58 protein-coding genes and 1 tRNA gene (1 of these 59 only partly in view) are annotated in these 57,671 nt (G+C 64.4%); 36 read left to right on the top strand and 23 right to left on the bottom strand.

The window, feature by feature from the left end; genetic code table 11:
* A protein-coding gene (locus BH95_RS22645) for a polysaccharide biosynthesis tyrosine autokinase (RefSeq protein ID WP_037184216.1) crosses the window boundary here: on the bottom strand, positions 1-71 show its beginning. 1,324 nt of this gene lie to the left of the window's left edge; 71 of the gene's 1,395 nt are visible here — the first part of the coding sequence; it begins with the start codon at positions 69-71; the stop codon falls past the left edge of the window.
* A 110-nt stretch (positions 72-181) separates the two neighbouring features.
* On the opposite strand from BH95_RS22645, the gene BH95_RS22640 reads away from it, so the two are divergent.
* From BH95_RS22640 to BH95_RS22595, 10 genes are all read left to right on the top strand, one after another.
* Complete coding sequence (locus BH95_RS22640) at positions 182-1,585, top strand: O-antigen ligase family protein (protein ID WP_037184213.1); 1,404 nt, start codon at positions 182-184, stop codon at positions 1,583-1,585.
* A gap of 127 nt (positions 1,586-1,712) precedes the next feature.
* A complete protein-coding gene (locus BH95_RS22635; RefSeq protein WP_037184211.1) occupies positions 1,713-3,230 on the top strand; it encodes a cellulase family glycosylhydrolase in 1,518 nt (505 codons plus the stop codon).
* A gap of 582 nt (positions 3,231-3,812) precedes the next feature.
* Positions 3,813-4,955: a glycosyltransferase gene (locus BH95_RS22630; RefSeq protein WP_037111915.1), complete on the top strand. Its 1,143-nt coding sequence runs from the start codon at positions 3,813-3,815 to the stop codon at positions 4,953-4,955.
* Positions 4,952-5,947: a GDP-mannose 4,6-dehydratase gene (locus BH95_RS22625; protein WP_019665629.1), complete on the top strand. Its 996-nt coding sequence runs from the start codon at positions 4,952-4,954 to the stop codon at positions 5,945-5,947. The genes BH95_RS22630 and BH95_RS22625 overlap by 4 nt, the downstream gene beginning before the upstream one ends.
* Positions 5,944-6,945, top strand: a complete 1,002-nt coding sequence (locus tag BH95_RS22620) for a GDP-mannose 4,6-dehydratase (protein WP_037184208.1) — start codon at positions 5,944-5,946, stop codon at positions 6,943-6,945. The genes BH95_RS22625 and BH95_RS22620 overlap by 4 nt, the downstream gene beginning before the upstream one ends.
* Positions 6,942-7,565, top strand: a complete 624-nt coding sequence (locus tag BH95_RS22615; RefSeq protein ID WP_020110524.1) for an acyltransferase — start codon at positions 6,942-6,944, stop codon at positions 7,563-7,565. Before BH95_RS22620 ends, BH95_RS22615 begins: the two co-directional genes overlap by 4 nt.
* A 77-nt stretch (positions 7,566-7,642) precedes the next feature.
* A complete protein-coding gene (locus BH95_RS22610) occupies positions 7,643-8,740 on the top strand; it encodes a glycosyltransferase (protein WP_037184206.1) in 1,098 nt (365 codons plus the stop codon).
* Positions 8,737-9,882, top strand: a complete 1,146-nt coding sequence (locus BH95_RS22605) for a hypothetical protein (RefSeq protein ID WP_037185426.1) — start codon at positions 8,737-8,739, stop codon at positions 9,880-9,882. The genes BH95_RS22610 and BH95_RS22605 overlap by 4 nt, the downstream gene beginning before the upstream one ends.
* Positions 9,879-11,009 (top strand): glycosyltransferase, encoded by a 1,131-nt coding sequence (locus BH95_RS22600; RefSeq protein WP_020110521.1) that lies wholly within the window; start codon positions 9,879-9,881, stop codon positions 11,007-11,009. The genes BH95_RS22605 and BH95_RS22600 overlap by 4 nt, the downstream gene beginning before the upstream one ends.
* Complete coding sequence (locus BH95_RS22595) at positions 11,006-12,034, top strand: beta-galactosidase (RefSeq protein WP_033188899.1); 1,029 nt, start codon at positions 11,006-11,008, stop codon at positions 12,032-12,034. Before BH95_RS22600 ends, BH95_RS22595 begins: the two co-directional genes overlap by 4 nt.
* Here BH95_RS22595 and BH95_RS22590 read toward each other — a convergent pair.
* From BH95_RS22590 to dcd, 10 genes are all read right to left on the bottom strand, one after another.
* The gene (locus BH95_RS22590) at positions 11,994-12,746 is read right to left on the bottom strand and encodes a tryptophan-rich sensory protein (protein ID WP_037184203.1); all 753 of its coding nucleotides are present in this window, start codon (positions 12,744-12,746) and stop codon (positions 11,994-11,996) included. The genes BH95_RS22595 and BH95_RS22590 overlap by 41 nt on opposite strands.
* Before the next feature lie 73 nt (positions 12,747-12,819).
* Positions 12,820-14,025, bottom strand: a complete 1,206-nt coding sequence (locus tag BH95_RS22585; protein ID WP_037185423.1) for an MFS transporter — start codon at positions 14,023-14,025, stop codon at positions 12,820-12,822.
* Between the two features lie 105 nt (positions 14,026-14,130).
* Complete coding sequence (locus tag BH95_RS22580; protein WP_230594008.1) at positions 14,131-14,733, bottom strand: TetR/AcrR family transcriptional regulator; 603 nt, start codon at positions 14,731-14,733, stop codon at positions 14,131-14,133.
* A 113-nt stretch (positions 14,734-14,846) separates the two neighbouring features.
* Positions 14,847-15,923 carry a fused (3R)-hydroxyacyl-ACP dehydratase subunits HadA/HadB gene (locus BH95_RS22575; protein WP_020110516.1) on the bottom strand — a complete coding sequence of 359 codons (1,077 nt, stop codon included), beginning with the start codon at positions 15,921-15,923 and terminating at the stop codon, positions 14,847-14,849.
* A 105-nt stretch (positions 15,924-16,028) separates the two neighbouring features.
* Positions 16,029-17,057, bottom strand: a complete 1,029-nt coding sequence (locus tag BH95_RS22570; RefSeq protein ID WP_037184200.1) for an Hsp70 family protein — start codon at positions 17,055-17,057, stop codon at positions 16,029-16,031.
* A gap of 147 nt (positions 17,058-17,204) precedes the next feature.
* Positions 17,205-17,447 carry an ANTAR domain-containing protein gene (locus BH95_RS22565; protein ID WP_020110514.1) on the bottom strand — a complete coding sequence of 81 codons (243 nt, stop codon included), beginning with the start codon at positions 17,445-17,447 and terminating at the stop codon, positions 17,205-17,207.
* A 307-nt stretch (positions 17,448-17,754) separates the two neighbouring features.
* Complete coding sequence (locus BH95_RS22560) at positions 17,755-18,705, bottom strand: hypothetical protein (RefSeq protein ID WP_020110513.1); 951 nt, start codon at positions 18,703-18,705, stop codon at positions 17,755-17,757.
* Between the two features lie 111 nt (positions 18,706-18,816).
* Entirely contained in the window at positions 18,817-20,265 is a 1,449-nt protein-coding gene (locus BH95_RS22555) for a CYTH and CHAD domain-containing protein (RefSeq protein WP_020110512.1), read from the bottom strand.
* 73 nt (positions 20,266-20,338) lie between these two features.
* The gene (locus BH95_RS22550) at positions 20,339-21,778 is read right to left on the bottom strand and encodes an Hsp70 family protein (RefSeq protein WP_037184197.1); all 1,440 of its coding nucleotides are present in this window, start codon (positions 21,776-21,778) and stop codon (positions 20,339-20,341) included.
* 104 nt (positions 21,779-21,882) lie between these two features.
* On the bottom strand, positions 21,883-22,461 hold the full coding sequence (gene dcd / locus BH95_RS22545; RefSeq protein ID WP_019665613.1) for a dCTP deaminase: 579 nt from the start codon (positions 22,459-22,461) through the stop codon (positions 21,883-21,885).
* 102 nt (positions 22,462-22,563) lie between these two features.
* Here dcd and BH95_RS22540 point away from each other — a divergent pair.
* The 3 genes from BH95_RS22540 (at position 22,564) to BH95_RS22530 (ending at position 24,835) form a co-directional block, all read left to right on the top strand.
* Positions 22,564-22,634, top strand: a tRNA-Gly gene (locus BH95_RS22540).
* A gap of 390 nt (positions 22,635-23,024) precedes the next feature.
* The gene (locus tag BH95_RS22535) at positions 23,025-23,759 is read left to right on the top strand and encodes a glycoside hydrolase family 16 protein (protein WP_020110510.1); all 735 of its coding nucleotides are present in this window, start codon (positions 23,025-23,027) and stop codon (positions 23,757-23,759) included.
* A gap of 98 nt (positions 23,760-23,857) precedes the next feature.
* Entirely contained in the window at positions 23,858-24,835 is a 978-nt protein-coding gene (locus BH95_RS22530; protein WP_037184194.1) for an esterase/lipase family protein, read from the top strand.
* A gap of 24 nt (positions 24,836-24,859) precedes the next feature.
* On the opposite strand, the gene aac(3) is transcribed toward BH95_RS22530, so the two are convergent.
* A complete protein-coding gene (gene aac(3), locus BH95_RS22525) occupies positions 24,860-25,657 on the bottom strand; it encodes an aminoglycoside 3-N-acetyltransferase (RefSeq protein ID WP_037184191.1) in 798 nt (265 codons plus the stop codon).
* Positions 25,658-25,668: 11 nt separating this feature from the next.
* Complete coding sequence (locus BH95_RS22520; RefSeq protein ID WP_037184188.1) at positions 25,669-25,881, bottom strand: DUF2945 domain-containing protein; 213 nt, start codon at positions 25,879-25,881, stop codon at positions 25,669-25,671.
* A 132-nt stretch (positions 25,882-26,013) separates the two neighbouring features.
* Here BH95_RS22520 and BH95_RS22515 point away from each other — a divergent pair, with 132 nt between their 5' ends.
* The 5 genes from BH95_RS22515 (at position 26,014) to BH95_RS22495 (ending at position 31,064) form a co-directional block, all read left to right on the top strand.
* A complete protein-coding gene (locus BH95_RS22515) occupies positions 26,014-27,579 on the top strand; it encodes a GMC family oxidoreductase (protein ID WP_037184185.1) in 1,566 nt (521 codons plus the stop codon).
* Positions 27,580-27,935: 356 nt separating this feature from the next.
* Positions 27,936-28,622, top strand: a complete 687-nt coding sequence (locus tag BH95_RS22510; protein ID WP_020110506.1) for a hypothetical protein — start codon at positions 27,936-27,938, stop codon at positions 28,620-28,622.
* Positions 28,622-29,917, top strand: a complete 1,296-nt coding sequence (locus tag BH95_RS22505) for a molybdopterin-dependent oxidoreductase (RefSeq protein ID WP_099052212.1) — start codon at positions 28,622-28,624, stop codon at positions 29,915-29,917. Before BH95_RS22510 ends, BH95_RS22505 begins: the two co-directional genes overlap by 1 nt.
* A complete protein-coding gene (locus BH95_RS22500; protein WP_037184183.1) occupies positions 29,914-30,393 on the top strand; it encodes a hypothetical protein in 480 nt (159 codons plus the stop codon). The genes BH95_RS22505 and BH95_RS22500 overlap by 4 nt, the downstream gene beginning before the upstream one ends.
* Complete coding sequence (locus BH95_RS22495) at positions 30,390-31,064, top strand: methyltransferase domain-containing protein (RefSeq protein WP_019665604.1); 675 nt, start codon at positions 30,390-30,392, stop codon at positions 31,062-31,064. The genes BH95_RS22500 and BH95_RS22495 overlap by 4 nt, the downstream gene beginning before the upstream one ends.
* On the opposite strand, the gene BH95_RS22490 is transcribed toward BH95_RS22495, so the two are convergent.
* Positions 31,040-32,410 carry a hypothetical protein gene (locus BH95_RS22490; RefSeq protein ID WP_037184180.1) on the bottom strand — a complete coding sequence of 457 codons (1,371 nt, stop codon included), beginning with the start codon at positions 32,408-32,410 and terminating at the stop codon, positions 31,040-31,042. The two genes, BH95_RS22495 and BH95_RS22490, sit on opposite strands and share 25 nt — an antisense overlap.
* A 16-nt stretch (positions 32,411-32,426) precedes the next feature.
* Here BH95_RS22490 and BH95_RS22485 point away from each other — a divergent pair, with 16 nt between their 5' ends.
* The 8 genes from BH95_RS22485 to BH95_RS29130 are packed head-to-tail and all read left to right on the top strand — an operon-like array spanning position 32,427 to position 37,050.
* Positions 32,427-33,218 carry an S-methyl-5'-thioadenosine phosphorylase gene (locus tag BH95_RS22485; RefSeq protein ID WP_020110502.1) on the top strand — a complete coding sequence of 264 codons (792 nt, stop codon included), beginning with the start codon at positions 32,427-32,429 and terminating at the stop codon, positions 33,216-33,218.
* Complete coding sequence (locus tag BH95_RS22480) at positions 33,215-34,282, top strand: NAD-dependent epimerase/dehydratase family protein (protein ID WP_037184176.1); 1,068 nt, start codon at positions 33,215-33,217, stop codon at positions 34,280-34,282. The genes BH95_RS22485 and BH95_RS22480 overlap by 4 nt, the downstream gene beginning before the upstream one ends.
* Positions 34,266-34,913 (top strand): glycosyltransferase family 2 protein, encoded by a 648-nt coding sequence (locus BH95_RS22475; RefSeq protein ID WP_019665600.1) that lies wholly within the window; start codon positions 34,266-34,268, stop codon positions 34,911-34,913. Before BH95_RS22480 ends, BH95_RS22475 begins: the two co-directional genes overlap by 17 nt.
* Positions 34,910-35,572 carry a TIGR04282 family arsenosugar biosynthesis glycosyltransferase gene (locus BH95_RS22470; protein WP_037184173.1) on the top strand — a complete coding sequence of 221 codons (663 nt, stop codon included), beginning with the start codon at positions 34,910-34,912 and terminating at the stop codon, positions 35,570-35,572. Before BH95_RS22475 ends, BH95_RS22470 begins: the two co-directional genes overlap by 4 nt.
* Positions 35,573-35,598: 26 nt before the next feature.
* On the top strand, positions 35,599-36,054 hold the full coding sequence (locus BH95_RS22465; RefSeq protein ID WP_019665598.1) for a hypothetical protein: 456 nt from the start codon (positions 35,599-35,601) through the stop codon (positions 36,052-36,054).
* Positions 36,055-36,088: 34 nt separating this feature from the next.
* Positions 36,089-36,505 (top strand): helix-turn-helix domain-containing protein, encoded by a 417-nt coding sequence (locus BH95_RS22460; protein WP_019665597.1) that lies wholly within the window; start codon positions 36,089-36,091, stop codon positions 36,503-36,505.
* Positions 36,502-36,843 carry a DUF4180 domain-containing protein gene (locus BH95_RS22455; RefSeq protein WP_020110498.1) on the top strand — a complete coding sequence of 114 codons (342 nt, stop codon included), beginning with the start codon at positions 36,502-36,504 and terminating at the stop codon, positions 36,841-36,843. Before BH95_RS22460 ends, BH95_RS22455 begins: the two co-directional genes overlap by 4 nt.
* 45 nt (positions 36,844-36,888) lie before the next feature.
* A complete protein-coding gene (locus BH95_RS29130; RefSeq protein ID WP_019665594.1) occupies positions 36,889-37,050 on the top strand; it encodes a hypothetical protein in 162 nt (53 codons plus the stop codon).
* A 17-nt stretch (positions 37,051-37,067) separates the two neighbouring features.
* Here the strand turns inward: BH95_RS29130 and BH95_RS22450 are convergent, their stop codons facing one another.
* Positions 37,068-37,502, bottom strand: coding sequence for a MarR family transcriptional regulator (locus tag BH95_RS22450; protein ID WP_019665593.1), 435 nt, complete (start codon positions 37,500-37,502; stop codon positions 37,068-37,070).
* An 81-nt stretch (positions 37,503-37,583) separates the two neighbouring features.
* Here BH95_RS22450 and BH95_RS22445 point away from each other — a divergent pair, with 81 nt between their 5' ends.
* Positions 37,584-38,207: a class I SAM-dependent methyltransferase gene (locus BH95_RS22445; RefSeq protein ID WP_037184170.1), complete on the top strand. Its 624-nt coding sequence runs from the start codon at positions 37,584-37,586 to the stop codon at positions 38,205-38,207.
* Positions 38,208-38,300: 93 nt separating this feature from the next.
* Positions 38,301-40,136: an acyl-CoA dehydrogenase gene (locus tag BH95_RS22440; protein WP_020110495.1), complete on the top strand. Its 1,836-nt coding sequence runs from the start codon at positions 38,301-38,303 to the stop codon at positions 40,134-40,136.
* A gap of 132 nt (positions 40,137-40,268) precedes the next feature.
* On the opposite strand, the gene BH95_RS22435 is transcribed toward BH95_RS22440, so the two are convergent.
* The 5 genes from BH95_RS22435 to BH95_RS22415 all read right to left on the bottom strand — a co-directional run bounded on the left by BH95_RS22435 (position 40,269) and on the right by BH95_RS22415 (position 43,684).
* Positions 40,269-41,486 (bottom strand): bifunctional 3,4-dihydroxy-2-butanone-4-phosphate synthase/GTP cyclohydrolase II, encoded by a 1,218-nt coding sequence (locus tag BH95_RS22435; protein WP_033188883.1) that lies wholly within the window; start codon positions 41,484-41,486, stop codon positions 40,269-40,271.
* Positions 41,486-41,986: a flavin reductase family protein gene (locus tag BH95_RS22430; protein WP_020110493.1), complete on the bottom strand. Its 501-nt coding sequence runs from the start codon at positions 41,984-41,986 to the stop codon at positions 41,486-41,488. The genes BH95_RS22435 and BH95_RS22430 overlap by 1 nt, the downstream gene beginning before the upstream one ends.
* Positions 41,983-42,492 (bottom strand): NADPH-dependent FMN reductase, encoded by a 510-nt coding sequence (locus tag BH95_RS22425; RefSeq protein ID WP_019665586.1) that lies wholly within the window; start codon positions 42,490-42,492, stop codon positions 41,983-41,985. The genes BH95_RS22430 and BH95_RS22425 overlap by 4 nt, the downstream gene beginning before the upstream one ends.
* A 191-nt stretch (positions 42,493-42,683) precedes the next feature.
* Positions 42,684-43,175 carry a flavin reductase family protein gene (locus BH95_RS22420; protein WP_019665585.1) on the bottom strand — a complete coding sequence of 164 codons (492 nt, stop codon included), beginning with the start codon at positions 43,173-43,175 and terminating at the stop codon, positions 42,684-42,686.
* Positions 43,172-43,684: an NADPH-dependent FMN reductase gene (locus tag BH95_RS22415; RefSeq protein WP_019665584.1), complete on the bottom strand. Its 513-nt coding sequence runs from the start codon at positions 43,682-43,684 to the stop codon at positions 43,172-43,174. Before BH95_RS22415 ends, BH95_RS22420 begins: the two co-directional genes overlap by 4 nt.
* Positions 43,685-43,845: 161 nt before the next feature.
* Here BH95_RS22415 and BH95_RS22410 point away from each other — a divergent pair, with 161 nt between their 5' ends.
* Positions 43,846-44,613, top strand: a complete 768-nt coding sequence (locus tag BH95_RS22410; RefSeq protein ID WP_020110491.1) for an SGNH/GDSL hydrolase family protein — start codon at positions 43,846-43,848, stop codon at positions 44,611-44,613.
* Here BH95_RS22410 and BH95_RS22405 read toward each other — a convergent pair whose 3' ends face one another.
* On the bottom strand, positions 44,614-47,328 hold the full coding sequence (locus BH95_RS22405) for a VanW family protein (RefSeq protein WP_037184167.1): 2,715 nt from the start codon (positions 47,326-47,328) through the stop codon (positions 44,614-44,616).
* Between the two features lie 195 nt (positions 47,329-47,523).
* Positions 47,524-48,822, bottom strand: a complete 1,299-nt coding sequence (locus BH95_RS22400) for a PucR family transcriptional regulator (RefSeq protein WP_269210580.1) — start codon at positions 48,820-48,822, stop codon at positions 47,524-47,526.
* Between the two features lie 148 nt (positions 48,823-48,970).
* Between BH95_RS22400 and BH95_RS22395 the strand changes: the two genes are divergently transcribed.
* From BH95_RS22395 to BH95_RS22375, 5 genes are read left to right on the top strand one after another with little or no spacing between them, the layout of a single operon-like run.
* Positions 48,971-49,906, top strand: coding sequence for an ABC transporter ATP-binding protein (locus BH95_RS22395; RefSeq protein WP_037185416.1), 936 nt, complete (start codon positions 48,971-48,973; stop codon positions 49,904-49,906).
* Positions 49,899-50,618 (top strand): ABC transporter ATP-binding protein, encoded by a 720-nt coding sequence (locus BH95_RS22390; protein WP_019665579.1) that lies wholly within the window; start codon positions 49,899-49,901, stop codon positions 50,616-50,618. The genes BH95_RS22395 and BH95_RS22390 overlap by 8 nt, the downstream gene beginning before the upstream one ends.
* A 26-nt stretch (positions 50,619-50,644) precedes the next feature.
* Positions 50,645-51,523, top strand: a complete 879-nt coding sequence (locus tag BH95_RS22385; RefSeq protein ID WP_019665578.1) for a branched-chain amino acid ABC transporter permease — start codon at positions 50,645-50,647, stop codon at positions 51,521-51,523.
* A 22-nt stretch (positions 51,524-51,545) separates the two neighbouring features.
* A complete protein-coding gene (locus tag BH95_RS22380) occupies positions 51,546-52,580 on the top strand; it encodes a branched-chain amino acid ABC transporter permease (protein WP_244165089.1) in 1,035 nt (344 codons plus the stop codon).
* On the top strand, positions 52,577-53,896 hold the full coding sequence (locus tag BH95_RS22375) for an ABC transporter substrate-binding protein (protein ID WP_037184163.1): 1,320 nt from the start codon (positions 52,577-52,579) through the stop codon (positions 53,894-53,896). The genes BH95_RS22380 and BH95_RS22375 overlap by 4 nt, the downstream gene beginning before the upstream one ends.
* Positions 53,897-54,020: 124 nt before the next feature.
* Here the strand turns inward: BH95_RS22375 and BH95_RS22370 are convergent, their stop codons facing one another.
* Positions 54,021-55,319 carry an acetyl-CoA C-acetyltransferase gene (locus BH95_RS22370; protein WP_020110485.1) on the bottom strand — a complete coding sequence of 433 codons (1,299 nt, stop codon included), beginning with the start codon at positions 55,317-55,319 and terminating at the stop codon, positions 54,021-54,023.
* Between the two features lie 132 nt (positions 55,320-55,451).
* Between BH95_RS22370 and BH95_RS22365 the strand changes: the two genes are divergently transcribed.
* Both BH95_RS22365 and BH95_RS22360 read left to right on the top strand, forming a co-directional pair.
* Entirely contained in the window at positions 55,452-56,798 is a 1,347-nt protein-coding gene (locus BH95_RS22365; protein ID WP_019665574.1) for a 3-oxoacyl-ACP reductase, read from the top strand.
* The gene (locus tag BH95_RS22360) at positions 56,795-57,652 is read left to right on the top strand and encodes a MaoC/PaaZ C-terminal domain-containing protein (protein WP_037139830.1); all 858 of its coding nucleotides are present in this window, start codon (positions 56,795-56,797) and stop codon (positions 57,650-57,652) included. The genes BH95_RS22365 and BH95_RS22360 overlap by 4 nt, the downstream gene beginning before the upstream one ends.
* Positions 57,653-57,671 lie beyond the last annotated feature (19 nt).

Raw genomic sequence — 57,671 nt, 5'->3', positions numbered from 1 at the left:
CCGAGCACCGTCACCACCGCGACGATCCACCAACCCGCACGGAGAATCCGTCCGTACTCTCGAATCTCCACGAATGCTCCAATCGAAAAATCCTGGTTCGCCGATGAGAATAAAGTGCCGTCATCGATTCGGCATCACTTAGCAGTTGCAGAGGTGTGAAAGCGTGACAACATCAGTGCCCATGAGCATCTCGAAACGAGTCGACGCGGCGGTCATCGTCGTCGTCCCGATAATCGTTACATTGTTGATGATTCTCGGCGGAACACCCGGAAAACTGGGCGCGTTCGCACTCGTCGGACTGACCGTTGGAGCCTACATCGGCCTGCGCCACCCACTCTATTTGACTCGTGCTCTTGCATTTTCGTTGGGCGCATTGCCATTCGGTTACGTTCCGGGGGTGCACGCTCCCCTGGTGTTCACCTTGGGTGCAGCAGTCATCCTCGCGTCGGTGATTCACCGCACAGCCGTGACTCGCGTCACAGTCGGTGAAATGGCCGTCATCGCCTTGATCGTCACTTCGGCGATTTCCGTCTTCGCTACGGCCGGCACGACAGTGGATTATGCAGAATTCGGTAAATGGCTCGTTTCGACACTAGTTGCGGTGTCACTTCTCCGACTCCCTCGCGAAGAATTGGAACTGTTCGGGCGGATCTACGTCTATTCCGCGTCGGCAGCGGCCGCGTTCGCACTCGTCATCCTCGTCGCCGACCCGTCGGGCAGATTGATTCGGTATCTGTCGCCGTTCGGATACGGCACCGAGGAGGAAAGCACCCGCTTCGTCTACACCGACGGCGCCGCCACGATCCGACTCGCCGGTACCTACATCGACCCGAACGCCGCGGGTATCGGCCTGTTCGTGGCCCTCATGCTGTGCGTTCTGCTCATCCGCGGGCGTCTACGGATCGCCCTGTCACTGCTGCTCTTCGGGTCGATCGTGCTGACGCTGTCCCGTGCGGCGCTCTTCTCCGTGGTCTTCGGCGTGCTTCTGATGCTGTTGTTCCAGAACCTGCGCACCCGGGAACGCGTGGTTATCATCGGCGGTTTCGCCCTGGCGTCCGTCGGCGCCCTTGCCGTTCCCACCGTCCGGAACCGCGTGTTCTCGTCCTTCGGCAGCGGCGACGCCGGGTCCTCGGCTCGCGGTGACGCGCTCGTCGATTTCCCAGGTCACATGGCAGGACACTGGCTCTTCGGGCTCGGCTGGGGGCGCGAGGAATTCAAGGATCCCGGCACCGCGTTCGACGTCAACTACGTCGCGAATGCTCCCCTGCTGTCGGTCTACCGCGGCGGAATCTTCACCGGACTCGCATTCCTGGCCATCATCGTCGTCGGGGCGTACCTGGGTTACCGCTGCCTGCGATCGCGCAACTGGGAACATGGATTCATCGGCGGCGGATTCATCGGATTCTCCGTCGTCGCGCTGCAGTTGGATTTCCCCGTCGTCACCATTCCGGCCACGACGATGGCATTTTCCGTACTGATCGTTTTTCTCGTCCTGGCGCGCGAAAAGGCAACGGATAACCTGCCCGACGACGGGGAATCACCCGCATTCTCATCTCCGAGACTGGATACAGCAAAGACAGCTTGACCAGCAGTTTCGTCCCGTCAAGCATGATTGTTTTCGTTTGTACAAAACTCCCTGTCGGGTGTAATGATTTCCCACAATCGGCTCGCGACTCCCCTCCGACGAGCCCCTTGCGGAGAGATTCACCATCATGAAAAGGACTCGAATCGGCTCGCTGATTTCTGCCGCGACCGTCGTTCTGGTCACTGCCGCTCTGACGTGGAGTGGACCGTCGCTGATCGCGTCGTCCGATGGATCCGTCGGGCCTGGTCTCGCGCACGCGCAGACAACGCAGCCTCCACTCGGGGTCTCCGACAGCGGCGCGCTTCTCTGGTCGTCCGATGCCGAACTGAACACCACCTTGTCCATGCTCTCCGCAGCCGGAATCAGCTCGATTCGACTGTCCATCCCCTGGTTCAACGTCGAGTACACCCGAAATCAGCTGGACTGGTCCTCCGTCGATCGCGTCGTGAACGCCGTCCACGCACGCGGTATCTCGATCCTCGGAATCATCGCCTACACACCGCCGTGGGCAACCTCACCCGCTGGTCAGCCGCTCAACACCCGACCGGCGTCACCTGCGACGTTCGGGCAGTTCGCCGGTAAGGTCGCCGCGCGATACGCCGGAAAGATCAGTGCCTACGAGATCTGGAACGAGCCCAACGGGGCCATGTTCTACGGACCGTCACCCGACGCCGCCGGCTACACCCAACTCCTCAAAGCCGCCTACCCGGCGATCAAGGCGGCCGACGCGTCGGCGACAGTCATCGGCGGTGTGCTGGGAGCGGTCGAGGACGGGCCGGGGATGGTCAACCCCGTCGGATTCGTGAACCAGATGTACACGGCGGGCGCGGCCGGCTACTTCGACGCCTTCTCCTACCACCCGTACCAGTACTCGTTGAAGTTCGGCGACGGCGTGTACGTCGACCACTCACCTGCCCGTCAGGCCATGGACATCCACGCGGCCATGGTCGCGAACGGCGACGGCAACAAGAAGATCTGGGCCACCGAGTACGGCGTCCCGACGGCGTACGCGTCGGAGACCGCCCAGAGCGACATGATCACGAACTTCATCACGAAGTGGCGAGAGCTGCCCTACGCAGGGCCGATTCACCTGTACCAGCTCCGCGACCAGCAGACGGGCAGCAGTGACCCGGAAATGACGTTCGGCCTCCTGCGTACCGATTGGAGCGGCAAGCCGGCTCTGTGGGCCGTGATGTCGCAGATCATGAGCGGCTTCCCGACGTCGGCCGAACACACCCGCTTCCAGAGCGTCCCCGCCTCGTCGGGCGCCGCCCTCTCACCGGTGTTCCTCGTCCGCGACACCTGGGCACAGATACGTCAGAACGCCGTCGTCTTCGAGATGCCCGGCGGATTCGTCACCTCCCCGAGAGCCGTCGCCGACGCCGTGCGCTACAGCGGATTTCTCCCCACCACCGGCTTCAACGGCACCTACCAGGACTTCGACAGCCCCTTCGGGCTCCGCGTCTTCTCGACGCAGCTCGGTGGAACAAGGCTCATCGGCGGCGGCATCGTCGCCGCCTGGGATCCCACGCTCGGCCCTGCCACCTCCGACGAAACACCACTCCCCGGCGGGGGCGTTCGCGTGAACTTCCAGTACGGCAACATCACCTGGATTCCCGGCTCGGGAACAACAGTCACCCGCTGATTTCCATCGCTTCAAGAAAACATTCTCAGTGAATGTTTCTCCATCTTAATACTCGACCGAAGGACTGATACTCGATACGCTTTTCATCGGGCTGCCCACCCATTCGTCTTCGGACATGAAATTCCATCGATGCCGGTCGGTTTCCATTCACATCGCCCGTGTAAAGCACCGTGAACCGGCCCGCTCGGAGCAAATATTTCGCCGATGTTAAATCTGGACGAATGACGAGTATCCATACATGCGTTGTCCCGAATTCGCACTGTGAACCACCTCACTTAGCGCTACCAATTACGGCACTTAACGGATACTTATAGAGCGAACGAATGACACGGAATTTCTTCCGTCGACTACTGTTCCATCCCAGTCGGGGGATGCACGAAGGATCGCCGCACCAATGTTGGTGTGGCGTTTCTGGATTAACCAGCACTGCAAAGTTCAAGCACCGCTGACTGATTCACGTTCTTCTGGGGGCTCGACCACTGTTTTGTGCACGGCTCGACACGACGGGTTGAAGATGCAATTAGCAACAATCGCTCCACGGCATTGCTCCGCCCATTTCGCGGATACCGGGAAGGAACGCGAATGACCGAGGCAGAGCCCACGATTCGCGTCGCGATCGCCCATGACTACCTGACACAGCGAGGCGGCGCCGAGAAAGTAGTACTGGCCATGGCTCGCGCTTTTCCGGACAGCCCCATCTACACCACACTGTTCGAGCCGTCGACGACGTTCCCTGAGTTCGCCGACCTGGATGTGCGACCGTCGCGGCTCAACAACATCGGATTCCTGCGCAAGAACCACCGCGCTGCCCTTCCGCTCCTACCGTTCGCGTCGGAGTCCATCACCATCGACGCCGACGTCGTGCTCACCAGCACCAGCGGGTGGGCACATGGCTTCAGGACGCCCGGTCGCAAACTCGTCTACTGCTATTCACCTGCACGTTGGCTCTACGAAGCCGAGATGTACCTGGGCGAGTCGAGCAGCCTCGCGAAGCGAATCATGTTGAAAGTTCTCACATCTCCGCTGCGACGCTGGGACAGACGGGCAGCGAAGTCGGCAGACCGATATCTCGCCATCTCCACCGTCGTGCAGAAGCGGATCACCGATGCATACGGGTTCTCCTCCACGGTCCTCCCTGCGCCGTTCACCGTCGACAGTGCACCCGAGGAACCGATCGCCGACGCGCAAGCCTGGCTCGGCGAGGATTCTTTCTACCTGTGCATCTCGCGTCTGCTTCCGTACAAGAACGTGGACAAGGTGATCGGTGCATTCGCCGACGGATCTCGTAAGCTCGTCGTCGTCGGCCGAGGACCGGAGGCCGATCGACTGCGAAAGATCAAGTCCGACAACGTCCTCATGCTCAGCGACCTGTCCGCCGGCCAGATGACCTGGTTGTACCGCCGCTGTAACGCCGTCGTCGCCGCGAGCTATGAAGATTACGGACTCACCCCCATCGAAGCCGGCTACCACGGCAAACCGTCCGTCGTTCTTCGCTGGGGCGGATTCCTCGACACCGTCGAGGAAGGTGTCACCGGAGTCTATTTCGACCAGCCCGATCCCGAATCGATTCGAGCCGCAGTAGACGCACTCGAAGCAACGACCTGGGTGCCACCCAAGATCCAGGCTCACGTGGAGCAGTTCAGCGAGGAACGCTTCGCGGCAGAACTGATTTCGGCAGTCACCGACATACACGAACACACAATCGAGAGGACTTTGTCGCGATGACGAAGCGGGCATTGATCACAGGAATCACCGGACAAGACGGCCTCTACCTTGCCGAACTGCTACTGAGCAAGGGATACAAAGTTTTCGGATTGCTTCGCGGACAGAACAATCCGAAGGCAGCAATGCTGGACCGAGTCCTCCCTCAGGTAGAGGTCCTCACCGGTGACCTGCTCGACCTCTCCAGCCTGATGCGTGCCTTCGCAGTCGCCGACCCGGACGAGGTCTACAACCTCGGCGCAGTCTCCTTCGTCGCGTACTCGTGGGAGAACGCACGCCTGACCACCGATGTCACCGGCGGCGGAGTGCTGAACATGCTCGAATCCACCCGCCTCTACCAGGATGTCGCAGGCAAGCAGGTCCGCTTCTACCAGGCCTCGAGCTCGGAGATGTTCGGCAAGGTCCAGGAGGTTCCGCAGCGCGAGGAGACCCTGCTGTGGCCCCGGTCGCCGTACGGTGTCGCCAAGGTCTACGGCCACTACATGACCATCAACTACCGTGAGTCCTACGGTATGCACGCGAGCTCCGGCATCCTGTTCAACCACGAATCCCCGCGTCGCGGCATCGAATTCGTCACCCGCAAGGTCACCCAGTCCGTCGCCAGGATCGCCCTGGGCTTGCAGAGCGAGATCGCACTCGGCAACCTCGACGCCAAGCGAGACTGGGGATTCGCCGGCGACTACGTCGAAGCGATGTACGCGATGCTCCAGCAGGACGAAGCCGACGACTACGTCATCTCCACCGGCGAGACCCACTCGATCCGCGAACTGCTCGATCACGCGTTCGCGGCCGTGGACATCAAGGACTGGTCACAGTACGTCCGCATCGATCCGCGGTTCTTCCGCCCCGCCGAGGTCGACCTCCTCGTCGGCGATTCCACCAAGGCGCACGCACAGCTCGGCTGGAAGCCCAAGGTCACGTTCGAAGAGCTCGTGAAGATGATGGTGCAGAACGACCTGGCGGAGCAGTCGCCTCACGCCATCAAGATCGCGTGACCGAAGGGCAGGAGAGAAGCCTGCAGGGAGGATCCAGGGCAGGGGCACCGACGGCTCTGGTTACTGGGGTCGCGGGACAGGACGGTAGTTACCTGTCGGAGGCTCTCGTCGAGATGGGCTGGGCCGTACACGGTGTGGCCAAGCCAGGGTCGACGGAGGTCGTCGACGATGTCACGATGCACGCGACCGACCTCGGTGAGCCGGGAGCGGCCTCGACGCTCGTACGTGCGGTCGACCCGGACTACGTCTTCCACCTGGCGGGCATCTCCTCGGTTTGGAGGTCGTGGAACGATCCTGTGCTCACCACCCGTGTCAACGGTGTCTCGGCAGCGTCGCTCCTGGATGCCTGCTTCTCGCATCAGGAGGCGTCGGGCAAGCGTGTGATGGTGATCAATGCGTCCAGCGCGGAGATCTTCGCAGGCTCGGGCATCGCGATGCAGAACGAGGAAACACCGATCGCTCCCACCTCACCGTACGGCGCATCGAAAGCACTCAGTCACAACATGGTCCAGGTCTATCGCGCGCGCGGGCTGGAAGCCACCAACGCAATTCTGTACAACCACGAGTCGCCGCGTCGGCCGGAGACGTTCGTCACCCGCAAGATCACCAAAGCAGCGGCAGCGATCGCACGAGGAACGCAGAGCGTCATCGAACTCGGCAGCACGTCCGCACAGCGCGACTGGGGTTGGGCGCCGGATTACGTGGCAGCCCTGGTCAAGATGGCGGAATACGGCAAGGGCGACGACTTCGTCGTGGCGACGGGTCGAGCTCACTCCGTCGCGGACTTCGTCGCCGCCGCGCTGTCGACCGTCGGAATCACGGACTGGCAGAGCTACGTACGCGGAGATCCCGACATGCTGAGACCGGCCGATTCGGCGAGAATGGTCGGCGACGCGTCCAAGGCGCGCGAGATTCTGGGGTGGGGGCCGACCATGAACTTCGAGCAGATCGTCGAAGCCATGGTCCAATTCGACATGAGCGAGGAGTTGGCAGCATGACAGCGGTAGAGAAGCCCGAGGTCCACGGTGAGGTGCAGGGTGAGGTTCACCATGTCTCGGACTACAAGATGCAGGACATCTCGCTGACGCGCAAGATCCGAAATCGGATCGGCACGTTGGGTTTCAACATGATCGTGACCTACATTCCGTCGCACTTCGTTCGCCAGAACTTCCTTCGGGCCTTCGGCGCGACGATCGGCAAGGACACCTCGATCTTTCGTGGAACGACCATCCTCGACATCGAGAACCTTGTCATCGGTGAGGCGTGCTCCATCGGCTTCCGGTGCATGTTCGACGCTCGCGGCGGAATCACCATCGGCGACAACGTCGTCATCGCCAGCGACACCCACATCATCGGCGGCTACCACGATCACAACGATCCCACGTTCAAGCCGATTCTCGAACCGTGTGTGATCGGCGATTACGTGTGGATCGCCAGCCGCAGCACGGTGCTCAGCGGTGTGACCATCGGCCGAGGCGCTGTCGTCGGTGGCTGCTCGATGGTACGCAAGGACGTCGGGGAGCTCGAGGTCGTCGCCGGGGTTCCCGCGCAGGTCCGCGGCGCCCGCGATCCCGATGCTCTGCAGTACCGCCCGAAGTATCGTCCACTCTTCTACTGACCCCTCCCTTGTGAGTGGAAATGTAGGTTCTGGCCTACATTTCCACTCACGAGGCGCCGAAGGAGCACCCACCGTTGATGCTGAGCGACTACCGCCTCGTCTACGTCGCCCCCCGGTCCGGGGTGGGCGGTGTGGGCGACTACGCCGACGACTTCGTCGACGCCGTGCGTCCTCACTTCCGGGATGTCGTGGAGCATCGCCACGACGGTCCAGGACACGACTCGGTACGCGATATCCTCCGTCACCGCAGGGCAATCGACGAACTCGTCGACGACCCGGAACGCACCATCGTGCACTGCGAACTGAGCGGGGGATCCGTGGTGCCCTTCTGGGCGACGTGGAAGCTCGACGGTGATCCGGTCGCGACGGCGACGGTGCACGATCCTCCCGGTTTGGTCTGGTGGCCTGCGCGCACCAAGTTCCTCGCCGGACAGAAGGTGCTCAACCACGGGTTGCACTACCCGCTGCGTGCGTTGTGGCGAAGGCTCGAGACAGCGGTGGCGGGCGAGCGCACGTTCTTCGCTCTCACCGCGGCAGGCGCGGACTCGCTGGCACGCGAATACCCCAGGGCCACCGCCGCAGCGAGCACGCTGTTCGTCCCCGAACGCGCCGACCTCACCCCCGCCGAGGAGCGCCCCCTCGCCGTGGGATTGTTCGGTCTCGTGTACCGCGGCAAGGGCTTCGATCAGATCCAACAGCTGCGCGATCGACTTCCTCGCGAGATCGCCATCCGCGTCGCCGGTCGCGGCACCGAGCAGCTTTCCCCGGTCGACGGTGTCGAGATCGTCGGCGAGGTGAACGGTCCCGACGAGGATGCCTTCTTCGCCTCCATCCGCGCGCTTGTGGTTCCGTACGGCCGACGGACCATCTACGGCGACGCCTTCCCCGCCTCGTCCGTCGTGACCAGGGCAATCGCCTACCAGACACCGATCGTGTGCATGAAGTACGGAGCACTGGCCGAATCCGACGGCGGCGCAGTGGTCGTCGACGGTGACATCACCGACGTCGCCGACGCCGCCGCGGGACTCGTCGCCGACGAGATCGCCCTCGCCGCACTGCGACGCGAAGTCGAGGCACTGCGCCGGGCCAACACACCGGAGTTCGTCGTCCAGGACTTCCTGGCGGAGTGGAACAAGGCCGTCGGCGCCGCCGCGACCAGGTCGGGTGCGCAGTGAACAGCAATCTGGTCAAAGCAGGCGTCGCGGCACTGTGGACGTACGGCGGGCGTGGGATCGGTCTGTTGTGGACGGTAGCGCTGATCGCCCAGCTCGGAATCGCGGACTACGGCCACTACGCAATGGCCTTCGCGCTCGCCGCGATCGTCGCCGCACCCCTCGATCACCCGTTCGGTGTCCGCTCCATCCGCGTAGCCGAGGACGACTATCTGGGTGAGCGCACCACTCGCTCCTTGATCGGCGTCGGACTCGTCGTTGTCGGTCTGTGCCTGATCGAGGTCGACTACATCGCCTGGTTCGCGCTCGTCGTCGCCGGCGGCGAGATGACGTTCAACGCGTACAAGAGCCGGGCGCTGCGGGACGGGCATCCGAACATCACCCAGCGGATGGACACCGCGCGTCAAGCTGCGAGTATTGCACTCGCGACCGCGTACCTGTTCCTCGTCGCCGAGCCGACCCTGTTCGTCGCCAGCCTGCTCTACGTCAGCCCGTACCTTCTCATCTCCGTTCTTGCACTCGCACAGTCCAGAACCTCTCGGCCACGAGTTCCCGGGTCGCGCCGTGAGATGTCGCTGCTGTTCTCGGAGAACCTGGCCAACGCCGTCTACATCCAAGGCGATGTCCTGCTGCTCGGGTACCTCACCGACAGCACCGTCGCCGGGTACTACTCGGTCGCGTCGGTGACGGCGTGGGCCGTGGCCTTCGTCGGCCAGTCGTTCGGCCACACCTTCCACGAAAGACTGCGTGAAGCAGGTGGACTCGTCTCCGCGGGACCGGCGCTGAAGCATACGGTCCTGCTTGCCTCCGCGGCCGGTTCCTTGCTCCTCGTCGCAGGTGTCGTGCTGTTCTTCACCCCCGCTCCGCCCGAAGTCGCCGGCGCCCTGGCCGTCATGAGCGTCTTCGTCGTCATGCGCGTCGTGAACTACGTGTTCACGACGGTGCTCTATCTGCAACACCGCGATCGGACCCGCGTCCTCGCCGCCGCCACGCTGGCACCGTTGAAGATGGTGCTGATCCTGTGCCTGTTCCCGCTCGGCGCCGTCGGCGCGGCGGTCGCGTCGGTGATCACCGACGCAGTGCTGCTTCTGTGGTTCACCCGAGCGCTCTACCGCGTACCCGTCGAAGAAGAGGTGCTGTCGTGAGACGAGCGACATTCCTGCTGTCCAAGGACCCTGTCACCGAACACGGTGGCGACATCGCGTTGTCGCGTTTGATGATGCAGCTCGCTCGTGAAGCGTTCGAGGTCAGGTCGCTGTGCCTGTCCCAGGAGTCCGAACCGTCGCCGGACCCCGACGTCACGCGGGTAGCCAAGCCGGCCGTCGATGCGCGACTTCTGCTGAAATCGCTGCGCCCCAATCGAAGTGTGGTGCACGGACGCTACGACGTCGACGCATTCGTCGACGCCATCGACGCGTCCGAGTCCGATGTCTATGTGGCAGAACACAGTTACATGGCCGAACCGTTCATTCGGTCGGCGAAGTTCGGATCGCCGTTCGTCATCAACACCGTCAACACCGAGTCGCAGGTGTGGAAGGTGACGCGCGGGCTCACCGGACGGATCGAAGCGCCACGCATCCTGCGCGACGAGATCAGGGTGGCCAGGAAAGCCGACGCCGTCGGCACCTACGACGCCGAGGAAGCCGAGATGTACCGCGCCAACGGAGTCGGTGACGCTCGCTGGATCGATCTGACCCTCGAGCCCGCACCGAGGCTCGATCTGAGCGACACCGCAAAGCGACTGGTGTTCATGGGAACCCGCGGCTGGCCGCCCAACCAGGAGGCCTTCAAGCTCGCCCTGCAGTACTGGCCGCAGATCTCCGACGGTATCGAGGGCGCCGAACTGTGCATCATCGGCGCCAAAGCCGACGGCGCCACCGACCCCGACTATCCCGACGGTGTCCGCGATCTGGGCTTCGTCGACGACCTCCAGGAATTTCTGGGCACCTGCCGCGCACTCATCGCGCCGGTCGCCACCGGCGGTGGCGTGCGCGTGAAAATCCTCGACGCCGCCAGCAAGGGACTGCCCGTCGTCGGAACATCGGCCGCCGTCGGATCTCTCGGCTCGATCTTCGAACTGCCCACGTTCGACGACCCGGAACAGTTCGTCGCAGAATGCAGGCGGTACCTGCTGGACCGCAACACGGCCGTCAAAGCCGGAGAGCGACTGTACGACCTCAACGCCGAACGGTGGGAACAACGCGCACCGCACACCTCGGTCGCATCACTGGTGGGCGCGTCCCTCCCCGGCACCTTAGGATCATCGTCATGACGCTCAGAACCCGCCTGATCACCGTCGCCGCCGCTGTGGCGCTCGCACTGGGCGTGACGGCACCGGCCGCGCAGGCCGCCCCGCCGTCGGGACTCGGTTTCTCCAGCGGTGCACCGTTCCTGCTCCTCGACGACGCGACTCTGAGCAACGAGCTCGTGGCCGGACGGGAAGTCGGGGCATCCTGGGTGCGCGTCGTGGTCAACTGGGCTCAGATCGAGACGGCGCCAGGCGTGTTCGACTGGGGCAACACCGATCGTGTCGTCGATGCCGCACGCGCGCAGGGTTACTCGGTGCTCGCGGTTCTGGCCGGAACTCCCGCATGGGCACAGGGACCCATTCCCAGCCTGCTTCCCGGAGCAGTTCCGGTCGACCCCAACACCTACGGCGCCTTCGCGGGCGCTGCGGCGGCGCATCTGGGCAACCGGGTCGACTCCTACGAGGTCTGGAACGAACCCAACATCCCGTCGTTCTTCGCACCCGTCGACGCGGCACGCTACGTCGGGCTGTTGCGTGCCGCCTACCCCGCCATTCACAACGCGGACCCCGGCGCGACGGTGCTGAGTGCGGGCCTCGCTACGACGATCGACACCGGTGCGTGGACCGTCGCGCCCGTGACGTTCCTGCAGCAGATGTACGCTGCCGGAGCCGGCGGGTTCATGGATGCCGTTGCGCTGCACCCCTACACGTTCCCCTTCACCGTGGAGAACGACCCCAACGGACAGTGGGCACAGGTCGATCAGGCGTACGGAACGATGGCAGCCAACGGTGACGGTGGCAAGAAGATCTGGATCACCGAATTGGGTGCCCCCACCGGCAACGGCCCGATGGCCGTCACCGAGGAAGCCCAAGCCGCGATCATCGGCAGCAGCCTGGCGCAGGCGTCACGGCTGCCCTACGTCGGACCGGTGTTCGTACATGCGTTGCGCGACGCCGGAGCCGACGCCTTCGACTCCGAGCAGAACTACGGACTGCTGCGAGCCGACTTCAGCCGGAAACCGTCGTTCGCCGTCGTGCAGGGGTCCTGACGACCGCGGTGTACACCCCGACCACCAACGCAGCGGCGACAGCCGTCCACCCCACCGTCGCGTTGTCCAGGTCGCCCGCCAGCCTGCCCTGCGCGATCCACATCAGGCCCCACACGATGCCGAGCGCCGGGGCAATCGCGCCCCGGGAGTAGGTCGCCAGCCCGACGCCCACCACGGCGGCAACGACGAGAACGACCACGGCCCACACCGTCGCCCAGCCCTCGATGCCGAGGTCGACGAGGAAAGCAGTCACATTCGCGATCGTCGCGACGCACACCCACCCGAGATACAAGCCCATCGTGCCGTCGGTGACGACTGCGTCGAGCCTGCTCTCCGGCCTGATCGCCTGCGTCGAGACGAACACACGAACGAGCACCACGAGCAGTAGCACGATGATCGGCACACTCAGCCACAGCTGATCGAGTTGGATCGACAGAATCCACACCGCGTTCAGGATCATCGACAGGGCGATCGGCCCGCGAAGGGTCTCCTGCCTCGGTCCCGCGAAGAATTGCCAGATCGCATACGCCACGAACCCCACATAAATGACCGACCAGATCGAAAACGCTGGTCCCGACGGCGCCACCAGCGTCGACGTCGCACTGAGCGCACCGCCCGCAGCCTCCGCGATGGGCGTGCCCACCCACGCCCCCGAACCGATGAACGAGCCCACCACGGCCACGATCGCACTGACGAGTATCCCGACTTTCATGGGCCGGAGAATGCCCCGTTCAGGACGTCGACAAACGGGTGGGTCGTGGTTCTCCCGACCCTCGAACGAGCAATCATCCGGAAATCTCGTTTCTCGCACGCCTCGTCATGGGCAGGAGCACCAGAATTCCCGCGGCGGCGAAGGCCAGCGTCAGGTAGTAGACGGAGTGCACCGAACCGGAGGCATCGATGATCACGCCACCCAGTGATGCGCCGAGAAAGATGCCGAAGCAGATGATCGATGTATGCACGGTGTTGACCACGAACGACACGCCGCCGACGCGCATCACCCGCACTGCGAAGGCAGGGTTGAGGCTCACCCCGGCGAGTCCCAGGGCGGCTACGCCGACCAACACCACGATCTTGTTGCTGTCCGCCAGCAGAAACAACAGTCCCGACGTGAAGATCACCACTGCGCCGACGATCGAGACGACCAGTGGGAAATTGTCGGACAACCGGCTCACCACGGTGATTCCGACGACGCAGGCGACACCGTACGCAGCGAGAATGACAGGCACCAAGCTCTGATCGAAGCCCGCACGGTCGGTCAGAATCGGTGAGAAGTAGCTGAAGATCGCGAACACCGCGCCGATGAGCAGCCCGCTGGTCGCGTAGGCCAGCCACAATCCCCCGTTCCTCAACTCGGACAACTGCGCCCGGATCTTCGGTGGCGCACCCGCATCCACGGTAGGCACGAACTTCACACTCGCAACGAGGGCAACGCCGGCGAGCACCGCCACGAAGGCGAACGCGAGCCGCCACCCGAAGGCGTTGCCGAGGAAACTCGCGAGAGGAAGACCGAACACGGTTCCGATCGTGTTGCCGCCCATGACGATGCCTATCGCACGGCCACGGATCTTCTCCGGAACGGACTGGGCGGCAATCGACAATGTGACGCCGTAGGCCGTACCCGCCGCCGCACCGGTGATGATTCGGCCGACGACGATGACGGCGTAATTCGGTGCTGCAGCTGCGATCAACTCGCCGACGATGAACGCGATCGAGATTGCGACGAGCGCCATCTTCGGTGGGATCCGAGCCAGCAGAATCGATGCGGGCGGCGCAACGATCACCATCGACAACGCGTAGATCGCAATGAGGTACCCGACGCTCGGGATGCTCGCCGGAAGGTCGCGAGCAAGATCGTTCATCAACCCGGACACCACGAATTCGCTCGTCGTGAACGCGAGAATGGTGAACGCCAGAACGTAGACCGGGAATGGGACACTGGTCACCTGACCGGATTCTTCGGCCTCGTCGATCGATTCGGCGTAGCTCACGTATGTCCCTTCGTTTCGCATGACGGACATCGGACTGGTCTGATTCTGTACCGATCAGTTCACAATTTGGCCGTTTGGCGACGCCGTGGACTGCAAGTCAGATTTCTACGGCGTCAATACCATCAGCGCGCCATCTGCAATAGCGCGCATGGACTTTCGACCCGATCCCACTCGGGCGGCAACACGAATTCCAACAACGGCCCCGTTGATCACCTCTGCCTGGGCGGCCGGGGCCATGGTACAGGCGATGTCGCCGACGGCCTGGCCGGCGCGAAGGTAGTCACTCATCACGGACAGGCGGCGACGCAAGTTGGTCGACATCTGCTGATGCGGCACTGCGAGTTCCGGATCGTCCGCAGCTTCCAACGCGGTGTTGACGGAGAAACAGCCAGAAGGACCACCGCGACGACGTCGGGCGATCTCGTCGTCGATCAGATCCTCGAACAAGATCGACACACGCTCGAGAACGGACAACGACTCTCGATGAAGAACGGCGTCCACGGACTCGTCCGCCTTGCTCAGATACGAGGCCATGCACTCCTCGTACAGACCGACCTTACTGGTGAAGGCGTGATACAAGCTGCTGCGGCCCAGGCCGGTTGCACGGCACAGCGTTTCCGTACTGGTGCCGTTGTACCCATGAGTCCAGAACTCACCCAGCGCAGCCTCGACGACTGCACCTCGGTCGAACTTGGCGTTCCTACCCACGACGGACACGCTAGCAATAGTGTATCGATCTGTCCATAGAAAGCGACTCCCCCTATGTGAGTGGAAATGTAGGGCCATCGGGTCGCTCCAGGGCCTACATTTCCACTCACGTGTCAGGCGAGCCGGACCGTCGCCGTAGCGCGGTGGCCGAAGATTCGCTTGCCCTCGAAGGTGGCGTTGAGTGCCACGACCGCGGTACGAGCCTCCGGGTCGAGGGACTTGATCTTTCCACCGAACTGAATCTCGGCGGCGCGGTGACTGTCCACGGGAATCGGCGCGGTGAAACGAACGGTGTAGTCCTTCACCGCACCCGGGTCACCGATCCACTCGGTGAGGTAGCCACCGCCGAGGCCCATGGTGAGCATGCCGTGGGCCAGCACGTTCTCGAGGTCGATGAGCTTGGCGAAACCCTCGCTCCAGTGAATCGGGTTGGCATCGCCCGCAACTCCGGCATAGTTGACCAGATCGCCCCGAGTGAGACGAAACGACTTTCCGGGCAACTCGTCTCCGACAGAGACGTCGTCGAACTTCACCGACGCCGACGACGGCACGTCGACGACGGTCAGCGGCGGGTGCTCCACCTGATCCTCGTCCTCGTCGTGATCAGCTGCACCCGCGCGCGCCGCGAGAGTCGTCGCGCCCTGCATGACGAGATTCTCCGCAGCCTCGACGATCCCCTTGTCCACGTCACCGTCGCGCCCGATGAGCAGCGTCGTGTACGTGGTCTGCACCAGCTCACCCCGCTGATTGGAGACGATGTTCTTGGTGACCATCATGTCCTTGCCCATTACCTCCTTGTAGGAGTCGAGCGAGACGTCGCAGTACAGGTGATCGCCGGCAACGATCGGCTGATGGAACTGGAGGACCTGATCGGTCTGAAGCATCTGACTCAAGTCGAACCCGACGGCGATCTTCTGCAGCAGACGCTTCTGGGCCAGCGTGCCGACCAGCGACATGAACGTCAACGGCGCGACGACACTCGAATAACCGAGAGCCTCGGCCGCGTCACCCTCCCAGTGGACCGGGTTGAAGTCCTGGACTGCACGTGAGTATTCGCGAACCTTCTCGCGTCCGACGTCGTAGTAGTCGGCAGTGCGGTAATGCCGCCCTACCATCGCTCGCACATGTTCGGCAGGGTCGAAGGTCTCGGCAGGGTCGAAGGTCTCGGCGACTGTCGCATTCTCACTCATTCGACGCAACATACCTGCAACCGCGCCGCCAGACCACGCGCGGCGCGCAGCTTGTGGCACGTCATAGGCCCATCGCACCTACCGCCGTTCACCACACGAACATCCTCACGCCGACCGATGCCTCGGCATCACCGGATACGCCGTGGAACCGAATGCCTCCTGTGCCGTGATGGTCGTGAACTCCTGTGCCGTGATGGTCGTGAACTCCTGTGCCGTGATGGTCGTGAACTCCTGTGCCCTGATGGTCGTGACCGCCGCCAGCGGACGCCTGGTGCGCTGCCGAACCTCGTCGGCAGCGAGAAGAGCGGCACCATGAGCGGTCAACGATTCCGGCGCCGACGGCACGAACACCGGTAGACGTAGATCCCGTCTGAAGACCCGACGGAGCAACGGTAGGTGCGCACACCCTCCGACCATGACGAGTGCGTTCACCGCCCGCGGGGACTCGACGATCACACTGGCGGTCCAGTCCTCGATGGAATACACGGCCCGCTCGACTATCTCGTCGAAAGAGCTGCGCCACAGCCGGATCGGGCCTGCGACGAACGGACCTGGCACCTCCGCCACGCGGAGGCTGGACAGCTGCTCACGCGCGTACGCAATGGCCACCATCAGACTGTCGATCCCGGAACTGGTGATCAGTTCGTCCGCACCGTACGTGGCGAGCAGGTAATCCCGCACGGCCTCGTCGCACACGGTTCCACCGAACGCACTGGTTCGCTCGGCGCAGTACACGCGGCCACTCGCCGGATCGACGACGGACACCGTCGTGCCGGATGCACCGACGTCGCACACCGCGACGGTGCGCAGCCCGTCCAGCTGACCGGAGCCGCGAAGATAGCGCAGCTGCGCGCCGAGTTCCGACACGATGTTGTACCTGTCCGACCGGTGCACCGAGTACGCGGAATTGCGGGTGCGCGACGCCGGGTCGTCCGGAACAGCGAGAACGGCGTCCTCGCGATCGACCTGCTGCACCGTCGCCATGGACTCGAGCAGCTCCAGCGCTGCGGCGACGTGGCCCTTCGCCTCGAACGACCGAACGACGTTGGCAGACCGCACCGAGTCGTCGGCCGAGTCCAGCGCCGTCGCGCGAGCCGTGGCAGAGCCCACCGACACTCCGAGCACCGTTCTCATGGTTCCCTCGACTTCTGCCCCGTCACGTCCGACTCCTGCACAGATGGTAGCCAGGAAATCCTTCGTTGGGTAGGCCCAGGGAGCCTTTTTCAATCTTTCAGTTTGTTTTCACTGTGATGTAGTGACCGCACACAGTGCCGCAGGGGCTCACGCGACCCGTCGACGCTGCGCCAGCAGATCGCCCCACTCCTGCGTGGCGGCACCGACAGGCGCTGCGTCCGTAGCTGTCTCACGCGCAGCCGCAACGAGCGAACGAGCGGATTGCAACAAGCTGACATCGAACGTGAAACTGTGCGTCACCAATTCTTCGAATGCCTGTTCCGGGGAATATCCCCGCAAGGCAATGAGAACTCCGACAGCCCAATCGATACTGGTCCGAGAATCGTCCATCGAGCCAACCTACAATCCGTGAGATGTGAATATGCGTCGGTAACAACAACTTCGAGAATGCGCCAGACAACGATGCACGAGTTACGGACAGCGCATACAACACACACGCGGCCGCGAGCCGGCTTGTAGCCGAAGCGAACGGCCGCTGGAAATCATGGACCGATGGTAGCCCGGAATTCCCGCCGACTGCCACCGATGTTCGATGACAATTCACTACTCCGCGGATAATTCACACGCGGTTCACACGACCGAATCGTCATGTACTCATGAGGCTTCGGGAGCAGTACCGAACGCAGGCATTCCGGATCTAGGGGACGTCGTTCTCCATGATCGGCGCGTCGGTAGTGCTGCTGATTGACGGCGAAGACGTGGTCTCAGTTGTAGTCGGCGTCGTAACGGGTGTCTCGGGGATTGTCGAGGTCGTCGTCACCCCACCGTTGCTCGGTTTGGTCGAACCCGGCCGCGTCGGGCCTGGTTCGGTCGGGACCGGACGGACCGGCGGTGCTGCTGCGCCCGGGTCGGCGGACTCGGGTTGCCCGGCTTCCGGCTGCGGCGCAGCTTCTCCGACGGGTGCGAGGGGCACGACGACGACAGCGCCGGGATCGACCGGAAGCGCGTCGGCGCCTGGCACGCCGTCGATCGGCGGCTCCGGAGCAGCGGTCGTCGACGCACCGACCGGGATGGATGCAGGGCGCGTCGGCGACGCATCCGAGGCCGGGACATCCGACGGATAGACCATCTCCGACGGGACCGAACCGCCGGCCTGCGACGGATCTGCCGTCATCGCCCATGCTGTGACGCCGCCCAGGGCGGCGAGAACGCAGGCGCCGACGGCGGCAATCGGCCAGACCCCGCGGTGCGGCTCTCGCGCTGAACTGGGTGCTGCGATTGCCGGCGCGAGCGAGCCCACGAGAAGGGCGGCAGCGATGTCCGGGGTGTAGGCGTCGGACAGGCGATCGTCGAAGATGTCGACGACGGGAGTCGGCTCGGATTCGGTGGCAGCCAGGGCGTCGGCGACGATTTCCCGTTGAAGAGCGTTCTCGCACACCACCGCTGCACCAGCGACGTTCAGGTCGTGTTGCATGGCCTGGACGCGCATGAAGCCGAGCGCGGTCGACACGGCTCCGCCTATTCCGCCGGGAGTTGCGGCGACGGTGACCGTGCGGGTCGCGACAGGGCCGAGCTCCGGGAGGGTGGTGTCCACCAGCGACGCCGTGACCTCGTACGTGCTGACGTGCACGCCAAGCGCGATGTGCATGCCGCTCGTACCCCCCGTGTAGTGCCGTGAACCGAGTACCCGACGCCAATCCGGGCGATCGGTTGGTTTGATCGGCAATCAGACTACCCGGGTACCGGACAATCGTCGCATTCAGATTCCGGACTCGGTTATCTCCGCTCGGGACGCGGCAGCGGCGGCGAGTTCCTGCGCGTACAGCAACCCGAACGTGAACCCGTTCTCTCCTGGCGTGACACCCGCTTTGCGGCCCAACTCGAGCAGGGTCGCCGCGGCCACGACGGCATCCTGGTGCTCTCCGAGGATCTCCTGGACGTTCTTGTACCGGGCGATCCTGGCTTTCGACTCCTTCTTCCCGACGATCGGCTCGACCAACTCTGCGGCGTAGCGTGCCCGTTTGCCTGCCTTCCGGGCTCGGTGCAGTGCCTCGTCGTCGCCGGCGACTGTCGCCGCAGCCACCCGCTTGGATGCTTTCTTGCCTGCCTTGCGTGCGAGAACGTCGAGATCGTCGTCGTCGAGCTTGTGCGCGCTTTTCGCCAGCGGTAAGCCGCGGGTCCACTGCGCTAGTTCGGTCAGCAGGGCGAGATACCGCTCGCCGTCCAGTTCGGCGGTCACCACGGCACGGAAACGAAGCTGCTCGGCGAGCAGATCGTTCTCGATTCGCGCGGCGACGGGACCGAGCACCAGGTGATCCGGTAGCTCGCCCAGGGATTCTGCAAAGCGAGCACGCTGCACCTGACGGTCGCGAACCTCACCGAGAAGTCCGGCATACCAGGATAATTCCGTTTCCAGGAACAGTGCCCTGTCGTCGTCGAACAGTTCGGCGAACACGCGAAGCGTGCTGCGGTAACGGCGAATCGCGACTCTTGTCGAATGAATCGGATCCATACCGCGACGCAGGTACACGTCGCCCGCGAAGATCGCCTGGGCCTGCTGATTCAGGTAGTCCGCGACGACGCCGACGGTTCCCGTGTGGACCGGCTCGGCCGACGAGCGAACCGCACGATGGAATTTCGACGGATGCGCGCCGACGCGTGCCCCTGCCGCCTTCAGCTTCTTGCCCACCTGCTTCAGATCCGACTCCGCCCCCTCGGGACCGAGCTCGACCTCCACCTCCCGCCAACCGTGCCCGTCGGCGCCGGACAGATCGACCGTGACGGTGTCGTCGGCGAGTTCGGCAACCACGCGACCTTTCCGATCGGACAGAACGTGAAGCCTGCGCAGCGACGTCAACGTAGCCACAGGGGACAACGGCTTGCCGAGCGTGGCACCGATCAGAAGCTCCGCGAGTTCACCCGGGACTGTCGCGTCCTCACCGCTACCGAGCGGCAACCTGATCTCGGTCCGCGCCTTGTCGGCCGGAACCTTTGCGTGCCATCCGGTGTCGGCGTCACCGCGTCGGCGACGCACCGTGATTCCGCGCTGCAGCAGGTCGAGATCCGCGGTGTCGAAGTACGTGCTGACGAGCGAGACCTCCGACTCCGTCGCGGAACCGCCCGCAGGAATCAGCTTGTCCGCATCGGGAAGGACGAAGTCCGGGTCGACGTCGAACTTGTCCTCACGTTCGGTGTGTATCGAAGCCATGGAACGAGTCTGCCGTACACAGGTGAACAAACGGAGGCAAACATCGCCGGGCAGGGTCTCTACCGGCGGAGTTCTACCGGCGCGATGACGTTCGTGGAGGAGCCGACGACCGCACGGGCGATTGGGGCGGTGGCCGCGTCGTCGCGGTCGGACGAGTGGTCTGCGGTGGGTCGTTCCGCGGTTGGTCGTCCCGCTGCCGAGTCGTCGCCGTGGGGGTCGGGGTGGGTGCGCTGCTAGTGGTGGTCTCCCGGCGTCGAGTCGTGGTGACCTTCTCGTCGTCGGTCGACTCCACTTCGTCGGTCGTGTCCGCGTCACCTGTAGACGCCTCCGGGGTGGTGGTCACGGCCGCGGAGGTCGTGTCCGGAACCACGGACGCATCCGGTGGGCCAGGCGGCAGGCTGGGAGCCACGGTGGTGGCGACGGAGGAAGAGGACGTGATCACCGGCGTGTAGTCCAGGGCCGGGGGCTCGACTCCGCGATCGCTCGACGCCGCCGCAATCGACACGACCACACCGCCTGCGATCAACGCAACGGCTCCGCCTCCCAGGTACCGCGAAGCGCGTAGGCGCGTCAGACGCCGCGACGACGTGTCGCTGTGACGGGGACGTGCCCTACTCCCGGTGACGACGGACGCGGGGCCGTCCCCTCCCGCGGTCCCCCCGGCGTCGTCGGTCGCATGCTGGGCGACGACGAGTCGCCGAGCCATCCCCATCGCACCTCGCGCAGCCAGAGCTTCCGGCTCGCGCGGGACGAAGACGGGCACCGACAAACCGTCGATCAAGCTCTGTCGCACTATTTGCATGTTCGCGCCTCCGCCGACCGCGAACAGGGCGTCGACATGGGGCGCATCGGTGATCATCGACGACGCCAGAGCGACCGCGTCGTACACGCTGTCCCGAACCAGATCCTCCATGACGGATCGATGAAGGGTGGCGACGCCGGCCGGGCTCACCACCTCCACGGCCGTGACGGACGACAGTCTCTCCTTGGCCTCGCACACGGTCTCGACGAACACGTCGCGAGATTCCGGGTCCAGGACCTGCGACCCGAGAAGATGCTGGGACAACCTGGCGTCGCACCCGTCTCCGGACAACACGGTGCTGCGCCGTGAACCGAGGACGCGGCCGGAGTCGCATTCCACGATCGACACGGTGACCCCTCCCGCACCGACGTCGAACAACGCGACAGTCTGATCTGCCGTGAGATCCCCGGACTCCTGCAGCGCGCCGATCTGCGCACCGATGTCCGGTACGAGCGCAAGGCCGTCGGCATGCTCCACCCCGTAGACCTCGCTGGGGTTCTTGTCACGAAGAGCCAGGACGGGGACCGTGCCCGTGGCGCCGTTCTCGCGCGCGAACTTGTGGACGGCCCAGGTCACCGAGCCCCACGGATCCTGCGAACCTTCGGGTACGGCAATGATGGTCTCGGTGCTGAGCTGGGGATCTGCGCGCACGTCGCTGCATGCTGCGCGTATTCCGCTCACACCGAGCGATGCGCCGAGTACGGCTGTCATCGAAAACCTCGCTCCGGTAAGCCCCAACCCACTTCGGCAAGGGTCGAGACTACCGGAAAAACCGTATAATCGTATTGAAAATACGCTGTAAACAGACCTGAAGTTCAGTCGACCGGCGATTGAACGAAGTTCAGGTACGCTTTCGACGGTGTCGGGCCCCGTTGACCCTGATACTTCGATCCGACCGCCGCGCTACCGTACGGATTCTCCGACGGGCTCGACAACCGGAACAGGCACAGTTGCCCGATCTTCATCCCCGGCCACAACGTGATCGGGAGATTCGCCACGTTGGACAGTTCCAACGTGATGTGCCCGCTGAACCCGGGATCGATGAACCCCGCGGTCGAATGCGTCAGCAAACCCAACCTGCCCAGCGAGCTCTTTCCCTCGAGCCGACCCGCCAGGTAATCCGGCAGCGTCGTCAGTTCGAGCGTCGACCCGAGGACGAACTCGCCTGGATGCAGTACGAACGGCTCGCCGTCCGCAGGCTCGACGAGCGTCGTCAACTCGTCCTGCTGCTTCGACGGATCGATGTGCGTGTAGCGAGTGTTGTTGAACACCCGAAACAGCTTGTCCAACCGAACGTCGACGCTCGACGGCTGCACCATCGCAGAATCGAAAGGCTCGATACCGAGGTTGCCGGTGGACACTTCAGCGCGGATGTCGCGATCGGAAAGCAGCACAGTGCAGGCTATCGCTCCGGCAGCACACCGTTCCCGCTGACCACCCACACGACACCCGACTGCTAGGGTTGCTCGGCGCGGACAGCCTCGACCGTCCGCCGCGCCGGTGTAGTTCATTGGTAGAACGCGACCTTCCCAAGGTTGAGAGGCGGGTTCGATTCCCGTCACCGGCTCTCTTTCTCCTTTCGTCGGTAACAAACCAAAACACGGTCCTCGAGTGTCGAATTCGAGAACTCGACCGTTAATTCGGCGGAATCGACCCTCGCATCGAGAACAAATATTCACATTTCGCTTTCCAGTGCAGTAAGCAGGCTGCATTGTGTTAGACATCCCTCGTGCTTTTGTTACCCCTCGACAATTGATACGAAGGACCCGAAATGAAGTGGTTCGCTCTCGTAATGGCCCCGATCCTGATTGCGGCGCCTTATACATATCCGTTTCCCACCTACCCGCGACCGACGGTGTTTCCCAAACCTCCGACCACCACGGCGCCACCGCCCACGACGACAGCCCCTCCTCCCGTCACCACGGCCACTCCACCGCCGAGCGGCGGGCAGACGACCGTGCTCTGGGAGGACCAGTTCAACGGGTCGGGCGCCGTCGATCCCGGAAAGTGGGGTTTCCAAACCGGCAGGTGGGGCGCAACTTCGGGGGAGCAGCAGTACTACACCAACTCGACCAACAACGCGTCGGTCGCGGGTGGCTCGCTGAACATCACGGCCAGGAGGGAAACGACTCCGGACCGCAAGCCCGCGCCGAACAACTTCACCAGCGCTCGTGTCGTGAGCTTCGGAAAACAATCCGTAACCCCGCCAGTGCGACTGGAAGCATCCATAAAGATGCCTCGTGCGGCCGGATTACTACCCGCTTTCTGGTTACTCGGCCTCGAACCGGGCAATGAATACAATTGGCCGCGTCAGGGTGAAATCGACGTCGTGGAAATTCCCGGCACAAATGGTCCCTCTTTCAATCTGCACGGTCCGGCGCGTAACAACTCCAGCACCGACGTCAAGACCGGCAGCGGAATGAGCCCGATTTCCGACGGCTTTCACACCTATCGGGTCGACTGGTTCCCTGACCGAATCACCTGGTTCGTGGACGGTGTCCAGAAGTTCACCGTGACGAAGAGCGACTACGAAGCCAAAGGGGGCAACTGGAAGCCGTTCTCCGGCGCATGGCCTCACTACGTCCTGTTCAACGTGGCAGTCGGCAACGACTGGGTCGGCAAAGCCCCTGCATCGACTCCGTTTCCGCAAACCATGAGCATCGACTGGGTCAAGGCAAGTCGTATCAATTGATTCGACTGTGATACGTCAGTAAAACAAACTCGTTTCGTTGGTACATCGCACAGCGCATCGGCATAGGGTCGAGAGGAACCCACAAATCGAGGTGCTGTGTGAGCTACCGATTCTCGACGACGTCGACCGCCACCGTTCTGCTCCTGTTCGCCGCGTTCGGCGGCATCGCTCATGCTGCGCCGCCGAACGCTCCGGACGTACCGGGGCCCGCCCAGAGCACTCATGCCGATGCGATCGCGTACGCGGCGAACCAACCCGATTCGGTGCCTCCCGGCATGAACCCGACGGACTGCGTCCCGTCGGCAGAGCATCCGAATCCGGTCATCCTGGTCCACGGCACCGACGCGTCGGTCTACGCGGACTGGGCCGCACTGTCGCCCGCGCTGGCATCGGCCGGCTACTGCGTCTACGGACTGAACTACGGCGCCTCGCCGGACGGAACCAGCTTCGGCTACACCGACATTCGCGGTAGTGCCGCGCAGCTGAAGGACTTCGCCGACGGTGTTCTGTCCGCAACCGGCGCCGAGCAGGTCGATCTGGTCGGATACTCGCAGGGCGCGGCCGTCACCCGATACTTCACCAACCGCCTCGGCGGAGCGGACGTCGTCGACAAGTGGATCGGCATCGCGTCCCCCGCCTACGGCGGAACCGCCTACGGAGTGTCACCGGCTATCCAGGCCGTGCCGAGCGCCACGCGACTGGTGTCCAGCGAGTTCGGCCCCGCCCTGGTCCAACTGATCGAGGGCTCGACATTCCTCCAGGACCTCAACGCAGGCGGTGACACCGTCCCCGGCGTCGAATACACCAGTATCGCCACCGACGTCGACGAGGTCATCCAGCCGTACACCAATGCGCTGCTTCGTGATCCGGACGCCCGCAACATCGTGGTGCAGGACGTGTGCCCTCAGAACAACGTCGCGCACTTCACGTTCACCTACGACCCGACGACCATCGCTCTCGTTCTCGGCGCCCTCGACCCCGGCGCTGGAATCGTCCCACCGTGCACACCGGTTCCGATCGGTGCCGGCGTTCTGGACGTGGTGATCGCCAGCAACGCGCCGCCGCCCGCCGGATGATCGGCGGCGACGCCGATCGCGCACTCACCGCGCCGCGTGACGTTCCAACCAGTCGATCCCGAACGCCGTGATGGGTCCGGCGTCGACGACCACGCTCTCCGCGAGCCCCACCAGCCCACGAGCTCCGGCTCCGGTCGCGAGAAACTCCCGGACCACCGTCGCGAAGTAGTCGTCGTCCAGGCCGGCCACCACGGGATCGGACGTGTCGAACTCCTCGGACCAACGCCAGACGGTCTCGCCGTCCGGACCTCGAAACGGGTACTCACGCCTGACCCGGCGCTTGGCCGGAACATCGGCCAACGCCTCCGCGTGATGCAGCACCGTCATCGTGTCCAGCGGCGCACCCACCATCAACACTCTGCCGCCGGCCCGGACCAGACGGGCGAACGGCGAATCCGGGCCGTAACCGTTGTCCAACGGGTGATCACGCGTGAACTCGTCGGCCCTCGCACCCAGCGCAGCGACCGAGGCGCCCGGGTTTGCGCTCCGGAGGACTCCCGGCCTGGTACCGATCGTCGACGCGAGTATCCCGTGGTCTCGCGCCGCCCGCGCGGTCGAAGGATCGAACGGCGGAACATGGGGCCGAATGTCGGCCGCAACGGTGCCGTCGGGACCCCAGATGTCGAGGCCCAACTCCCAGTCCTGATACGAGAGAACGGTTCCCGACGGTCCGACGACGTCCAGAATCGCATCGACCAGTGCGTCGGGGCCACCGAGGATCGTCCCGACGCTTCCGCACGCGGCATGCACCATCACGGCGTCGCCGCTTCGAATACCCAGAGCGCGGACGTCCGCGCCGAGGCTCGCTCGCGTAGCGATCATGGACGACGACCCTAGGGTGTGTCGACCTCACTGTCGAGCTTGAGCACACGCTGCCCGTCGGACTGTTCGATCAGGTAGGCGGGCGTCTTGTCGGTCCCGTTCCTGGTGATCTCGCTACCCGAGATCTTTCTGGTCACCTTGTCGGTGTGGACCTCGACGATCTTGCCCTCGGCAGTGCCCTGTCCCCAGTTCCACTGCACGGTCGTGCCTTTTCGGTGCGTCATGCCGCCGGACTACCCCATCCGGGGGAATTCGATGCATCACCCACCCGGCCGCCCTCTACCCGACCGAAAAACGGTCGCAGCGGGCGTCACGACTGCTACCTTTCCCTCGAGCGCTGCGAAGAGGGGAAACGAATGTCACTGGTTGCAGATTACGTCGTGGTCGGCGCAGGTTCCTCGGGCGCCGTGCTCGCGAACCGGCTCAGCGCAGACCCGCGGAACACTGTCGTCCTGCTCGAAGCAGGGCCGGAGGACAAGAACAAGTTCGCGCACATCCCCGCAGCCTTCTCCAAGCTGTTCCGCAGCGAGGTCGACTGGGACTACGACTCCGAGCCGCAACCGGAACTCAAGGGCCGCAGTATCTTCTGGCCACGAGGCAAGATGCTCGGTGGATCCTCGTCGATGAACGCCATGATGTGGGTTCGCGGTTTCGCGGCCGACTACGACGAGTGGGCATCGCTGTCGGACTCGTCGTGGTCCTTCGAGAAAATCGTCCCGTACTTCCGCAAGATCGAGTCCATCGAAGGAACGACGGCACTCGACGCCGGCACGACCGGGCCGTTGATCGTCTCGCACCAGCGAAGCCCGCGCGCACTCACCGCCAAGTTCCTCGAGGCCGTCGAACAGGCAGGTTATCCGGTGGAACCGCCGAACCTGCCCGAGCCCAAGGGTTTCTCGCAGACCATGGTCAACCAGAAGCGCGGAGCCCGCTGGAGCACAGCGGACGCCTACCTGGCGCCGATTCGCACACGGAAGAATCTGACCGTCCTGACCGAGGCGCAGGCCACCAGGATCGTGTTCGACGGTTCGGCCGCGGTCGGCGTCGAGTACGTGTCCGGTGGCCACACCCAGACGGTGCGAGCGGCCCGCGAGGTGGTGCTCGCCGGTGGCGCGATCAACAGCCCGCACCTGCTGATGCTCTCTGGAATCGGCGACCGTACGGTTCTGCAGAACCTCGGCATCACCGTCCAGCATCACGCGCCCGAGGTGGGCCGTAACCTCACCGACCACCTCGCAGCGCTCATCGGCTGGAGCGTCGACAGCGATTCCTTGTTCTTCGCCGAGAAGATCCCCGAACTTCTGAACTACCTGATTCGCAGGCGCGGAATGCTGACGTCGAACGTCGCCGAGGCCTACGGTTTCATCAAGAGCAGAGACGACCTCGCTCTGCCCGACGTCGAACTGATCTATGCCCCCGCCCCGTTCTTCGACGAGGGGCTGATCGCACCCGACGCCCACGCCGCCGTCATCGGCTCCGTCCTGCTCCGTCCGCGCAGCCGTGGGGAGATCACGCTGCGCACTGCCGATCCGTTCGCGAAGCCGATCATCGATCCGCGGTACCTCAGCGACGGTGACGGCGCCGACCGCGCAGCCATGCTGGAGGGACTGCGCGTGTGCACCGAGATCGCGTCCCAACCGGCCCTGAAAGGTCAGCTCGGTGACGTGGTACGACCACGCAACGCAGGCGACCTCCTGTCCGAGGCGCTCGAGCAGAATGCGCACACGCTCTACCACCCCACCAGCACCTGCCGGATGGGTAACGATGCCTCCAGCGTCGTCGCGCCCGACCTCCGAGTGCGCGGCGTGGACAACCTCCGCGTGGCAGACGCGTCGATCATGCCCACCATCATCCGCGGCCACACGCACGCACCCAGCGTCGTGATCGGCGAAAAAGCGTCGGACATGATTCTGCGCGGCTGAACACCCCTGATCGTGTAGGTCGGAAAAAACCGGACCGTCGGATAACCTCCTGTTTCGGGCCTTTCGATAACAGATCGATAACAGAGGGGTGTCGAACAGGACACGGCCTTACTACGAGTGATCGATTCGGACATTCTGGTCACACAAGACGTCTTGGACGTGAGAGCCTTTGTGTACCAAAGCCATAGGAACGGTTCGGCAGCGGCGAACAGAGTCGTGACGCACAGGATTCGCAGATCTCCCGTGCCCAAATCGCCTCTGTTTCACAAATGGTCGAAGACCTCACCCATCCGGTACCGACCCGGTGGCGAATTACAGACAACGCTCAAGACATGAGCACGAAAGGTAGACACACAATGACCTCCATCCGTAAAGTCATGGCCGCCACTGCAATTGGCGCACTCACTCTCGTACCTCTCGCCGCATGCTCGTCCGACGATTCCTCGTCCACCGCGGAAACCACGTCGTCGGCCGCCGCCGAGACCACCGAGTCGACACCAGAGCCTGTGGCAGAGGTCGACGACCTCTCGAACGGCGTCAGCACCGCAGTCCTCCTGGACCCAGGCTTCACCGGCGCCCTCACCACCCTCGGCCTCACCCCCGGTGTCATCGGAACCGCTACTCTCGCAGACGGTTCCATCAGCTTCCCGATCACCGGCGGAGACGTGAAGTACTGGGAGCCCGGCACGGTCGACCCCTACGTTCAGGGTGAAATCATGCACGACGGAAGCGGCCTGTCGCTCACCGCAGGCGACACCGTCGTCGAACTGACCGACTTCGACATCGACCCAGGCACCTCGCTGCTCACCGGCAACGTGTCCGTCAATGGTGAGGTCGCTGCAGAAGATGCAGTCATCTTCGACCTCGACGGCCGCACGCTGAACCCGTTGGCAACCGGTCCCGACAACACCGCGATCCTGCAGGGCACGCAGGTCAAGATCTCGGAGACGGCTGCCGGCCTGCTCAACGACACCTTCCAGACCGATGCTGTCACCCCCGGCCTGCTCGTGGGCGTTGCCACCATCACCATCGCCACTGCGTAATGACCGAACCCGAACGCGCGAGATCACCGCTCCAGGTGGCCTCGCGCGTTCGGCGTCGTCGCCCCACCCCTCCGACGTTCCGTAGCCCACTGCGGGGGCCGTGGCTGACGTCCGTCTTCGGCGCAGTACTGCTGCTCGGCCTGCCCATCGTCATCGTCACAGGACTGCTGTCCTACATGGCCTACGGCCCGCAGTTCGGTCAGGCGATCCCCGCCGACGTCGGCTTTCTTCGTCTCCCCCAGTTCGACTGGCCTACCGACCCGTCCTGGCTCTACCGACTCACGCAGGGGCTGCACGTCGGCCTCGGGTTGGTGCTCGTACCCGTCGTCCTCGCCAAACTGTGGTCCGTCATACCGAAATTGTTCACGGTCCCTCCGGTTCGCTCGATCGCCTCTGCGCTGGAGCGCCTTTCGCTGATCGCTCTCGTCGGCGGCATCATCTTCGAAACCGTCACGGGCGTCCTCAACATCCAGTACGACTACATCTTCGGCTTCAGCTTCTACACTGCGCATTACTGGGGCGCATGGGTGTTCATCGCCGGATTCGTCAGCCACGCCATCATCAAGATCCCGACGATGGTGACGGCGCTGCGCTCCCGATCCCTGATGCAGGTGCTCCAAGACAAACAGACACAACAAGAGACCGGCGAGTCCGAACTGATCGCCGAGGACCCCCACGAACCGACGATCAGCCGCCGCGGGGCACTTGCACTCGTCGGAGGAGGCGCAGTGTTCGTCGCCGCGCTCACCGTAGGTCAGACGACCGGCGGATTTCTCCGGAACGCAGCAATTCTCCTGCCTCGCGGCCGATCCTACGGAGACGGACCCAATGACTTCCAGATCAACCGCACAGCCGTCGCCGCGGGAATCGGCACCGACAACACCGGCTCCGACTGGCGCCTCGCCATCTCCGGCGGCAGCACGCCGCTGACGTTGAGCCGAGAGCAACTCCTGAACATGGAGCAACACACCGCCGAACTACCGATCGCCTGCGTGGAAGGGTGGTCGACAGTGCAGACCTGGTCCGGGGTCCGCCTCCGCGACCTCGCCGCCGCTGCGGGCGCGGAGAACATCGCCTCGACTCTGGTCACCTCGGTCGAGACCAACGGGCCGTTCCGTCAGGCCACCTTGCAATCCAACCAGTCGCTTCACCCCGACTCGCTCCTGGCGCTGAAGGTGAACGGTGCCGACCTCTCCCTGGATCACGGTTATCCGGCACGCATCATCGTCCCCGCCATGCCGGGCGTGCACAACACCAAATGGGTGGCGAGCATCGAATTCAGGTCCGCATCATGAGACGTCTCTACGGCGCGGGTCCGCTGCACCTGCTGCTCATGGGTTTCGTGTTCGCCCTCATCGGTTATGTGGTCCACGTGGCCGGCATCGCAACCTTCTGGAACCGCGATGTGTGGTGGCAATCCATCGCGGTGTGGTTCGCGGGCGCCGTCGTGCTCCACGACCTCGTGCTGGTGCCCCTGTACTCGATCGTCGACCGGGCACTGCGCGCTTTGTCGCGTCTACTACGCCCGAGTGTCCCTGTGCTGAACCACATCCGGATACCCGCGCTCGGCGCGGCCCTCACCTTCGCGCTGTTCTTCCCCGGAATCATCGAGCAAGGCTCCGACACCTACCGAACCGCGACGGGCCTCACCCAGGAGCCGTACCTCGTCCGTTGGTTGTTGCTGACCGCCGCCCTGTTCGGCGCCAGCGCGGTCCTCTACACCGTTCGAATCGCAACATCGCATCGTGCACGAAACAGGAGAGAATCATGACACTCACCGCGGACGAGATGTTCGGCCGCGCCGCATCGGGTCTCCCCTGTTGGATGGGGTACTCCGACGGTTCACGTGCGGCGCTGCCGACCGCACGATGGATGGGCGGCGCCGCGGCGAGCCAGGAAGACCTCGCCGCCGATCACGAGATGCTGCGGCACTGCGTCGGACCGACGCTCGATCTCGGGTGCGGCCCAGGCCGCCTCACCGAAAGCCTCGTACGTCGCGGCGTCTCGTCCCTCGGGGTCGACACGTCACGGAAAGCCGTCGACCTCACCGTGGGACGTGGTGGGCGCGCCGTTCTACGTGACCTGTTCGATGCACTCCCCGACGCGGGCCGATGGGCGTCCGTACTCCTCGCCGACGGAAACATCGGCATCGGCGGAGACCCGGTGCGCCTGCTGCGCCGCGCCGCCGAACTGATCCGACCCGACGGCACGGTCATCGCCGAGGTCGACGCGCCCGGATCGAATCACGTGATCGAGCAATCCGTTCGATGGGAAACCGACACGACATTCGGCGAGTGGTTCGCATGGGCCCGGGTCAGCGTCGACGCGACGGCCGACCTCGCACATGCCGCGGGCCTCACCGTCGTCGACGTCGCACCCGTTCACGGCCGGTACTTCGCGCGCATGAGCCTGGCGGATCACCAATTCGTGAACAGCAGATGATTGATCGCGAGTGCGGCGACCACCTGCAGTGCCAACCAGAACTTGTGCGAACGCTGCGGCAGAACAGCAGGAGCAAGCAACATCCACATCGCGAACGGAAGCCAGATACGTTCGGTCTCGGCCTTGCTCAGCTGACTCAGGTCAGCCATCACCACCGCCGCGAGGCCGGCGAGGACCAGCAGATTGATCGGCTGCAGCCGCGTGAAGATCCTGGGCAGCGCAGCCGGAACAGCCAGGCCCAGTGCACAGAACAACGCAGCGAAGTTCGCCCAACCCCAGTACGCGAACGGACGATCCGTCGCGATGCCCTGGTAGTAACGCTCCTGGACCAACTCGTAACCGTCGAACCACCAGAATCCGTAGGCCGTGAACACCGCCGTGACGACGAGCGCACCCGCCACAGCTCCGACGAGCGGCCACGCCGTGCGCGCCGCGATCAGAACAGCCACCGCGGGCAAGCCCATCAAGACCAAACCGTAATTGAGGTAGATCCCGAAGCCGAGCAGCACACCAGCAGCCACGGACGCGGGCCAGAGAAGTCTCGAGTTCTTCCGTGTCGATACGGCCAGCAACGCGATACCCCAGGCAACGACGCCCATGTAGAAGGCGTCCGCGGACACCGCGACCCAGATCGCAGCGGGCGCGAGCACCACGAAGGGCGCTGCCCGACGGGCCATGTTCTCGTCGCCCAGGGCACGGACGGTCACCAGAACCGCTGCGGCAGCGCTGGTTCCGACGAGGACACACAGCGACGCCGCCCACGCTCCACCGCTCAGCCCGAGCCGGTCGAGCCACACGAACGTCAGCAGAGCGCCCGGTGGGTGACCGGACACGTGGGTGGTCCAGGAATCGACCTGGTAGTCCAGAATGCGATCGGAGAAGCCTATCAGCGTCTCCGGGATGTCGGTGATGCCGGGTACCTCGTGCAGATACTCGTCGGTGGACGCGAGCCGATCGACGAATCCTCTACGCCATCCGTCGATCATCGCCAGCGACATCGTCCACGCCGCCGACGATCCCCACACCACGAACAGCAGCCGACGCCACGGCAGACGTCGCGCCAACTCCGGTCCCCACAGAACACCGGCGATCGCAACGACAATCGCGAACGGGGTGCCCCACCCGTAATGAGGCTCGCGGAAGCCGAAAAGCGGTGCAGCGTCCGCAAAATCACGAACCTGCTGCGGTGTCCGGTTGATGATCGGGGTGATCAGTTCGTTTCCCAGGTACGGTACGACGAATGCCACCGCGACCAGCACGGCGGCGAGTCCGCCTGCCAGAGCTTCTCTCCAGTATCGGATAACGTCCACCCATTTCTCGTGCGATACAGCGTCGCCCTGAAGCATAGAAGAGAATGACACCATGAGTTCACGACAACGAGCGGACATCGCCGTCATCGGCGGCAGCGGCTTCTACTCGTTCTTCGGGCCCGACGCCGAAAGTATCGAGATGGACACCCCGTACGGAGCGCCGAGCGGCCCCATCACCGTCGGCGACGTCGACGGCCGACCGGTCGCGTTTCTGCCTCGTCACGGAGCGAACCACGAGTACTCACCCCACACACTGCCGTACCGCGCGAACATGTGGGCACTGCGAATGCTCGGCGTCGGTCGAGTCTTCGCGCCGTGCGCCGTCGGCAGCCTCGTTCCCGAGTACGGGCCGGGAACCGTGGTGGTGCCGGACCAGCTGGTGGACCGAACCAGTGGGCGCGTGCAGACCTACTTCGACCGCGGCGGAGTACACGTGGAGTTCGCCGATCCCTACTGCGGCGACCTACGCGCCGCAGCACTGCAGGACGGGGTGGTCGACGGCGGCACCATGGTGGTCGTCGAAGGGCCTCGCTTCTCCACTCGCGCCGAAAGCCAGTGGTTCGCTCGACAGGGATGGACCCTGGTCAACATGACCGGCCATCCCGAAGCCGTGCTCGCCCGAGAATTGGAGCTCTGCTACACCCCGATCGCCCTCGTCACGGACCTCGACGCAGGAATCGAAACCGGGCAGGGCGTCAGAGCCGTCGATGTCTTCGCGGAATTCCAGAAGAACATCGAACCGTTGAAAGCACTGGTGCGCAGCGCTGTCAACGCCGCGCTGATGGGTCCGTGCGAGTCCTGCCGGGTCCATGACGGCGTGACTCTGCCGATCGAGCTGCCATGACCCGCGTCCTTCTCACCGGCGCAGCCGGTTTCATCGGCGGACACATACGATCGGCGCTCGAACCGAATCACGACGTCGTCGCCATCGACGCGATGCTCGCGTCGGCTCACGGCCACAGCCTAGATTCCAGCAGCGTCGATTCCAGCAGCGACATCACCCGAGTCGACGTGCGCGATCACGCTGCGTTGGTCGAGCTTCTGGCGAGCGTCGACGTCGTGTGCCACCAAGCTGCCGTCGTCGGCGCAGGCGTGGACTCCGCCGATGCGCCTGCCTACGCCAGCCACAACGATTTCGGGACCGCCGTTCTGCTCGCAGCGATGGCAGAAACCGGCTGCACCAGACTGGTGTTGGCATCGTCGATGGTCGTGTACGGCGAAGGAAAATACCGCAACGCCGCCGGCGACCTCGTGATGCCGGGCCCCCGTACGAGGTTGGCGGACGGCATCTTCGAGAACACCGACCCCGCCACCGGCGAGGTCCTGGACTGGGCACTCGTGGAGGAAGACTCGGAGCTGCGGCCACGCAGCACCTATGCAGCGAGCAAGGTAGCCCAGGAGAACTACGCCCTCGCCTGGTCGCTCGCCACCGGCGGTTCGGTGACCGCACTGCGGTACCACAACGTGTACGGGCCTCACATGCCGAGAAACACCCCGTACTCCGGAGTCGCCGCAATGTTCAGGTCCTCGCTCGAAGCCGGCAAGGCTCCCCAGGTCTACGAGGACGGGCACCAGGCGCGAGACTTCGTACACGTCAGCGACATCGCCGCTGCGAACACCGCAGCCATCGACGCCGCATTACCAGGATTCACTGCCCTGAACGTCTCGTCCGGGCACCCGATCACCATCGGGGAAGTAGCCTCCACGCTGTCCGACGCCTGCCGCGGCCCGGCCCCACAGATCACCGGCCAGTATCGACCGGGCGATGTGCGACACATCGTCGCCAGTCCTGAAAAAGCCGAAAGAACACTCGGATTCGTCGCCGCAGTGTCCCCGGAACAGGGCCTCCGCGAGTTCGCGACAGCACCACTGCGCGACGCGGAAGGCACCGGTGCACCTCGTGTCTGACGTGACGGTCGTCCTGCCGTGCATGAACGAAGCAGGATCACTTCCCGGCGTGCTGGCACGAATTCCCACCGGGTACGTCGCGCTCGTCGTCGACAACAACTCCACCGACGGCACCGCGGACGTCGCGAAAGCACACGGCGCCACCGTGGTACACGAATCCGTTCCCGGATACGGATCGGCAGTGCACGCAGGGGTGCTCGCAGCAACAACCGACATCGTCTGCGTGATGGACGGAGACGGGTCGATGGATCCGCAGGATCTCCCTGCCCTGGTGAGCGCGCTGGACACCGCCGACCTGGTCGTCGGCCGTAGACAGTCCGGCCACTCCCCACTGCACGCACGCCTCGGGAATGCCGTTCTCTCCCTTCGACTGCGAACCAAGTACTCGCTACCGGTCCACGACCTCGGCGCGGTGCGGGCGACACACCGACGAACACTGCTGGACCTGAACGTGACCGACCGACGATCGGGATACCCCCTGCAACTTCTGGTGCTCGCATCCAAGGCCGGGCTGACCGTCCGCGAACTGGACGTCACCTACAATCCGCGAACCGCCGGTAAATCGAAGGTATCCGGCTCGATCAAGGGGACGATCGTTGCCACACTGGACTTCTGGAAGGTGTTGTCATGAAGGTCACCGCCCTGGTCGTCGCTAAATCCCCCGTTCCCGGATTGGCCAAGACAAGGCTCGCCGCAACCCTCGGCACCGACGCCGCCGCCGACATCGCCGCCGCCGCACTGCTCGACACCCTCGACGCAGTGTCCGCCGCAAACTTCGATCACCGCGTCGTCGCCATCACCGGCGACCTCGACAAAGCAAGCCGCCGAGAAGAATTGGAAACGGCACTGGCGTCGTACACCGTGGTGAGGCAGCGCGGCGACGGGTTCGCCGAGCGCCTGATCCATGCACACGAGGACGCGTCGGGTACCCCTGTCTTCCAGATCGGAATGGACACCCCGCAGATCACCGCGGAACTGCTCGACGCGTCGGCGATGCACCTGACGGAACCGGAGCAGTCGGTGCTCGGTCTCGCCGAGGACGGTGGATGGTGGGCACTGGGACTGCCGAATGCCGCTCTTGCCCAGGCGTTACGAGACGTTCCCATGTCCACGCCCGCCACCGGAGCCTCGACGCGCACCGCACTGGAGAACTTGGGCGCTCGCGTGCGGACCCTGTCCGTCCTGCGCGACGTCGATCACGAGAGCGACCTGCAGTACGTGGCCGCGGAGTGCGCGTCGGGCAGTCGTTTTCGGGCCGCGGCCGAGCGGTACGTACCGCGTCTGCAATGATCGATGGATGCTCTCGGAGAACACCAGTGTCTGACAAGAAACCTGCTCGGATCCGGTTTCCCCGTCGGCTGAGACAGGTCGATCCCGCGCGCCGCGGAATCGTCCTCGCGTGGCTGGCCTTCACCGTCACGTTCGGCGGGGCCAGGTTGGTCACGTGGCTGATCCAGATCGACACCCGCGGCGTCGGCGATCTCAGTGCCGGCGGGGTTCACCTGCACCACTATCTGTGGGGAATTCTCCTGCTGGCGGCGGTCGCGATCTTCGGGTTGGTCGACCGCAGCCCGAGAACTCGCTCGTGGATGGGCATCGCACTCGGCATTGCGTTGGGACTGATCGTCGACGAAGCAGCTCTTCTCATCACACTCGAGGACGTGTACTGGCAGAACGAAGGTTGGTCGTCGATTGCCATTGCGGTGACTCTGATCGGCGTCGTCGGAAGTGCTCTGGTGCTCACGCGTAGCGGGGCGACCACCGAAGACTGACCTGAAATTCCCTCATAGGGTATTTTGGGGAATTGTGGCGAACGACTTCTATACCGCCGAGCAAGTCGCCGAACTACTCGGCCTTCACGTCCGGACGGTGCGCAACTACATCCAGGACGGACGTCTGCCCGCCGTCAGAATCGGCAAGCAATACCGCATCACCCCCGCCGGCCTGGCGGCACTCACCAGTGGCGACTCCCCTGCGTCGGAGATCGGCGTCGACGTGACGAGCATCGTCGACGCCACCGCCATCGACGAGCACACTGCCTCGCGTCTCGCACTGTTTCTCTCCACCGCCGCCACCGGCCGTGGTCCGAGCGCTCGGCGGCTTCGGATCGACACCGCATACGACACATCGACGTCGACGCTGAAGATCGTCGTCTTCGGCGGTGCAGGCGACGTCGCCGAGGTTCTGCGCTTGATCGACACCTTCGTCGAGGGAAGCCGATGAACGTTCTCCACGTCTCCGCCGACGGACACCCGATCGGTACGGAACAGGACGCACTGGACATCGTCGGCGAGGCATTCGGCATCGAGGCGCGCGTCGCCGTGGTCCCGGTGCAGCGGCTGATGCCGGAATTCTTCGATCTCAGCACCCGCCTCGCCGGTGAATTCGTACAGAAACTAGTGAACTACCGGATTCTCCTCGTCATCGAAGGCGATATCCAGCCATATACCGAGGTCAGCGAGCCGCTACGCGCATTCGTGGCCGAATCCAATCGGGGCCGACACATATGGTTCGTTCCCAATCGGTTATCGCTCCAGGACCGGATTGCAACAATCCGATAGCCGCTTTCGCAGTCATTTCTCAGGACCAAGTGCTACAAACAATGTGTGACCGGGGTACTCATAGGCGTGGCGATCTGGATGGCGATGGCTCTCGTCGTCGCCGTCGTGCTGGGTCGGGTCTCTCAGCGCGCGGACAGCGAAGAACTCGGATCGACCCTGAGCTGGGACACCGACGAGATCGACGAGGCCGTACAGCACGACCGGTAGACGCCGCTTCCGAGCGCCTACTCGTTCTTCTCCACGATTTCCGTCAGGATCTGTGCCGCCTCTGCGAGCGTGGCGCGCTCGTCGTCGCTGAGCTCACCCAGTCTCTCGGCAAGTACCCGCTCACGCTCGGCGACGTCGGTGTCCGCCACAGCCCGTCCCGAGTCCGTCAGGGTCAGAACCACCTGTCTCCGATCGGTCGCGTGCGGCACACGCTCGAGTAAACCCATCTCCACCAGGGCGTGCGACGATCTAGACACCGACGGCGGTTTGATCCGCTCACGCACGGCCAGCTCGCCCGTGGTCATCGGACCTTCCCGAAAGAGGGTCGTCAGGATCGACAGCTGAGCGACGGGAATTCGGTCGCTGGCGTGCCGCAGACGAAGCCGACGATTCAGGCGCATCGCCGACACCGACAGGTCCCTGGCCAGGTGCGTGTCCGATTCCGAGCTCATCCCGACAGGTTAGCGTGCCGAACGAACAGGGCGCGCACGGCCGACCCTCCGAGCGCGCAGATCCTGCGGCATCATCGGGGGATGGATGCCGAAGACTGGGACCGCAAGTACGAACGCCGTGACGCCGTCCCCGGCGAACCGCCCAACCAGACACTCGTCGAGATCGCGACGTCGCTTCCCCGTGGACGCGCCCTGGACCTGGCGTGCGGCGCCGGACGCAACTCCATCTGGCTGGCCACGCGGGGGTGGGAGGTGACCGGCGTCGACTTCTCGTCGGTGGCACTCACCCGAGCACACCGCGTCGCGTCGGCGTCGCCTGCATCCGTCCGAAACAGGCTCACCTGGGTCCACGCGGATGTGACGACCGTCCTAACGGAACCGGGATACGACCTGGTTCTCGCGCTCTATCTACATCTACCCCACGAGCAACGCCGCAAAGCAATCTCGACGGCACTCGATGCGCTGAAACCTGATGGAATCCTCATGATTCTCGGTCACCATTCGAACAACATCACCGATGGAGTGGGCGGACCCCAGGAAGTCGAACTACTCTATACGCCAGAGGAATTGGCAATCGACGTCGGCGATCGAGCCGTCGTGAACCTCTGTGAAACAAGGTTCAGAACGACAGACAGCGGTACCGCAATCGATTCGTTACTACTCGCCAGTAGGTCCCGCCTTGGCAGCGCGAATGAACGGGGGTAATATGCCTCTATGTTACCGACGAGTAGCTATACCGAGTAGCTAGATGCTTGGGCGGTACTCACGAGACCGCACCACCGACTGGAGAGCGACGCAATGGGCCATTACAAGAGCAACCTTCGGGATCTCGAGTTCAACCTCTTCGAGCTGTTCGGGCTCGACGAGTCCCTCGCAGGTGACAACTTCGGAGACCTCGACGGCGAAGCCGCACGCGACATGCTGCGCGAGGTAGTACGCCTGTCCGAGGGTCCCCTCGCCGAATCCTTCGCCGACGCGGACCGCAACCCGCCGGTGTTCGACCCGGAAACCCACACCCTGAAGCTTCCGGACTCGTTCAAGAAGTCCTTCAAGGCCCTCTACGACGGTGAATGGTGGCGCGTCGGCCTCGACGACGAGGTCGGCGGCATCGCCGCTCCCCGCAACCTCGGCTGGGCACTCAACGAAATGCTGCTCGGCTCCCAGCCGGCCGCGTTCATGTACTCCGCCGGACCCTCCTTCGCCAACGTCCTGTTCCACAACGGAACCGACGAGCAGAAGGAATGGGCCAAGGTCATCGTCGAACGCCAGTGGGGCGCCACCATGGTCCTCACCGAGCCCGACGCCGGATCCGACGTCGGCGCCGGACGCACCAAGGCCATCAAGCAGGAAGACGGCTCCTGGCACATCGAGGGGGTCAAGCGCTTCATCACCTCGGCAGTGTCCGACGACCTGTTCGAGAACATCTTCCACCTCGTTCTCGCCCGCCCCGAAGGCGCAGGACCCGGCACCAAGGGCCTCAGCCTGTTCTTCGTCCCGAACACCCACTTCGACTTCGAGAAGGGTGAACTCGGCGAGCGCAACGGCGTCTTCGTCACCGGCGTCGAACACAAGATGGGACTCAAGGCGTCGGCGACGTGCGAGCTCACCTTCGGCGGACACGGAATCCCCGCGCAGGGCTGGCTCGTCGGCGAGGTACACAAGGGCATCGCGCAGATGTTCGACGTCATCGAACACGCACGAATGATGGTCGGCACCAAGGCAATCGCCACCCTCTCCACCGGCTACCTCAACGCTCTCGACTACGCGAAGCAGCGCGTCCAGGGCGCCGACCTGACGCAGATGACCGACAAGGCAGCACCGCGCGTCACCATCACGCATCACCCCGACGTCCGTCGCAGCCTCATCACGCAGAAGGCATACGCCGAAGGCCTGCGTGCTGTGTACCTGTACACCGCCGCTCACCAGAACCCGATCACGGCCAAGCAGGTCTCCGACGCCGACGAGGACATCGCCTACCGCGTCAACGACCTGCTGCTCCCGATCGTCAAAGGCGTCGGCTCCGAGATCGCCTACCGTCAGCTGGCCGAGAGCCTGCAGACCCTCGGCGGCTCCGGCTTCCTGCAGGACTACCCGATCGAGCAGTACATCCGCGACTCGAAGATCGACTCGCTGTACGAAGGAACCACTGCCATCCAGGCGCAGGACTTCTTCTTCCGCAAGATCGCTCGCGACCGCGGCGTTGCACTCGCTCACGTTGCCGGACAGATCAAGTCGTTCATCGACAGCGAAGCAGGCAACGGCCGGCTCAAGGCAGAGCGCGCGCTTCTCGCCACCGCACTCGAGGACGTGCAGGCCATCGTCACAACGATGACCCAGCAGCTCATGGGTGCACAGGAACAGCCCACCGAGCTCTACAAGGTCGGCCTCGCATCGGTGCGCTTCCTCATGGCATTCGGCGATCTGCTCATCGGATGGCTCCTGCTCCGTCAGTCCGAGATCGCCATCACGGCACTCGACAACGGCGCCGAAGGTAAGGAAAAGGCGTTCTACGAAGGCAAGATCGGCGTCGCGTCGTTCTTCGCCAAGAATATCCTGCCCGAGCTCACCGCAACGCGGAACATCCTCGCCAACATCGACCTCGACGTCATGGAACTCGACGAAGCAGCATTCTGATCCCTGCTGTCACCACGGCCGCACCCTCGCCCGAGGGTGCGGCCGTTGTCGTCGGTGCAGACGCTCACCTGTGGGCCGGACGCTCACCCAGGTGCTAGCACTCGGCCGTGCGTCCGGCACGTAGGTGAGCGTTCACATGCTCTGCTCCAAGTGCCCCGGGAGCAGATGGCCCATTCGGTCACGTTTGGTTTCGAGGTAACGCACGTTCGCGGGTGCGGCTCCGACGAGCAGTGGAATGACGGCGGTCACGGCGATACCGTTCTCCCGCAACCCATCCACCTTCAGCGGGTTGTTGGTGAGCAACCGGACGTCGGCCACCTCGAGGTCGTCGAGAATGGCTGCGGCACCGCCGTATTCTCGACCGTCGGCCAGTTCGTCGAGTTCGAGGTTGGCCTGCATCGTGTCGAAGCCCTGATCCTGCAGTCGGTAGGCAGCGAGCTTCTTGAGCAGACCGATGCCGCGACCCTCGTGTCCGCGGAGGTAGACCACAACGCCACCTTCGCGGGAGACTCGCGCCAATGCAGCGTCGAGCTGTGGTCCGCATTCACATCGTTGGGACGAAAAAGATTCGCCGGTCAGGCATTCGGAGTGAACACGGACTATCGGTGACCCGGCGAGCTCACCCTTGACCAGTGCGATGTGTTCGGCCCCGGTCTCCTTGTCCGCATATCCGATTGCTCGGAATTCACCGTGCGCGGTCGTCAAGACCGTCTCTGCCACTCGTTCGACGCGTCGCGGAGCGGGAACTGCCGTCACTCCGTGTGCCAGCCGGTAGTTGATCAGCTGTTCGATGGTCAGTACCGGAAGCTGCATCCGACGCCCCAGAAGCTCGATGTCCGGGAAGGTCATCATCGTCCCGTCATCGGCGACGAGCTCGGCGATGACGCCGACCGCGGGCACTCCCGCCAAGCTGCACAGATCGACGGCGGCCTCGGTGTGTCCCGGACGTTCGAGCACTCCACCGGGGCGCGCACGCAGTGGGATGACATGCCCGGGCCTGATCAAATCGGTTGCGCTGGAGGACGGATCGGCCAGCACCTGTAGAGTGCGGGCGCGATCGGCTGCGGAAATACCCGTCGTCACGCCCTCGGCAGCGTCCACCGTCACGGTGTAGGCCGTTTTCTTCGGATCCTGGTTGTCCGCCACCATCGGCGGCAGCTCCAATGCGTCGGCGCGTGCTCCGGACATCGGCGCGCACAGCAATCCCGAGGTGTTGCGGATGGTCCACGCCGTCCATTCGGGCGTCACCCGATCCGCAGCGAGGATGACATCGCCTTCGTTCTCACGCCGTGCGTCGTCGGTCACCAGTACGGGTTTGCCTGCACGGAGTGCGTCGAGCGCTTCCTTCATCACTGCTCGACCTCCACGGCCAGGCGACGGAACTTGCTGCCGTGAAACACGATCGGCGCAACGTCCTTGATCTCGAGTTCGTTGATCCGCATCAACACGATCGCGTGATCACCTGCGGGGACCTCCTCGGTGACGGTTGCGTCCAACCACATGCTCGCACCGCCGATGAACACGGCACCGTCCTCGGTGGTGGTCACGTCCAGACCTTCGAATCGGTTGCCGGTCTTCGCGGCCAGCGTCCGAGCAGCGACATCGTGTGCCTCACCGAGGACGCTGATACCGATGCGATCCGCGGCCGCGAACTTGGGCCAGGTCGTCGACGTGTTCTGAACGCAGAAAGCAACCAGAGGCGGGTCGATCGAGACCGACACGAAGCTACTGGCCGCCATACCCACTGGAACACCGTCGATTTCGGCACACAGCGCTACGACGCCACTGGGAAATTGGCCAAAAGCCGAACGGAGAACGGCCGAGTCGAGGGAAGTGGTAGCGAGAGTCATGAGATGTCCGTTCGTGTCGTGACCGCATCGGTCAACACGCGGCCCCAGCGTGCGACGTAATCGGCAATTGCGGTGTCCGTTGTGTACGTGGTGTCGATCAGATAGAGACCGGGAGCGGGAGTGACAGCGCCCAGTTCGACGAGTGTGTGCTTGAGAAACAGATCAGGCGCCATGGCGTGCGCTGGGCCTGCGCCGAGCATCACCGGCACGACGACTACGTTCTCCAGCCCTGTCCCGGTTGCGAACTGATCGAGAAAAAGTTTCAGCACACCGGTGTAGGTCGCCTTGAAGGTCGGGCTCGCCACCACCACGAGGTCCGAGCCGCGGACCGACTCGACTGCGGACGCCACGCCGGCGTCGCCCCACCCGAGTAGGCCTGGACCGAGGGTGATGACGTCGATGATCTCGTCGACCTCACGGCCGGCCACGGCCTCGGCGACGAGGCGCGCAGCGTCCAACGTCCGAGAGCCGGGTTTCGGGTTGCCTGCAACCACTGTCAGTTTCACTTCGGGCCTCCAGCCACATCGATTCCTGATGTGACTGCTACTCAACACCGAGGTCGTGTCGAATATGCAACCCGAATGTGGCGGACGTATTGCGCCGCGCCGGTGCCTCCACGCCGTGCAACCGACCAGGGCATGAGCCCGCAGCCAGCCGCACAACGCCGCAGCGGCTACGCCGCACAACGCCGCCGCGGCTACGCCTGAAGCTTGCGGAACTTGCTGCCGTGGAAAATGATGGGGTCGATGTCGCTCTGGACCTTCAATGAATGGATGCGCAACAGAACGATCAGGTGATCTCCAGCCGGAACCTGCTGGTCGATCGTCGTGTCGAGCCACGCTGTCGCGCCCTCGATGAACACGGCGCCCTGCTCGGTGGTCGTCAGGTCGAGCCCGGCGAAGCGGTCACCCGTCTTGGCTGCAAGCGTCCGCGCAGCATCGTTGTGAGCCTCGCCCAGAACACTGACTCCGATGTTGGGGACGCCTTCGAGCTTGGGCCATGTGGTCGACGTGTTCTGAATGCAGACTGCCACCAGCGGCGGCTCGATCGACACCGCGACGAAGCTGCTCGCGGCGAGCCCGACCGGAACCCCGTCGATCTCCGCCGCGACGGCGACGACCCCACTGGGGAACTGCGCGTACGCCTGGCGCAACGTCGCCTGGTCGAGGTCGGTGTGTGTGAGCGTCATGCCGAAGCTCCCTTTCGTGCGTCTGCGGCGGCCGTGATGACGGGTCCCCATCGCCGCGCATAGTCCACGATACGAGTGTCCTCGGTGAAAGTGGTATCGATGAGGTACAGACCGGGAGCCGGCGTGATGGCGCCGAGCTCCACGAGCACCGGCTTGAGCAGCAGATCCGGAGCCAACGCGTGAGCAGGTCCCGCTCCTAGCATCAGTGGAACGGCCACCACATCACGCAAACCCTCGTCGGTGGCGAACTGGTCGAGGAACAACTTCAGCACACCGGTGTACGTGGCTTTGAACGTCGGGCTCGCGAACACGACGATGTCGGACGTCGCCACCCGGTCGACAGCCGCCTTCACCGCGTCGTCACCCCAGCCGAGCAGCCCGGATCCGAGCGTGATGACGTCCACCTGACCGTCGGCCTGCCCTCCGGTGATCTCCGACGCCAACAGATGCGCTGCCGCCAGAGTCCTGGATTCGGGTTTGGGATTGCCTGCCACCACGGTGACCGTCATGAGCCTTCTTTCGATCCGAGAACACATTCCCCATCAGCCAACACCTCACCGCGGACGGGTGTCCAGGTTCTGAATCACGCAGATCGAAACCCCGGGAATGATCGCCGACGTTCCTGCGTCGTACTCTGAGGTAGTTAGCAGAACTCACAAAGGACGGTCCAGTGCCGACAATCGACACCTACATCGCTCTCGGCGACTCCTTCACCGAAGGCGTCGGTGACCCCGACCCGTCGAGCCCCAACGGAGTCAAGGGCTGGGCGGACCGAGTGGCCGACCAACTCGGCGCCCACAACCCGAACTTTCGATACGCCAACCTCGCAGTGCGAGGAAAACTCCTCGATCAGGTCATCCAAGACCAGGTCGGCACCGCGATCGACGTCGCCCCCGACCTGATCACCATCTACGCGGGCGGAAACGACATGATGCGGCCGAAGGTCGACATCGACGGAATCGTCGAGCGCTACGACGCCGCCCTCGCGGATCTGACATCGACCGGCGCACGCGTAGTGGCATTCACGGCCTACGACGCTGGATGGTCGCCGATCTTCCGGACCTTCCGCGGTCGCACCGCGATCTACAACGAACTGCTCCGCGAAGTCGCCGACGACCGAGGCGTCGAACTGATCGACTACTGGCGTTTCGACGGCTACGACGACCCGCGCATGTGGGACTGGGATCGACTCCACATGTCCACCCGCGGACACACGAGAATGGCTGCGGAAGTGCTGGACTTCATCGGCGTCGAACACTCCATCTCGCTGCCGGCCCTCGATCCGCTGCCTCCTGTCGAGAAGGCACACCAACGACGCGAGAACGCCGAATGGGTCAAATCGTTCGCGGCGCCGTGGGTGTCCCGACGCCTGCGCGGTGCGTCGTCGGGAGACGACATCAGTCCGAAGCACACTGCCCCGCAACCGATCACGGTCTGACTATTCGCCGTCCTCCGCGGGCGGCGCGGCCGGAGGAGCTGCTCCGGCCGGTCGGTCGGTCGGCTCGTCCTCGGGCTCCGGTTCGGGCTCGGGCGATTCGCACCGGACGATCGGGATCGGGTCGTACTTGACCGTCCTCGTGTCACGGGAGATTTCGTTGCCGGTGGCGATGTCCGTGATCACCCGAGTATCGCTGGCGGTGAAACCGGGCCCACCACCGGACGGCACACACGCATTGCCGGCCGGCAAAGTGATGGTGTTCGGGCTCGTCGGATTGGACCGGGGCCCGGTGATGGATTGGACATCCACCGTCTTGGTGCCCCAGAGACGCACTGTCACATCCGAACTCGACCCGAACGACTCGATCACCACACCCGTCTTGCCGGTGTTGGTGAACTTCAGATCGATCGCACCCTCGAACACGGTCGCCTCGCGGGCCTCCGGGTATCGACTGATGTAGTAGCTGTGTTCGGTGTGCCCGGCATCTTCCATGCCGCCGAAGTACGCCGCGTTGTACAGCGTCGTCGCGAACTGACTGATTCCGCCTCCGACAGCCCTGTCCGGTCGCCCGTTGTCGATGATGCCCGATTCCACGAAACCCTGAGCCGTGCCACGAGGGCCCGTGTACTCGTTGAGCGAGAAGGTTTCACCCGGCTTCACCAACGCGCCGTTGACGATGTCGGCGGTCAGCCGAATGTTGACACCGGACGCGTATTCGAAACCGCCCGTGGTGTATTCCGCCACCACCTCCTGGATCCCGAGCGCCTGCGCACCCTCCGTCGTCAAGGCGGGTTGAGCCTGCTCGTAGATCGCGTCGCTGGAACGGGAATCAGAGGAGCCGAGCAGAGCAGGCAACTGCTCCAACGTCTTCGGCCACTGAACCAGTTCACCGACGACGGCGGGAACGACTGTCGGGGCACCGCCACCGAGCGCGAACGTCGCATCCTTCGGCGGGGTTTCCGTCGACGCCAACTGCGGGGCGAGAAGCGCCGTCGCGGCGGGGGTGTCGTACCTGGTTGCGAGAACACCGTCGCCGTCCGGCTCGAAGCTCAGCACCGCGGCCACGTTCTCCGGAGACAGCACCGCGCGCGCACCGTCGCGGCCGGTGAACACCACCGGCGCCGACACCGCAGGCGTAGCGACCTCGGCCAGAACACGATCGACCTCGTCCTGATGAACGGTCACGTCGACGGTCTCCACCGGTACCTCGACCGCACCGAACGCCCAGTTCGCCTCGATCTCGTCCCGCGCAGCCTGCACGTCCATCGTCTGCCCCGGCGCCGGGGTGACACCGACCGGAGTAGTGCCCTCGAACACCACATCGCCCTCCGATGGCGCTCGATCCGTCTGTGCCCGAATCGATTCCACACTGGCATCGAGCAGCGCCGCATCGACGGTCGACTCGACGCCGATCTCACGATCGGTGAAGAACGACATCACACGTGTGAACGGACTGACCGGCTGCGAACCGGCACGGTCGAGCGTCGTCGCCCAATCCACTCCGAGACCGGCCTCCGACGGCACCACCTGCAACTGCTGATCACCGGCGTCGACCACGACCGCCTCGTTCACACGGGGGCCGAGCTCGGACACGAGCTTCGCCTCGGCGTCCTCGTGGCTCAGACCGCCGACCTCGATACCGGCGACGGTGACGCCCCGGGGAACCGAACCACTCGTCGAGAGCATGTCCGCCGCATAGAACACTCCCAGAATCGCCACCGCGGCGCCTGCGAGAACGGCAATCTTCATGCGAGAGAACTTCTCTTCTTCCTTGCCAGCGGGCTGTCCCTCCGTGTCGCCGTCAGCGGGCTCGGCTGGTACGAACTGCGCGGTGGGGGCAGGCTGCGCGGTGGGGGCAGGCTGATGTTCGGACGACGCTGCGACGACGGGAATCGCGACGGTGGCGCTGTCCTCACCCGCGGGCTCCGGGGCCACCGGCCCCCGATCACCGGGCGGTGTCACTGCGGAATACGCCTGCGTCGGAGCCGACTCGACTGGACCGGGCCCGACCGAGCTGACGTGCCCTGCTGCCGGAAGCCCGGAAGGGGGTGTGGGTTGGTCCTGCGTGTCGGGCTCGGGAGCAATCGCTTCGTCGGCATCAGGCTCTTCGGAGGTGAGCGGAGTCGGCGATCCCTCACCGGGGAGGCCCGCGACTGGTCCGTCCTCGAGTCGATCACTCTCAGCGACATCGTTCTCAGCGGCAACGTCGTGAGATGCAACGGCCCCAGCGTCCGTGACCGAAGAATTCTCTGCCGGAATGTCGGCGCCGTGTTCGTCCTCGGCTGTTATCTCATCTGCTGTCAGCTCGTCGGCTGAGACCTCATGGGCTGAGATCTCGTCGGACCGGTCTTCCGCCACCGGTCCCTGCTCGGCCGACTCCTGCTCGACGCGCTCCTGTAGAGGTGGTCGAGGGCCAGGAGGGACAGCTGATTCGGACGACTGAGCCGGGGACTGCCCTGGAGGGGGCTCGTCGGGATCGATGGCACGCATCACCTCGGTGATGGCCTCGTACGGCAGAACGTGCCCGGGCTCGGTGTCGACCGTTTCGACGTCGTCCCGTGGGTCGCCGTGCGCGCCGGCATCACCCGCATCGCCACGAAGCGCCTCGTCACGGGCTTCCTCGTCGGACCGGGAGCCGCGCTCGTGCTTGCCCTTGCCGTCTCCACCGACGCTCACGTTCTCGACCCTCCCGAAACCCCGGACGAACACCGACACTGTCGCGCACGAGCTTACGCATCGACACGTGAGGGGATCGACTCGAGCATCGGGAAACCCCGGCCGCCGCAGGCCCACGAAAGAGGCTCCACACCGCTGCCGGGTCGGGGGTCGGGCAGCAGTGTGGAGCCACTACGAGTATCGCGCATGCTTGTGAAGCGTTACAACCGATCGCGCGGTGTCTCGCCAATTCATTCAGGTGAATGATCGGCGGGGTGTCGTGCTGTCGCCCTGCCCGACAGCACGCACCCAATGACCGGTCCTGACCAGTGCGAGCGTGAGCAGAAGCCGATCCCTCGGATCGGTGAGGTCCTTGCCGGTCAACTCCTCGATACGACGGACTCGGTAGATCACGGTGTTGCGGTGGCAATACAGCACCTTCGCGGCATTCGTCGGCGATCCATCACTGGCAAGCACGTGGGCGAGCGTCTCGAGCAACGTCCCACGCTGAGGCTCGGGATGCGTCCACATGTTCCCCAACGCGTGGTGAACCAGTAGGTCCGAGGACTCCTCGTCGGCCGCCATGATCACGCGCGGCAGCCGATCGGTCGCCAATGCCACCCCGGCCTCCTCCGAAATCGTGTCCGCGGTGAGCGTCGCCAGCCGATACGCCGCCGCGAACGAGGACACACCGTCGGGCGAATGTGCCACACCCACCGGGCCCACCGCCCTGGCTGCGAGCGCGTCGACGACGGAATTCAACGATCCCTTCGTCAATGCAACGAGCGCGAACTGATGCCCGTCGCGGATGTTCCAATGAGACACCGCACCGATCTGATCCAGCGCATCCTCCGGCGCAGTGAGAGGCGGTGAACCCTGGTCGTCGACGGGCCCGACGACACACGCGATCTGCTGCGACGCCGAAAGTCCCAGTGTCGCACGCGCTTCGAGTACGAACGACGGATCACCTCCACGCCCGGACCGCAGGCCGTCCAGTACCACCAGAACGTTGGCAAGATCGCGTTGCTGCATCCGAGCGCTCTCGCGGCGGTACGCGTCGACCAGAGTCTCGTACTGCCCGTCGAGTGCACGCCACAACTGCTGACCCGCCACGAGAAGAAGATGTTCGTCGATGTCGGACCGCCGCCGATCACGCGCGTGAACCAACTCTTCCCACAGCGTCCGACTGCCGAGTGTGTACGCCTTGAGCACCAATTCCATCGGGATGCCCTGACGCGCACGCTCCCGCCCGGTGCGGCGCCACACCTCACGGGTGTTGTCGTCCGCGGCCGACACACCGGACAGCGTCCGTAGCCCCTGGCGTATGTGTTCGCGGGTACTTCGCCTGATCTCGCCGGCAATGTCGGGCGTCGCGCTGGCCAGGTACGCAGGTTCCTGCTCGATCAGCGCCAGCGTGATGGAGTCCGCAATCGAATCCGCCCGATCGATCAACGCCGACCACGCCCGTTGAATCTTCTCCTGATCCGACGCAGGCACCCGCACACGAGCAGCACCCACCGAAGGACGGTCGGTGGGGCGGTCGAAGGCAACCATCGACACAGTTTTGCGCATCCCGCCCAGTCGGCAGGGCGATTTGACCGGTACTGGTGCCGCGGGACCCAAACATTCTGTGCGCTGCGCCCATACCGCCCGTTGTGCGCGGCAACCATAGTGAACGCACACAGATTGTGAGGTGGATCACTTGAGTTCGACGGTTACCCCCAGTCCGATCTTCACCATGACCGACGTCGACGTCACGTTCGGCGGCGTCGTCGCACTGTCGAACGTCAGTCTCGACGTTCGACCCGGTGAAGTCCTCGGCGTCATCGGCCCCAACGGCGCAGGCAAGACAACACTGTTCAACGTTGCATGCGGACTCGTCCGCCCGCACACCGGAACGCTCACTCGAAACGGAGAGCCCCTGTCCCGGCTGCGACCCCACGACCTCCCCAAGCTGGGCATGAGCCGAACACTCCAAGGACTCGGCCTGTTCGACCGGATGAGCGTCGTGGACAACGTCATGATCGGCGCCGACAGACGGGCACGCACCGGAATACTCGCCGGACTGCTCGGGCTGCCATCGAGTGCATCCGACGACGCCGCAGTGCGATCGGCCGCAATGGCCACGCTCGAACGACTCCGAATCGACCGGTACGCCGACCGCTTGCCGCCGAGCCTGCCCTACGCCGTGCGGAAACGCGTCGCCCTCGCTCGCGCACTCGTCAGCGAACCGTCACTGATCCTGCTCGACGAACCCGCATCCGGACTGTCCTCCGACGAGATGGCAGAACTGGGCAACGAAATCCGAGCCCTCGCCCACCCCGAAACAAATCCCTCCGCAGGCTCCACTCCCGCCGCCCCGGGTCATTCCGCAGGCTCCACTCCCACCTCCCCGGGTCATTCCGCAGGCTCCACTCCCGCCCCCTGGGGTGATTCCGCAGGCTCCACTCCCGCCCCCTCCGCGCCGGCGTCGGTGATGCTCGTCGAACACCACATGGACCTCGTGATGAGCGTGTGCGATCGAATCTTCGTCCTCGACTTCGGCAAGGTGATAGCCCACGGCTCACCCGACGAGATCCGTCAGGACCCGGCCGTTCTGGCCGCGTATCTCGGGAACGAGGTGACCCACGGTGAGTGACTCGGCCCAGATTCACATCACGGACCTGACCGTTCGCTACGGACCTGTCACAGCATTGGATTCGGTGTCCATGACGGTCGCAGCCGGTGCGATCACCGCGGTGCTCGGCGCCAACGGTGCCGGCAAGACCACCCTGCTCCGGACCGTGTCGGGGCTGCTGAAGCCCGAGTCGGGCAGCATTCGTCTGGCGGGCACGGAGCTGGTGGGAGTGCCGCCGGACCGCATGTCCCGCAAAGGACTTGCTCACGTTCCCGAAGGACGGGGCGTCATCGCCGAGCTCACCGTCGAGGAGAACCTCCGCCTCGGAGCTCTGGGACGCAACCGAAGTCACGACGCCGTCACGCTCGACCGGGTCTACGGCATGTTCCCGCCACTCGACGGTCGTCGCACGTCGTCCGCCCATACCCTGTCCGGCGGTGAGCGGCAGATGCTCGTCATCGGACGCGCGCTGATGGCAACGCCGTCCGTGCTCCTCCTCGACGAACCGTCGCTCGGTCTCGCGCCGAAAGTCGTCGCGCAGATCTTCGACACGCTCCGCACACTCGTCGAAACCGAGTCCATGACAGTTCTTCTCGTCGAACAGAACGCACGAAGCGCCCTGTCGATCGCCGAACACGCCGTTGTCCTCGATCTGGGCAAGGTCGCCGTCGAAGGCCCAGCAGCCACACTCGCCGACGACGACGCCCTCCGACACGCCTACCTCGGGTTCTGACGCGAGCTGAAAGGACGCCACCTCAAGTGCAGCAACTGCTCACCATCCTCATCAACGGAGTGACGACCGGCATGATCTACGCCGCGTTCGCCCTCGCCCTCGTTCTGATCTGGCGGTCGACACGCATCGTCAACTTCGCTCAAGCTCCGATGGCCATGATCACCACCTACGTCGCGCTGGTGGTCATCGACGCCGGATACTCGTACTGGATCGGCTTCGGCGTCGCTCTCGTTTGCGGTCTGATCCTGGGAGCAGCCGTCGAACGTCTCGTGGTTCGGTTCGTCGACAGTTCGTCTCACATCAACCCCGTCATCCTGACGCTGGGACTGTTCATCATCATCCACGCGGTGGCAGCCATCGTGTTCGGCAACCAGTTCCGTTCCTTCCCTGCGCCGTTCGGCTTGACCGGCCAGAAGGTCGGCGATCTGAACATCGCGCTCACCGGGTACGACGTCTTCAAGATCGTGGCAGTGCTGATCGTCCTCGGACTGCTCGTGCTGCTGTTCCGGTTCACCGACCTGGGTTTGAAGATGCGTGCGAGCGCCTTCGAGCAGGAGGTGGCGAAACTGCTCGGTGTCCGCGTCGGCCGCATGCTGACCCTCGGATGGGCACTGGCCGCCGTGGTCGGATCCTTGGCGGGTCTGCTGATCGCGGGAGGCTCGTTGGTCCACCCCGGGTACATGGATTCGATCGTCGTATTCGGTTTCGTTGCAGCCGTTCTCGGCGGTCTCGACAGTCCGGGTGGTGCCGTCGTCGGCGGCTTGCTGATGGGTGTGGGACTGAGCTTCGTCAGCGGCTACCTGGGCCAGGATCTGGTCTCCTCCGCGGCACTGGTGATCCTCATCGTCGTACTGCTGCTCAGACCGAGCGGGCTGTTCGCCGGCACCGCGGCGCGGAGGGTGTGACATGAACGCTGTCCTCACCCGCATGACATCCACACCGGTTCGCCGTCACTTCCTCTGCGCGGCAATCGGTCTGGTCGTCGTCGTTCTCGCTCTCGAATCGCTGAGCACGTTCCGGCAGAGCCAGCTGACGTCGGTGGCCTACCTCGCGATCGCGGCCGGTGGCCTCACCGTCCTCACCGGTCTGAGCGGTCAGCTCTCGCTCGGTCACGGAGCGTTCATGGCCGTCGGCGCCTACACCGCGGCCCTGATGCTACGAGCCCAGGATTCCGGGTGGTCCGTACCGTTGGTCCTGCTCGCCGCCACCGTCGTGACCGGCATCGTCGGAATCGTCGTCGGCATCGCCGCGGCCCGTCTCCACGGACCGTATCTGGCGGGCGCGACGCTGGCCCTGGCCGTCGCCGTTCCCGGCCTCGCGTTGTACTTCAAGGACTACCTCGGCGGTGAGCAGGGCCTCGTGGTTCCCGCTCCGAAAGTACCGGGACCGATCGACGACGTCATGTACTTCATCACCGGAAACGAGCTCAGCGGAACCAAATTCGTCGCCTACGTCAGTTGGATCCTTCTCGTCGTCGTCTTCTTCCTCCTCGCCAACGTGTCCGCCAGCCGCATCGGACGACGCTGGCGAGCAGTGCGCGACGACGAGGTGGCCGCGGAACTCGCCGGGATCGACCTGGGCCGGGCACGAATACTGGCGTTCGTCGTCAGCTCGGCCTGCGCCGGAGCCGCAGGCGCTGTCCTCGCGATGTCCGCCCGCATCGCCGCACCGAGCGGATTCACCCTGACACTGTCGCTGACGTTGCTGTCGGCGGTGGTGATCGGCGGGCTCGGAACACTGTCGGGCGCCCTGATCGGAGCCGCACTGCTGACCTACATTCCGCCGGTGGTGACGAACCTCGGACTCGACGCCGGACTGAGCAGCCTCCAATCCGCCGAGCTCGCACCACTCGTCACGGGAATCTTCACGGTTCTCGTGATCCTGTTCGCTCCACTCGGTTTGACCGGAACCTACCGAAAGTGGCGTCTCACACGGAGCATCACGAGAAAAGGGGAACGATGAACAGAACCAGATCGCTGGCAGCGCGGACGACCGCCTTGGTCGCGGTGGTGTCACTGGCCGCCGCGTGCGGCGCGGGAGGTAGAGACGAGGCCTCCGAAACGTCGGAGGGCTCCACCGTTGGCATCACCGACACGTCGGTGAAGATCGGTGCGCACTTCCCGCTGACCGGTGTCGCCGCCCCCGGATACAGCGAAATCCCCACCGGCGCACAGGCTTACTTCGACTACGTCAACGCCGCGGGCGGCATCAACGGCAGGCAGATCGAGTACGTCGTACGTGACGACTCCTACGACCCGACGACCACGACGCAGGTCGTCAACGAACTGGTTCTGCAGGACGAGGTCTTCGCCGTCGTCGGCGGACTCGGCACCGCGACACACAGCGCGGTGGTGGACTTCCTCAACGAAGAAGGAGTACCGGACCTGTTCGTCTCCTCCGGCGCGATCATGTGGGGCAACGACCCGGCGAAGTACCCCAACACGTTCGGCTGGCAACCCGACTACCAGGTCGAGGGCAAGATCATCGGCGACTGGGTCAAGAAGAATCGCCCGGATGCCAAGGTGGGCCTGTACTTACAGGACGACGACCTCGGACGCGACAGTGAAGCTGCGGTCCGACAATATCTCGACGACCAGATCGTCGAGGTGGTCCGCTACACCTCCGGCAACACCGACGTCGCGCCGCAGATCGCCGCACTCCAAGGCGCAGGCGCAGACCTGGTACTCGGTTTCAACGTCCCGTCCTACACCGCCCTCAGCCAGTTGACGGCGATGCGCCTCAACTACGACCCGGAATGGTTCTACTCCTCGATCGGATCCGACGTCGATCTCGTCGGGTCACTCCTCGGACGGTTCTCCCAGGGCGCCGTCACCGACGGAAACCAATCGCTCGAAGGCATGATCTCGCTCGAGTACATCCCCGGAATCGACTCACCCGAGAACCCCTGGACCCAACTGTGGCAGAAGGTGTGGGCGGAGAACGGCGACGGCCAACCTCTCACCAACTACCGCATCTACGGCCTCAGCCAGGCATACGCATTCGTTCAAGCGTTGGAAGCAGCAGGCGAGAACCCCACTCGCGAGGGGATTGTCTCCGCCATCCAAGAGGGCGGCATGGACTTCCAGGGACCACAACTGGCGCCCTTCCGGTACTCGGACGACAGCCACCTCGGCATCTCCGGCGCAAGTGTGTACCAAATCGTGAACGGCGTACCCGAGTACCTGACACCGGTCCTACAGACGGACATCGGAGACTCGGAAGTAGTCGAGTACACCGGTGAAGAGTCCACCCCGCCCGAAAGCGGAATTCCCGGCTAGGCCGACTTCTCGCAGGTCACGGTCGACAGATCCGTAAACCCCTCGCTTGCGGATCTGCCGACCGGGTCGTTCCGCAGGCTCCACTCCTGCCGACCGTCTGCCCCCTGGTTCGAGCGCCGGTTACCTAGCGCTCGATGATTGCGGTGACGCCCTGACCACCGGCCGCACAGATGGAGATCAGGCCACGGCCCGAGCCCTTCTCTGCGAGCATCTTGGCCAGCGACGCGACGATACGGCCACCGGTAGCTGCGAACGGGTGACCGGCAGCCAGCGACGATCCGTTGACGTTGAGCTTGCTCCGGTCGATCGACCCGAGCGCACCGTCCAGCCCGAGCCGCTCCTTGCAGTACTCGTCGCTCTCGAATGCCTGCAGCGTCGCGAGCACGACGGATGCGAACGCCTCGTGGATCTCGTAGTAGTCGAAGTCCTGCAGCGTAAGCCCGTTGCGAGCCAGAAGACGCGGAATGGCGTAAGTCGGGGCCATCAGCAGTCCGTCCTTGAACGAGCTGTTGCCGTGGATGTAGTCGACCGCAGCCGTCTCGGAGTCCACCAGATGCGCCAGAACCGGAAGGTTGCGCTCCGAGGCCCACTCGTCCGTCGACAACAGCGCCGCCGACGCGCCGTCGGTGAGAGGCGTCGAGTTGCCTGCCGTCATGGTGGCGTCGCCCAGCTTGTTGCCGAACACGGGCTTGAGCGTCGACAACTTCTCGACGGTCGATCCCGGACGCAGGTTGTCGTCGCGGGTGAGACCGAGGAACGGCGTCACCAGGTCGTCGAAGAAGCCGCGGTCGTATGCGGCTGCCATGTTCTTGTGGCTCGCGGCGGCCAGCTCGTCCTGGTCCTCGCGGCGAACACCGAACTCCTTGGCCGTGATCGCGGCGTGCTCGCCCATCGACAGGCCGGTACGCGGCTCGCCGTTGCGCGGGATCTCGATGCCGAGCATGGACGGACGAACGTTGCCGAGCAGCTTGATGCGATCGGTGGTGGTCTTCGCGCGATTGAGAGACAGAAGGAATTCGCGGAGCTCGTCGTTGACGCCGATCGGCGCATCCGACGTGGTGTCCACGCCGCCACCGATGCCTGCATCGATACGTCCCGACGCGATGGCGTCGCCGACCGCGATGATCGACTGCAGCCCGGTGCCGCATGCCTGCTGGATGTCGAACGCCGGGGTGTACGGGCTCAGTGCGCTACCGAGTACGACCTCGCGGGTCAGGTTGAAGTCACGCGAGTGCTTGAGGACGGCACCGGCAGCAACGAGACCGAGACGCTCGCCCTGCAGCCCGAACCGGCTGACCAGCCCGTCGATGGTGGCGGTGAGCATATCCTGGTTGGAAGCCAGAGCGTACTTCTTGTCGGAGCGCGCGAACGGGATGCGGTTGCCACCGACGATTGCGACCGGTCGTAGCTGCTTGCTTGTCACTTTTCGTCTCCAAACATCGTGGAAAAAGACCCTGGTGGAGAATCATCTTACTGACGAGTAAGTTGGTTGTCGACACCCGGTCGTGCGCTCCCTGCTTCACAGAAGGGAGGCGCCAAATCGAAAGGTAGGACAGTGGCAGCCACCAAGGGAGCCCCAGACCTCTACTCCACGTTCCTGGCGTCCGCGCCCGGAGCCTTCATCGCCAAGCAGGCAGGTCTGCCGCAGCCCGAGAAGCTGCGTCGCTACAAGGCAGGCGAGCCGCCTCTCGCCGGCCCCGTGCTCATCGGCGGACAGGGCCGACTCGTCGAGCCGCTGCGCGAACTGCTGTCGGACTACCCTCAGGCCCAGGCACACGACGACAAGTACGGCGCCCTGGTCTTCGACGCCACCGGCATCGGCAACGTCTCCGAACTCGAGCAGCTGTTCCAGTTCTTCCAGCCCGTCATCCGCAACCTCGCACCCTCGGCGCGCGTCGTCGTCATCGGCACGACGCCGGAAGAGACCGCGAGCGTCGACGAGCACGTCGCCCAGCGCGCACTCGAAGGATTCACCCGCAGCGTCGGCAAAGAGGTCAAGCGCGGCGCGACGGCTCAGCTCGTCTACATCTCGCCCAAGGCATCGACCGGACTCTCCGGCCTCGAATCCACACTCCGCTTCCTTCTGTCCGCGAAGTCCGCATTCGTCGACGGCCAGGTCATCGCCGTCGGCGACGCAGACTCCGAGGCACCCGCATCCTGGGACAAGCCTCTCGCCGGCAAGGTAGCCGTCGTCACCGGCGCTGCCCGCGGCATCGGCGCCACCATCGCCGAGGTCCTCGCCCGCGACGGCGCAACCGTCATCGCAGCCGACATCCCCGCTGCCGGTGAAGCACTGTCCGAGACCGCGAACAAGGTCGGCGGCACTTCCCTCGCCCTCGACGTGACGGCACCCGACGCCGGCGAGGTCCTCTCCAAGCATCTGCTCGAACGCCACGGCGGCGCGGACATCATCGTCCACAACGCAGGCATCACCCGCGACAAGACGCTCGCCAACATGGACGACAGCCGCTGGAACTCCGTCATCGGCGTCAACCTGGCTGCACCGCAGCGCATCACCGACCAGCTCGTGGCATCGGGAGCACTCAAGGAAGGCGGACGCGTCGTCGACGTCTCCTCCATCGCCGGTATCGCCGGCAACCGCGGCCAGACCAACTACGGCACGTCCAAGGCAGGCGTCATCGGCCTCGTTCACGCATCGGCACCGGTTCTCGCGAAGAAGAACATCACCATCAACGCCGTCGCCCCCGGATTCATCGAGACCGCGATGACGGCAGCGATTCCGTTCGCGACACGCGAGGCAGGCCGACGCATGAGCTCGCTGCTGCAGGGCGGCCAGACCGTCGACGTCGCAGAGCTGGTGTCCTACTTCGCCTCCCCCGCGTCCAACGCCGTCACCGGACAGATCGTCCGAGTCTGCGGCCAGAGCCTCCTCGGCGCATGAGCGTCGTCCAGCTCACGGAGCAGCCGAAGACGTCGGAGATCTACACTTCCGCTGCGCTCGGAGCCCTGCCGTTCCTCGGATCGAAGTCCACCACGGCGCCGTCGACGGTGTACGAACTCCGCGGGCTTCGCGTCGACCCCGACAACCTGGCCGCGTACAGCCGGGCCACCGGACTGCGGTTCGGCGACACCCTGCCGGTGACGTATCCGTTCACGCTCGTCTTCCCGACGGTCATGAAACTGATGGTGTCCAAGGCATTTCCGTTCGCCGCCATCGGATCGGTCCACGCCGAGAACGTCATCGAGCAGTACCGGGCAATCTCCTCCTCGGAGCCCCTGGATGTACGTGTGCACGCGGAGAACCTGCGTGAACACCGCAAGGGCTTGTTGATCGACGTGATCAGCGAAGTCAGCGTCGGACGCGAGCTCGTCTGGAAGCAGACCTCGAGCTTCCTGAGCCTGCAGAAGACCTCACTGTCCGGTGGACCTCGCGAAGCACCGCCCGCCGACGAGGTCCCGCCGCCCCCGACACGCACACTGCGAGTGGATCAGAAGACGATCAGCAGGTACGCATCGGTCTCCGGGGACCGCAACCCGATCCACGTGTCGTCGTTGGGCGCCAAGGCCTTCGGCTTCCCGCGGACCATTGCACACGGAATGTGGAGTGCAGCAGCAGTACTGCAGGTCATCGAAGGTCGCATCCCCGACAAAGTGACCTACAACGTCCGCTTCGGCAAGCCCATAGTCCTGCCCGCAACGGTCAACCTCTACGCCGAATCCGTCGGCGCCGGCTGGGACCTGTCACTCAAGAACCCGAAAAAGGGTTACCCCCACCTCACCGCAACCCTGCGATAGGTGCAGTTTCACCCCCTTC

The sequence above is a fragment of the Rhodococcoides fascians A44A genome, assembly GCF_000760735.1.
Classification (GTDB): Bacteria; Actinomycetota; Actinomycetes; order Mycobacteriales; family Mycobacteriaceae; genus Rhodococcoides; species Rhodococcoides fascians_E.
This window is presented reverse-complemented; position numbering and strand designations above follow the sequence as displayed.

Bases quoted from the DNA above. Each gene is read 5' to 3' on its own strand.
- BH95_RS22470 (WP_037184173.1), top strand. From the start codon at position 34,910: ATGAAGGTCACCGCCCTGGTCGTCGCTAAATCCCCCGTTCCCGGATTG.
- BH95_RS22420 (WP_019665585.1), bottom strand. From the start codon at position 43,175: ATGACGCTCACACACACCGACCTCGACCAGGCGACGTTGCGCCAGGCG.
- BH95_RS22520 (WP_037184188.1), bottom strand. From the start codon at position 25,881: ATGACGCACCGAAAAGGCACGACCGTGCAGTGGAACTGGGGACAGGGC.
- BH95_RS22455 (WP_020110498.1), top strand. From the start codon at position 36,502: ATGAACGTTCTCCACGTCTCCGCCGACGGACACCCGATCGGTACGGAA.
- BH95_RS22360 (WP_037139830.1), top strand. From the start codon at position 56,795: ATGAGCGTCGTCCAGCTCACGGAGCAGCCGAAGACGTCGGAGATCTAC.
- BH95_RS22400 (WP_269210580.1), bottom strand. From the start codon at position 48,822: ATGGTTGCCTTCGACCGCCCCACCGACCGTCCTTCGGTGGGTGCTGCT.
- BH95_RS22495 (WP_019665604.1), top strand. From the start codon at position 30,390: ATGACACTCACCGCGGACGAGATGTTCGGCCGCGCCGCATCGGGTCTC.
- BH95_RS22640 (WP_037184213.1), top strand. From the start codon at position 182: ATGAGCATCTCGAAACGAGTCGACGCGGCGGTCATCGTCGTCGTCCCG.
- BH95_RS22430 (WP_020110493.1), bottom strand. From the start codon at position 41,986: ATGACTCTCGCTACCACTTCCCTCGACTCGGCCGTTCTCCGTTCGGCT.
- BH95_RS22510 (WP_020110506.1), top strand. From the start codon at position 27,936: ATGACCTCCATCCGTAAAGTCATGGCCGCCACTGCAATTGGCGCACTC.
- BH95_RS22595 (WP_033188899.1), top strand. From the start codon at position 11,006: ATGACGCTCAGAACCCGCCTGATCACCGTCGCCGCCGCTGTGGCGCTC.
- BH95_RS22515 (WP_037184185.1), top strand. From the start codon at position 26,014: ATGTCACTGGTTGCAGATTACGTCGTGGTCGGCGCAGGTTCCTCGGGC.
- BH95_RS22440 (WP_020110495.1), top strand. From the start codon at position 38,301: ATGGGCCATTACAAGAGCAACCTTCGGGATCTCGAGTTCAACCTCTTC.
- BH95_RS22500 (WP_037184183.1), top strand. From the start codon at position 29,914: ATGAGACGTCTCTACGGCGCGGGTCCGCTGCACCTGCTGCTCATGGGT.
- BH95_RS22550 (WP_037184197.1), bottom strand. From the start codon at position 21,778: ATGACAGCCGTACTCGGCGCATCGCTCGGTGTGAGCGGAATACGCGCA.
- BH95_RS22415 (WP_019665584.1), bottom strand. From the start codon at position 43,684: ATGACGGTCACCGTGGTGGCAGGCAATCCCAAACCCGAATCCAGGACT.
- BH95_RS22450 (WP_019665593.1), bottom strand. From the start codon at position 37,502: ATGAGCTCGGAATCGGACACGCACCTGGCCAGGGACCTGTCGGTGTCG.
- BH95_RS22615 (WP_020110524.1), top strand. From the start codon at position 6,942: ATGACAGCGGTAGAGAAGCCCGAGGTCCACGGTGAGGTGCAGGGTGAG.
- BH95_RS22590 (WP_037184203.1), bottom strand. From the start codon at position 12,746: ATGAAAGTCGGGATACTCGTCAGTGCGATCGTGGCCGTGGTGGGCTCG.
- BH95_RS22375 (WP_037184163.1), top strand. From the start codon at position 52,577: ATGAACAGAACCAGATCGCTGGCAGCGCGGACGACCGCCTTGGTCGCG.
- BH95_RS22635 (WP_037184211.1), top strand. From the start codon at position 1,713: ATGAAAAGGACTCGAATCGGCTCGCTGATTTCTGCCGCGACCGTCGTT.
- BH95_RS22445 (WP_037184170.1), top strand. From the start codon at position 37,584: ATGGATGCCGAAGACTGGGACCGCAAGTACGAACGCCGTGACGCCGTC.
- BH95_RS22565 (WP_020110514.1), bottom strand. From the start codon at position 17,447: ATGGACGATTCTCGGACCAGTATCGATTGGGCTGTCGGAGTTCTCATT.
- BH95_RS22625 (WP_019665629.1), top strand. From the start codon at position 4,952: ATGACGAAGCGGGCATTGATCACAGGAATCACCGGACAAGACGGCCTC.
- BH95_RS22575 (WP_020110516.1), bottom strand. From the start codon at position 15,923: ATGAGTGAGAATGCGACAGTCGCCGAGACCTTCGACCCTGCCGAGACC.
- BH95_RS22555 (WP_020110512.1), bottom strand. From the start codon at position 20,265: ATGGCTTCGATACACACCGAACGTGAGGACAAGTTCGACGTCGACCCG.
- BH95_RS22490 (WP_037184180.1), bottom strand. From the start codon at position 32,410: ATGCTTCAGGGCGACGCTGTATCGCACGAGAAATGGGTGGACGTTATC.
- BH95_RS22480 (WP_037184176.1), top strand. From the start codon at position 33,215: ATGACCCGCGTCCTTCTCACCGGCGCAGCCGGTTTCATCGGCGGACAC.
- BH95_RS22610 (WP_037184206.1), top strand. From the start codon at position 7,643: ATGCTGAGCGACTACCGCCTCGTCTACGTCGCCCCCCGGTCCGGGGTG.
- BH95_RS22570 (WP_037184200.1), bottom strand. From the start codon at position 17,057: ATGAGAACGGTGCTCGGAGTGTCGGTGGGCTCTGCCACGGCTCGCGCG.
- BH95_RS22485 (WP_020110502.1), top strand. From the start codon at position 32,427: ATGAGTTCACGACAACGAGCGGACATCGCCGTCATCGGCGGCAGCGGC.
- BH95_RS22630 (WP_037111915.1), top strand. From the start codon at position 3,813: ATGACCGAGGCAGAGCCCACGATTCGCGTCGCGATCGCCCATGACTAC.
- BH95_RS22505 (WP_099052212.1), top strand. From the start codon at position 28,622: ATGACCGAACCCGAACGCGCGAGATCACCGCTCCAGGTGGCCTCGCGC.
- BH95_RS22380 (WP_244165089.1), top strand. From the start codon at position 51,546: ATGACATCCACACCGGTTCGCCGTCACTTCCTCTGCGCGGCAATCGGT.
- BH95_RS22560 (WP_020110513.1), bottom strand. From the start codon at position 18,705: ATGCACATCGCGCTTGGCGTGCACGTCAGCACGTACGAGGTCACGGCG.
- BH95_RS22435 (WP_033188883.1), bottom strand. From the start codon at position 41,486: ATGAAGGAAGCGCTCGACGCACTCCGTGCAGGCAAACCCGTACTGGTG.